Below are 57,671 nucleotides of genomic sequence, written 5' to 3'. Positions count from 1 at the left end.
GAAGAATTACAAAAAATTGACCATCCTTCAATTAAAGAAGTAAGAGGTCGTGGATTGTTTATCGGTATTGAATTAAATGAGAATGCAAGACCTTATTGTGAAGCATTAAAAGAGCAAGGGTTATTATGTAAAGAAACTCATGATACGGTAATCCGATTCGCACCACCGCTTATTATTTCTAAAGAAGAATTAGACTTTGCGTTAGATAAAGTAAGAAGTGTTTTTAAATAAATTCACACTTCTGTAACATATGTTTTGAAAACTCTTTAAAAAGGTGAATCTTATGTTACAATTAGCATGAAAGCGAAATCATTAGTAACGAAAAAGAGGCGAAATGAATCATGACTGAGAATAATAATTTAGTTACTTCTACGCAACAAATTATTAAAGAAGCATTGCATAAACTGGGGTTTGACGATGGGATGTACGATTTAGTAAAGGAACCATTGCGTTTCCTACAAGTAAGAATTCCAGTACGTATGGATGATGGTACTGTTCAAACATTTACAGGCTATCGTGCACAGCATAATGATGCTGTTGGACCAACTAAAGGTGGCGTACGTTTCCACCCTGACGTTGACGAAGAAGAAGTAAAAGCATTATCAATGTGGATGACATTGAAATGCGGTATCGTTGATTTACCATATGGTGGAGGTAAAGGCGGTATCGTTTGTGATCCTCGTCAAATGAGTATTCATGAAGTAGAACGTTTATCTCGTGGATATGTGCGCTCTATTTCTCAATTCGTAGGACCTACAAAAGATATTCCGGCTCCAGACGTGTTTACTAACTCTCAAATTATGGCATGGATGATGGATGAGTATAGCTCACTAGATAAATTTAATTCACCTGGATTTATCACTGGTAAACCAATCGTACTTGGCGGTTCTCAAGGCCGTGATCGTGCTACAGCATTAGGTGTTGTAATTGCGATTGAACAAGCAGCGCAACGAAGAGGCTTAAATCTTAAAGGTTCACGTATTGTTATTCAAGGATTTGGTAATGCTGGTAGTTTCTTAGCGAAATTCTTGTATGACATGGGTGCAACGATTGTTGGTATTTCAGATGCTTACGGTGCTTTACATGATCCAGAAGGTTTAGACATTGACTATTTATTAGACAGAAGAGATAGTTTCGGTACTGTAACGAATTTATTTGATGAAACAATTTCAAATAAAGAATTGTTTGAAATCGACTGTGATATTTTAGTGCCTGCAGCAATTGCAAACCAAATTACTGAAGATAATGCACATGATATTAAAGCAGGTATCGTGGTTGAGGCAGCAAACGGACCAACAACACCAGCTGCTACTCGTATTTTAACTGAACGTGATATCTTACTCGTACCAGATGTGTTAGCTAGTGCTGGTGGTGTAACTGTGTCATACTTCGAATGGGTACAAAATAATCAAGGTTATTATTGGACTGAAGAAGAAGTTAATACGAAAATGCGTGAAAAACTAACGACTGCATTTGATACAATTTATGAATTAGCTCAAAACAGAAAAATTGATATGCGTTTAGCGGCATACATTGTAGGTATTAAACGTACTGCAGAAGCAGCGCGTTACCGTGGTTGGGCATAGTCTAAGATAAACGAATTCAGCAATTTAAAAAGACCTTCATTCTAATGAAAATAGGATGAAGGTCTTTTTGTATGGATAGTTAGACATCTAAGAGTCTCTCTAAGTTAACATGTTCTTTTAGTTATGATTATGTTGCTGTTCTCCTTCACTAATGACTTGTTTATATACATCAGGATAATTTGTGAACACGCCATCAACGCCATATTTATTTAAGCGTTTCATATCTGCTGGTTCATTGACTGTAAATGGATGCACAAGTAAATCAGCTTTTTTAAGATTTTTAACATTTTGTCTAGTTAAATCTGTATATTCTGGACCGACACCTATAGCATATTGTCTAATTTGATTAAAGTTTTGCTGTGTCATACTTGTTAATTCACCTTTATCTAATAAACGAATGAGTGGTACTGCTGCATTTAATTTTTGCATTTTGAGTAAACTTTTTTCTGAAAATGATTGAACGAGTACATGTCCATTTTTTAACGAATTATCATTTAATAATTGATGTTTATTCAAGGTATCTAATAATTTCTCTTCCATACCGGGATAGACATCTGGAGATTTAGTTTCTATATAATAATTAGCTTCTGTACCATAACGATTTAGAATTTCGTCTAATGTTGGGATTTTAGCCCCTTTATAATTTGAATTGGCATATTGAGGGTTTTGCTCATTGAATTTACTGCCTGCATCAAGCTTTTTCAATTCTTTAAGTGTGTATTGATCGACTCTGCCAGTACCATTCGTTGTTCTATCAACGGTTTCATCATGCATAGCAACAAGATGTCCGTCTTTAGTCATTTGCAAATCGATTTCGATATAAGATGCGCCGATTGCATTGTGACTTTTATCATATGAGAAAAAAGTATGTTCAGGTGCGTAACCGCTCGCACCTCTATGTGCAACTGTTGTAAATTTTTCACCTGTTAGATTATGTATTTTCTTTTGATTACCATGAGCTTGACTTGAGTTACCATTTTGTTGGTTTGAAGTATTAACATTGTGTTGAGCATTGCTATTACCATAACCATTGGCATGAATTGTAGTTGTAGCACAAAGGCCAGTTAAAGTAATGGTCGCGAGTGTTGAGGCAATAAGTTTATTTGCTTGATTCATAATGATGTCACTCCTTAATATGAAATATAACTTTACCCTACATAAAAAGGGAGATATTGAAAATAGAATTTACAAAATTATAATTCAAACTAAATAAAATTAATTTAAGAATTACAATGTTTTCATATGTTAAACAAATTATAGGCACTGAATAGGGTATGCGAAGATATACCTATCCAGTGCCGTAAATTTATGGTCTTATTTTAAATTTTGTTTGATCTTTGCTAATTGTTGTTTAACTGCTGCTTGTCCCGTTGAACCGTAACTGATTCGGCGATTAATACAATTCTGTGGTGTTAAATAATCATAGATGTCCGATTCTATTAAGGAAGATGCATTTTGGTATTGTGATAATGGGACATTTAATAAATATACATCATGTTGTATCGCCCAAAGTACGAGTTTACCGACAATTTCATGTGCAGATCTGAACGGAACGCCTTTATTTACTAAATAATCCGCAAGTTCAGTTGCGTTTGAAAAGTCATTGTGCACTGTTTGTTCTAAATGATCTACATTAATCGTCATCGTATCTATCATCCCTTCAAAGATACGGAGTGATCCTTTTAAAGTATGAACAGCATCAAACAAGCCTTCTTTGTCCTCTTGCATGTCTTTGTTATAAGCTAAGGGTAAGCCTTTTAACGTCATCAGCATACTCATTAAATGACCAGAAGTACGTCCGACTTTACCTCTAATCAACTCTGCCATATCGGGATTCTTTTTCTGTGGCATAATAGAGGACCCCGTTGAAAATGTATCCGATAGTGTGATGAAATTTGCCTCAGTAGATGACCAAAATATAATTTCTTCTGCAAATCTTGATAAGTGTACCATTGTCAAAGAGATATTGTGTAACGTTTCTACGATATAATCTCTATCACTGACAGCATCGATACTGTTTTCATAAATTGCGTTAAAGTCTAATAACTTTTGTGTTTCATGACGGTCAATAGGATATGTTGTACCACTCAAGGCAGCAGCGCCAAGTGGAGATATATCTATGCGTTTTAAACTATCCTGAAAACGTGATTTGTCACGTTCGAGCATCCAATAGTAAGTGAGTATATGATGTGCAAATGAAATAGGTTGTGCTCTTTGCAAATGTGTATAACCAGGCATGATTGTATCAATATGTGCTTCCGCAATATTAATAATTGTTTTTTGAAATGAAGTGATTAATGCAATTAAAGTATACACTTCTGATTTTGTATATAAATGCATGTCTGTCGCAACTTGATCATTTCTGCTTCGTCCTGTGTGTAGTCTTCCTCCAGCATCCCCAATACGTTTGATCAATTCATGTTCGATATTTAAATGTATATCTTCAAGTGATTCGTCTAAAGCTAGATTACCATGTTGGTAATCAACTAGTATTGCGTTTAAACCATCAATAATCTGTTTACAATCTGATTCTGAAATGATGTCTTGATTTGCTAGCATGGTAGCGTGTGCGATACTACCTTGCACATCATATTCAATCAGTGTTTTATCGAAATCTATAGAAGCATTGAACGCGTCCACCCATGCTTCTGGCTGTGCACTAAATCTGCCACCCCATGCTTTATTACTCATGATTATAACCACCATGTAACATGGCATTAACTTTTGTCGGCAAGCCAAAGATATCTATGAAACCAACGGCTGAAGCTTGGTTAAATGCGTCTTCTTTAGTATAAGTTGCTAATTGCTCATTATAGAGTGTATAAGGTGACTGTCTGCCGTTGACTGTAGCATTACCTTTGTACAGTTTGAGTCGTACATCACCAGTAACATGTTCCTGTGTGCTGTCTACGAATAATTTTAAGCTGTCAGTTAATGGTGAGAACCAAAGACCATTATAGATTTGTTCTGAAAATTGTTTTTCAATTACAGGTTTAAAATGTGCCACATCTTTCGTTAACGTAATCGTTTCGAGTGCTTTATGTGCTTTAATAATGACTTCGGCTGCCGGTGTTTCATAAACTTCTCTAGATTTAATGCCGACCAATCTATTTTCAACATGATCAATTCTACCAATACCATGCTTACCTGCTAGCTTATTTAGCGTCAAAATTAATTCACTTAACGGATAGGAAGTACCATTTAAAGCGGTTGGTATCCCTTTTTTAAATGAAAGGACAAGTTCTTCGGCTTCATCTGGTGCGTCTTCCAATTCACATGTTAAATCAAAGGCGTCTTTAGGGGGAGCGGCATAAGGATCCTCGAGAATACCACATTCATTACTTCTTCCCCATAAATTTTGATCAATTGAATAAGGAGAATCGTGTTGAATAGGGACAGGGATATTGTGTTTTAATGCATAATCAATTTCTTCTTCACGGCTCCAAGCCCATTCTCTTACAGGTGCAAATACTTTTAATTCTGGATCGAGTGCTTTAATGGCAACTTCGAAACGTACTTGATCATTACCTTTACCTGTACAACCATGTGCAATGCCAATTGCATTTGTTTTTGCTGCGATTTCGACTAATTTTTTAGAAATTAAAGGTCTTGATAATGCAGAAACTAAAGGATACATACCTTCATACATTAAATTCCCCTTAATCGCATATGACACGAAATCTTGGCTGAATTCTTCTGTTGCATCGATGATATGACATTCAATTGCGCCCATATCTAACGCTTTTTGATGTACTAATTCCAAATCCTTTCCTTCACCAACATCTAAACAACAAGCTACTATATCATAGCCTTTATCTATTAACCACTTTACTGCGACGCTTGTGTCTAAACCGCCAGAATATGCTAATACAATTTTATCTTTCATAGTTCCACCTCAATTGATAATTTGTAAAATTTAATTTATGAATTTGTTAAAAATGATTATAGCAGATAATAAATGAAAATAAAACCATTTTAATACATAAATATGCAAAATGAAGAAGTGGGTATAATAAGGTCTCATTTATTTATGCTTTTAATAAAGAGGTTTTGCGTATTTTCGTCTATTTTGGAATTGTATAATAAAATGAATAGAACAATTGCGAAGTCAGTTGGCTGTGATAAGTAAATATGATTATTTTTAATAATAACTAGGCTAGTTGTTTGAATACTCAAAATAAACTTAGTAAAATAATATTAAATAAAAAAATGGAGGCAATTCAATATGACTCATATTCAATTAGATTATGGCAAAACTTTAGAATTTTTCGGCGAACATGAATTACAACAACAAAAAGATATCGTTAAATCAATTCATAAAACGATTCATGAAGGCACAGGTGCTGGGAGTGACTTCTTAGGTTGGATTGATCTTCCTGTTGATTATGATAAAGAAGAGTTTTCACGTATTTTAGAAGCTTCGAAACGTGTTAAAGCTAATTCAGACGTCTTCGTAGTTATTGGTATTGGTGGTTCATATCTAGGCGCTCGTGCTGCAATCGAGATGCTAACATCATCATTCAGAAATAGCGATGAATTTCCTGAAATTGTATTTGTAGGAAATCATTTATCTTCAAGCTATACACAAGAATTAGTACAGTATTTAGATGGTAAAGATTTCTCAGTCAATGTTATTTCGAAATCAGGTACTACTACAGAACCTGCTGTTGCGTTTAGATTGTTCAAGCAACTTTTAGAAAATAAATACGGTAAAGAAGAGGCGAAAGCGCGTATCTTCGCAACAACTGATAAAGAAAAAGGTGCTTTGAAACAATTAGCAACAAATGAAGGATATGAAACATTTGTTGTACCAGATGATATCGGCGGTCGTTACTCTGTATTAACAGCTGTTGGTTTATTACCAATTGCAGTAGCCGGTATAGACATTCAAACAATGATGGCGGGCGCAGCGAAAGCACGTGAAGAATTGTCATCAGAAAACTTAGAAGATAATATTGCTTATCAATATGCAACAATCCGTAATGTACTTTATGCAAAAGGCTATGATACGGAAATGTTAATTAACTACGAACCATCTATGCAATATTTCAACGAATGGTGGAAACAATTATTCGGTGAATCAGAAGGTAAAGATTATAAAGGTATCTATCCTTCAAGCGCTAATTACACTACTGACTTACATTCACTTGGACAATATGTACAAGAAGGTCGTCGTTTCTTATTTGAAACAGTAGTTAAAGTCAATAATCCGAAACATGACATCACGATTGAAGAAGACAGTGATAACTTAGACGGTTTAAACTATCTTGCTGGTAAAACAATCGATGAAGTCAATACGAAAGCATTCGAAGGTACATTATTAGCACATACGGATGGTGGCGTTCCAAATATCGTCTTAAACATCCCACGTCTTGATGAAGAAACATTCGGTTATGTGGTTTATTTCTTTGAATTAGCATGTGCAATGAGTGGTTATCAATTAGGTGTCAATCCATTCAACCAACCAGGTGTAGAGGCATATAAACAAAATATGTTTGCATTATTAGGTAAATCTGGTTTTGAAGATAAAAAAGAAGCACTAGAAAAACGTTTATAATCCAACTGAAAAATCAGTTTCATATTAAAAAATATAACCCGGGACATGTGGATGTCTCGGGTTATATCTGTTCTATTTCTGATATGGAGCACAAAGTAATAATCGATGATGTCATATGCAGTACAATATAAAATATGAAAGTTCATTCCTAGGACTGATTTATATTGTGTCGAATAGTTTATAGTTTTAAAATAGCAACTTTACACTTATAATTATATTGAATAGATAGTGTGAGGATTGGTACGATGACAGAAACACAAGTGCAGCAATGGGTCGAAATGTTTGGAAGTTTGGGTTACATAGTTGCTTTTTTATTACCTTTTATTGAAGCTTTTCTTCCAGTTTTACCAATCATTGTATTTGTTATTGTGAACGTCAACGCATATGGTTGGTTCGTAGGTACATTGTTAGCGTGGTTAGGCACGGTCTCAGGAAGTTTTATTGTATTTTTATGTTTTAGAAGATTTACGCATACAAAATATATGAAAAAGGTACAGCGTCGGAAAGCAGTTCAACGGTTAATTCATTTTATAGATCGCAAGGGTGTTATTCCTATATTTATCTTGATGTGTTTTCCGTTTACACCGAGCGCATTGGTAAATATCGTTGCAAGTTTGTCGCATATTAAAGCGCGAGCATATTTAATTGTCTTACTTGTGTCCAAATTTATAATGATTGGACTCATCGGTTGGTTGGGCAGAGATATTACGTCGTTATTTTCAAGTCCGCTGCGATTGGCGACTGTTGCAATTGTAATTATTGTCGTTTGGATTATTGGTAGAAAGCTAGAGCAACATTTTATGCATACGTCAAAGGAGTGACAACTTGCGAAAAATATTAAAACATTTGATTTCGATGATATTAGCGATTATTATTGTACTGTTGATTCAGGCATTCATAGTAACCGGATCAGTTGTTAAAGATCAAAATATGAGTCCGAATTTAAAGTCAGGTGATCGTATTATTATCAATAAAATTAAAACAACATTTGATTTGTTAGATAATAATGATATGATTATGTATCGTAACGGAAATAAAATTTATTTTAGCAGAATTATCGGCAAACCAGGTCAATCCATTGCATTTAAAAATGGTGCGTTATATAGAGATGACAAACTGGTAAAAGAAACATATGCCGATAAAGGTATTGATGATTTGTCATTAAGAGATATCAAACACTCTGAAGGTGATATTATTCCACCTAATGCTTATTTTGTATTAAATGATCAACGTAGTCATAAGCAAGATTCAAGGACATTTGGTTTTGTACATAAAGCAGATATTATTGGAGATGTCAGTTTGAGATATTATCCGTTTAAAGCATTTACAGTGAATTTTAACTAAATAGATGAGGTGTAAAAATTGAGAAAAGAAATAGTCGAATGGATTATATCCATTGCTGTTGCAGTCGCATTGGTAGCGCTCATTGTCAACTTTGTAGCAAAACCATACACAGTTAAAGGTGATTCCATGGATCCCACATTAAAAGATGGAGAACGCGTAATTGTAAACTTATTCAGTCAAAAATTTAAAGGACTGGAAAAAGGAAATGTCATTGTCTTCCATGCTACAAAAGAGAATGATTATGTGAAACGTATCATTGGTACAGAAGGCGATAATATTGAATATAAAGATGACCAATTATATGTTAACGGTAAAAAAGTTAAAGAACCGTATCTAGATTATAATGAAAAACATAAGCAAGTTAATTACATTACAGGAAGTTTTAAAACAAAAGACCATAATCAAATTGATGGTAAAAATAAAATTCCAAAAGGTAAATTACTTGTGTTAGGTGATAACCGTGAAGTTAGTAAAGATAGTCGTTCATTTGGTTTGATTGACGAAGATCAAGTTGTCGGTAAAGTATCGTTTAGTTTCTGGCCACTTAATGAAATGAAATTTGGTTTTAATCCAGATACTGATTATGAAAAATAAAATATAATACATGTGAGACGAGATGCTTATTTCTATAAGTGTTTCGTCTTTTTTGTTGTATATAGAAGCATGAAAGGAGTACTTCATGAAATGACATAACATGATAGGTTATGTGTTAAAATGTGAATCAAAGGAGTTGGCGTATATCATGGAATTAAATGCTTATATTGGCAGAGCGGGAACTGGTAAATCTACAACCATTATTGAAGAAATTAAACAGAAGATGCGTGACAATCCATTAGGTGATCCAATTGTTTTAATTGCGCCTACACAGAATACATTTCAATTAGAACAAGCATTTGTAAATGATGCAACTTTAAATGGTAGTTTGAGAACTGAGGTATTACACTTTGAACGTTTAAGTCATCGTGTCTTTCAAGAAGTGGGCGGTTTAATGGAACAACCGCTATCTAAATCAGGAACTGAAATGATGATATACGACATCATACAACAGCATCAAACTGAGTTGAAACTTTACCGTTCGCAAGTGAAATATTATGGGTTTAGTGAAAAACTTTATGAACAAATACAAGATTTTAAAAAATATGCAGTATCACCTGAACAATTAGAGACATATATTGCAGAAAACGAATTACAAACTAGAACGAAGCACAAATTACAAGATATCGCACTCGTTTATAAACATTTAGAAGATCGTATCAATGGAGAATACGTTTCTACTGAAGATAGTTTGCAACGATTCATTTCGATGATGGATCAATCTGACTGGCTCAAACGTGCTGAAATTTATATTGATGGCTTTCATAACTTTTCAACGCTAGAGTATCAAATCATTCAGCGTCTTGTTCAATGTGCCAAGAAAGTTACAATCGTGTTAACCACTGATGGTGATAAAGATTTATTTAGTCTTTTTAGAAAGCCATCTGAGTCATTATCACATATTGAAAGTATCGCGCATGAATTGAAAGTAGAATTAAATATTCAACGCTTTGACAAAGTACAAAGGTTTGAAAATGCAGACTTAAAACAGCTAGAACACAACTTTAATGCATTGCAATTTGAACCTGTTGCGGCACAAGGCGATATCAAAATACTTGAAGCATCAGGTATGCGTGAAGAAATCAATGAAGTTGCACGTCGTATTTTGAGAGAAAATCGTGAACTTGGACGACGTTTTCAAGATATAGCAATTTTATATCGTGATGAGGCATATGCTTACTTAATGGAATCTATTTTACCGCAATATGATATTCCGTATTATATTGACGTGAAAGCATCGATGACGCATCATCCTGTTATGGAAACGATTCGTTCGCTCATTGAAGTGATTCAAACGGGTTGGAATTTTGATCCGTTAATGCGTTTATTTAAAACGAACGTGCTATCGAAAAAATTTAAAGATAGTAATTATCTCATAGATATTTTAGAAAACTTTGTCTTAGAACGTGGCATATATGGAAAACGCTGGTTAGATCATAAATATTTTGAAATAGAACAATTTAGAAAAATGGGACTGAAACGACAACCACTGACGGATGAGGAACGGGAAACATTTGAACGTGTCATTCAATTGAAAACAGATGTTATAGATAAAATTATGTTGTTTGAATCTCGTATGAATGATGCCACAACAGCAATTGAATTTTCGACTGCATTTTATGAGGCAATGGAGTCCTTTGAATTACCGAGTCAATTAATGACTGAACGTGATACCTTAGATGTGAATGGCCAGCACAGAGAAGCAGAAGAAATAGATCAAATATGGAATGGTTTTATTCAGACATTGGATGATGTGGCCACTGTATTTGGAGAACAAACTATGTCTAAGGAACGTTTTTTAGAATTACTTGATATTGGACTTGAGCAATTAGAGTTTGTCATGATTCCACAAACGTTAGACCAAGTGAGTATAGGAACAATGGATTTGGCCAAGGTGGATAACAAACAACATGTTTATTTAGTAGGGATGAATGATGGTGTGTTACCGCAAACTGTAACAGCATCAAGTTTAATTACTGATGAAGAGAAAAAATATTTTGAAACACATGCATCTATCGAATTAAGTCCGACTGCAGACATATTACAAATGGATGAAGCGTTTGTATGTTATATAGCGATGACGCGTAGTCGAGCCAATATCACGTTTTCTTATGCGTTAATGGGCACGAGTGGTGATGTGAAGGAACCTAGTCCATTTTTGAATCAAATTGAAGCATTATTTACGAATTTAGAAGTTCAAAATATCCAACATCTACACCAAGCAGAACCATTACAATTAATGGAGCATCCGCATCAAACGAAGATTGCGTTGTTTGAATCGTTAAAAGCATGGCTAGATGATGAAATCGTGGCTGATACATGGTTGGATACCTATCAAGTGATGCGAGATGATACGCATTTAAATAAAGGACTTAACTATTTATTATCGGCACTCACGTATGACAATCAAACAGTACAATTAAGTGAAACATTAGCTAAGGACTTATATGGTTCGACAATTAATGCAAGTGTATCGAGGTTTGAAGGCTATCAGGCATGCCCATTCAAACATTTTGCTTCACATGGTTTAAGACTGAATGAACGTACGAAATACAAATTAGAAAACTTTGATTTAGGCGATATTTTCCATCGTGTATTAAAATTTATTTCCGAAAAAGTTAATGGTGATTTCAAGAATTTAAATCCAAAGCAAATCCATAAATTAACAACAGAAGCTTTAAGTGAAATATTGCCTGAAGTGCAGTTTAATCTATTAGATTCAACCGCTTATTATCGCTATTTATCCCAAAGAATTGGTGCAATCGTAGAAACGACATTAACCGCATTGAAATATCAAGGATCACATTCTAAGTTTACACCACAACGTTTTGAGGCTGCTTTTAGAAGAAAGCCACGTGATCAAAATGAGTTGCTCGCAGCACCACTACAAACGACACAAGGTGTACCTATTAATATTCGTGGACAAATCGACCGTATAGACACATATCAACTTGGCGATGAAAGTTTTGTGAATATCATTGACTATAAATCGTCTAGACATAGTGGGACGTTAGATTTAACTAAAGTGTATTATGGTATGCAGATGCAAATGATGACCTATATGGATATTGTACTTCAAAATAAAGCACGTTTAGGCTTAACGGATATGACGAAACCTGGTGGTCTGCTGTATTTTCATGTACATGAACCACGAATTAAACTGGCATGGAACCAATTGACCGAAGAAAATAGAGATTCTGAATTTATACAATCATTTAAACTGAGTGGTTTATTGAACAGTGATGCTACGGTGTTAGATGCCTTTGATACTAGATTAGAACCAAGTTATAATTCTGATATTGTGCCACTAGGATTAAAAAAAGATGGTGAAATTAAAAGTAACAGTAAAGTTGCAGATGAGGAAACTATTTATAAACTAATACAACATAACAAACAGAATTTTATTGAAACAGCATCTAATATTATGGATGGTCATACAGAAGTTGCACCTATGAAATATAATCAGACGCTACCTTGTGATTTTTGTAATTATAAATCAGTCTGTCATGTGGATGGGATGGTAGATAGTAAACGATATCGTACAGTGGATGAATCTATTGATCCACTCAAAGCGATTCAAGATGTAACGTTGGAAAGTGAGGATGAGACATAATGAGTGAAATCCCAGTTAAACCACTTGATACACGTTGGACGGATAATCAATGGAGAAGTATTTATGCTAAGGGGCAGGACGTACTTGTCGCAGCAGCGGCAGGTTCTGGTAAAACGGCAGTATTAGTTGAGCGTATCATTCAACGTATTATCAAAGACGAAATAGATGTAGATAAATTATTAGTGGTTACATTTACGAATGCAAGTGCTCGAGAAATGAAACATCGTGTTGATCAACGTATTCAAGAAGCATCTATCGAACATCCTGACAATGCTCACTTGAAAAACCAACGTGTGAAAATTCATCAAGCGCAAATTTCGACACTACATAGCTTTTGCTTGAAGCTAATACAGCAGCATTATGATGTCTTAGATATTGATCCAAATTTTAAAACGAGTAGTGAAGCTGAGAATATCTTATTGCTAGAACAAACCATTGATGAGGTGTTAGAACAACACTATGATATCTTGGATCCACATTTTGTAGATTTGACGGAACAACTTTCATCTGATCGGAATGATGACTTGCTAAGAAGTACAATTAAGCAAATGTATTATTTCAGTGTCGCTAACCCGGATCCATTACATTGGTTGCAACATTTAGCGCAACCCTATGAGGATGAAGCACAACAAGCATCACTTTTACAATTACTGAATGATTTAGCCATGATATTTATGAATTCAGCACTTGAGGCTTTAAATAAAAGTTATGATTTATTCATGATGCTTGAAGAAGTGGATAAGCAAGTAGCAGTCTTGGATAAAGAGCGCCGTTTTATCGCACAAGCACTTGAAGGTGGCATACTCAATACACAGACTATTGCAGACCATCAGTTTGAAGCACGTTTCCCAGCGAAAAATAAAAAAATCAAAGAAGCTAATGAAATGATGTTAGACGCGTATGATGATGGGAAAAAATATTATGATCAATATAAAGCGCTAGTTGAAAAGGTGAAAGCAGATTACTTCTCTCGCAGTGCAGAAAATTTAAAGATAGATATGCAACGCCTGGCACCTAGAGTTACATATCTTGCAAGAATAACGTCAGATGTGATTGAACAATTTAATCAGAAAAAGCGTAGTCGCAATATCTTAGATTTCTCAGATTATGAACACTTTGCATTACGTGTGTTAATGGATGAGACGGGACAACCTTCGGAAATTGCAGACATGTATCGGAATCAGTTTGAAGAAATATTGGTGGATGAATATCAAGATACGAACCGTGTTCAAGAAAAAATTATCTCATGTATTAAGAGAGGCAGTGAATCTGACGGCAATTTATTTATGGTTGGTGATGTGAAACAATCTATATATAAATTTAGACAGGCTGATCCGAGCTTATTTATTGGAAAATATCAGCGCTTTACGTTAGACGGCTCAGAGAATGGCATGCGTATTGATTTGTCTCAGAATTTTAGATCTAGAGAAGAAGTCTTAACGACGACCAATTATCTGTTCAAACATATGATGGATGAAGCAGTAGGCGAGATTGTCTATGATGATGCGGCACAGTTGTACTATGGTGCACCATTTGATGATCGACCACATGATGTACAAATGAATATGCTTATTGAAGATGCAAGTTCTGACTTAAATGGTTCAGAACAAGAAGCGGAATATATTGTTCAACAAGTAGAGAAAATTATGAGTGAACATGAAATTTATGATGTGAAAACTGAGCAATATCGTAAACCGAATTATAAAGATATTGTGATTTTAGAACGGTCATACGGTCAAGCTCGAAAAATTCAACAAGCGTTTAAGGATCACAATATTCCATTTCATGTTAATAGTAAGGAAGGGTACTTCGAACAGACGGAAGTGCAATTGATCTTGTCGTTTTTAAGAACAGTAGATAATCCATTACAAGATATTTATTTAGTGGGGTTAATGCGTTCAGTGATATATCAATTTACGGAAGATGAATTATCTAAAATCCGTGTTAGTAGCCCTAACGATGATTACTTTTATCAATCTGTAAAACACTATATGGCAAATGATGACGCAGAGCAGCCATTGGTTGAAAAGCTAGAAGCCTTTCTAAAAGATATCGCGCAATATCAAGCCTATAGCCAGAGCCATCCTGTATATCAATTAATAGACAAATTCTATAATGATCATTATGTAATTCAGTATTTTAGTGGCATTATCGGTGGCAAAGGTCGTCGTGCCAATTTATACGGTTTGTTTAATAAAGCTGTAGAATTCGAAAATTCCAGTTTCCGTGGCTTATATCAGTTTATTCGATTTATAGATGAATTAATTGAGCGTGGTAAAGATTTTGGAGAAGAAAATATTGTCGGACCGAATGACGATGTTGTGAGAATGATGACCATTCATAGTAGTAAAGGATTAGAGTTCCCATTTGTTATTTATTCAGGATTATCACGCAAATTTAGGAGAGATGACCTACGTCAACCTGTCATATTAAATCAAAGTTATGGTCTAGGGATGACTTACTATGATATTGAGCGTCAACTATCATACCCTTCATTATCATCAGTAACCTATAAGGCGATTGCAGAAAAAGAAATGATTTCTGAAGAAATGAGATTGATTTATGTCGCATTAACCCGTGCGAAGGAGCAATTATTCTTGATTGGTCGTGTAAAAGATGAAAAAGAAATTACACAACTAGAACAAGTTTCTGTATCCGACACACATCTTCCAGTAAGTTATCGTTTAACGGCGCAACGCCCAATAGACATGATTTATCCTATTTTAGCCAAATATCAATCATCATCATTACCAAATACATTACGGTTTGAATCATCAATTGACGACATTCCACAAGCAATGAAACCTTACGTTCAATTAAACATAGATTTTTATGAAGATATCGCATCAGAAATTGTTGAGTCATCAGATGAGCAACGAACTATTGATGACATCCAACAGACGCATACTGGAAATGATGCATTGAAAACGCAAATCCATGAGCAATTAAGCTATGAATATCCATATCAAGATGCAATTGAAAAGCCTTCGAAACAGTCAGTATCAGAATTAAAACGTCAACTTGAAACTGAACAATCGGATACAAATTATGATAGGGTTCGACAATATCGTATAGGCACGACTTCGTATGAACGACCAGCATTTTTAAGCCATAGTAAAAAAAGAAAAGCCAATGAAGTCGGAACACTCATGCATACAGTCATGCAACATTTGCCATTTAAAGCGGAAGGGCTGAAACAACAAGATATTGTGGCACATGTAGACCAACTCATTGAGAAACACATTATTCCGGAAGATGCGAAATCAGATATTCAATTTGACGATATCTATCAATTTATTGACAGTGATTTATATCAAATGATTGCAACAAGTGATGCGATCTATCGCGAATTACCATTCGTTGTGAATCAAGCGAAAGTTGATCGCAAAGATGAAGATTTAGAGGACACATCTATTATTCAAGGGATGATTGACCTTATTTTTGTAAAAGATGGGCAATATTACTTTGTAGACTACAAGACGGATGCATTTAACAGACGTCGCAGCATGAGTGATGAGGAGATTGGAGCACAACTAAGGTCTCGCTATAAAGTTCAAATGGAATATTATCGTAATACGTTAGAGACTATTTTAAAAACTGAAGTCAAAGGTTATTTGTATTTCTTCAAATTTGGACAACTGTCTATAGAAGGCTAATGACATATAGTCCTTATTAATTAGTAGATTTGTTTAGTTGAATATTTAAAATTAGTGCTGAGTATGAAATGGTCAGAATTTTTTGTATATACTAGTTATTTATTTGTTATTTAGTAGTAAATATAGTTATAATATGAAATAAGATATAGATGAGGAGCTGATATTGAATGAAATTTCTATCATTCAGACATGAAGGACAGACATCTTATGGTGTGAAAGTTAAACGTGAAGAAGCTGCATGGGACTTGAAAAAAGTATTTGCAGATTTTGCTGAAGGTGAATTCCACCCTAAAACGTTATTAAATGGACTTCAAGAAAATCAAACAGTTGATTTTCAAGAACAAGTTCGTAAAGCAGTTGTAGCTGCGGAAGATAGCGGTAGAGGCGATGAATATAAAGTTCAATTTAGCGATATTGAATTTTTACCACCTGTAACACCGACGAATAATGTGATAGCTTTTGGCCGCAATTATCAAGCGCATGCCAATGAGTTAAATCACGAAGTACAGCGCTTATATGTATTTACAAAAGCGGCTTCGTCATTAACGGGTGATAATAGTACAATTCCTAATCATACAGATATTACAGATCAATTAGACTATGAAGGTGAGCTTGGTATCGTAATCGGAAAGTCCGGTGAGAAGATACCTAAAGCACTTGCTCTAGATTATGTATATGGCTATACAATCATTAACGATATCACGGATCGCAAAGCTCAAAACGCACAAGATCAAGCCTTCCTTTCTAAGAGCTTAACAGGCGGTTGTCCAGTAGGTCCTTATATCGTTACGAAAGATGAGTTACCAACACCTGAAGATGTGAATATAGTTACGAAAGTGAACAATGAAATTCGTCAAGACGGTAACACAAGTCAAATGATTTTAAAAATTGATGAATTAATTGAAGAAATTTCAAAATTCGTAGCATTACACCCAGGAGACATCATTGCGACAGGTACGCCAGCAGGTGTAGGTGCAGGTATGAACCCACCAAAATTCTTGCAACCTGGTGATGAAGTTAAAGTTACAATCGATAATATCGGTACATTAACAAACTTTATTGCTAAATAATTAATATAGATAAGACGTCCGCGACATTTCAATATGTCACGGGCGTTTTGTTTAGATGACACTGGTGTGAGACTAATACTTGAGTTTGAGCTCAGGTACACTTATCAACCCTAGTCATCCTTGCCAGAGTGGGACTACGAATACTTTATATTAAAAATTTATTTCTGTTTTATACTCTTTGATAGTTTTTCTTTTTGAAATGTAGCAGTATTTTAAGTATGATTGAGAGAGACTTAGCCTGAGACAAAAATTGGGAACTTAGATTCTTGTTCAATTAGGCAGTAGAAATAAAAAAGTGTGGGGGTTATATACTGTGTTACATATGCATATTGCAAGTTGGGTTTTATTAATTATCCTATTCTTTGCAGCTTATTTTAATTTTTCAGAAAAACAAGGTGCTACACCTTATTTTAAACCGATTCATATGTTATTAAGATTATTTATGTTATTAGTCTTAATTTCTGGTTTTTGGGTTTGGATTCAAGCATTTTCATCAGGTGATGCTGGTGGACATATGTTATTAACATTGAAAATGATTTGTGGCGTTGCTGTGATTGCGTTAATGGAAGTTTCAATTGCGAAGCGTAAAAAAGGGCAACCGAGTCATGGTTTGATGTGGACAACAATCGTAGTTATTATTTTAACAATGATTATTGGTATTATCTTGCCTATGGGTCCAATCACGCAAATGTTTGGATTATAAATCGTAATATATTTAATATGAAAAAGGCAGGAACATGGACAATCATGTTCCTGCCTTTTGAATTGTGCACAGTAAAGGTAATGTGATTTTATTTATTTCGTGCTTTATAGCCAATCATATTGATAATATCTTTTGGACTACTATAAGGTGGTGCATATGCGACCTCGAATTCAACGAGATCATCTATAGTTAGTTTGTTCATCATTGCCATTGAAAGTACATCAATACGTTTATCGACACCTTTCTTGCCTACTGCAGCAGCTCGAATGATGCGTCTATTTGATTTGTCAAAATAAACACGCAGATGTAGTTTACTATTTCCTGGATAATAGCCTGCATGTGTACTTTGTATGGATTCTACCATGTCATAATCAAAGTTTGACAGTGCCTGAGGATCAATGCCAACACTTGCGAAAGTATAGTCAAAGAATTTTACAATATTGGCACCTAAGAAGCCTTTGAAGTGAACGTCTTTGTTTCCAGCTAATTGCTCTGCGATAATACTAGCACCACGGTGTGCACCCCAGGCTAACGGTACATGTGCAGGTAAATCGACATGTCGGTAGTGAGATGTAATGATATCTCCTAATGCATATATATTTGAGATGTTGGTTTGGAATTGTGCATTTACTGGTACGTAGCCTTTGTCGTCTAAATTGATATTTGATGATTTAATAAATTCAGAGTTTGGTTTGACTCCAACACCTTCGATGATTAAGTCATAACTTTCTACTTTACCAGATTCAAAGTGTACCTCATTACCATTTACTTTGACGACTTGTTCATTAAAACGATAAGAAATGTTGCGATGATCCATCTCGTCAATAATAGCTTGATTCATATCTTGATCCATCAATTTATTGATATGTTCTGAACGATGGATGAGCGTTGGTGTAATACCTCTTTCATATAAATTATCAAGAATTTCAAGTCCTATATAACCAGTTCCGATGACAAGTGCAGTTTTAACATTATTTTTTTCAATAAATGTCTCAATCGCATCTGTGTCTTCCATGTTTCTTAAGGTGAAAGCAATAGGACTATCAAGGTTCAAGGTATTAGCGCGACAACCTGGACTTAATATCAACGTATCATATGATTCTTCAAATGTTGTATCTTGTAAACGATTATATACTTTTACAGTATTTGTCGTATCATTGATAGCAATGACTTCGTGATAGGGCTTAACATTGATGCGTTTTGATTCATAGAAAGATTCGGGCGATGCTTCTAAAACTTTGTCACGTGAGTCTACGACGTTACCTAAATAATATGGTAAGGCACAATTTGCAAAACTCATGTCACGATCTTTTTCAAAAACCACAATTTCACTTTCTTGATCTAATCTTCTAATTTGACTGGCAACAGTTGCACCACCTGCAACCGCACCAACTACTACGATTTTATGCATAAGATTCCCTCCTTATATACTATTAAATATTGGAATACATTGTAGATTCATACGGTATATTTAATTGGAAATAATCATTTAAATAACGGCCAATGCCATCTTCATTGTTAGAGTGAGTGACATGATTAGCGACATGCTTCAATTCATCTAAGCCATTAGACATTGCTATGCCATGTTTCGCATATTTAATCATTTCCAAATCATTATCTTCATCACCAAATGCAATAATGTGATTTCTGTCGATATTTAAATGTGATTTCACATAATCGATACCACGTGCTTTGCTAATGCCTTGTTTTACAATTTCAATAACTGGAAATGGTGAACCCCATCTACGGTGTTCAATGTTTTCAGCATAAAATCGAGTGAGCATTTGTTTAATTCTAGGAATCATAATGTCTTCTGCTTCGACTAAAATAGAGGTCGGTGATTCCGTTAGTGAGTTTAACAAGTCGCCTGTTTCTACTTTAGGATTTCCCATGGAAAAGCCGTCGAATAATTTTTGATCAAAATTATTAATGAAAACATAATCTTTTACTTCAGCTATAATATTAGACACGCCGTGATCGTTGAGCGATTGTAAGATACTTTTAGATAAATCTAAATCTAAAACTTCATGTTTGGATTCGAAGTGCTCATCTTTGGGGTGATGAACATAGGCACCGTTAAAATTAACAACAGGCGTATCCATATTTAGCTCATGATAATATATTTGGCTAGCTCTATAAGGTCTGCCAGTGGCAATCATAAGTTTATGACCTTGTTGTTGTAAACGTGTTAATACTTGTTTTGTATATGGTGTTATGACTTTATCATCGTTTAATAGCGTACCGTCTAAATCTAGACAAATTAAATAAGGTTTCATTTAAATCTCCTTAATGTTTGATAATTGATGTATGAATATCATAGCATTTTATTGGCGTTTTGTAAGATATTTGATATATTGTTAGTATCATTAAATTCGAAGAGGTGAGTTGAATGGATGAAGGATTAAAAGATAGTATATTAAATGCATTAGAAATGGTTATTGATCCTGAGTTAGGCATAGATATTGTCAATTTAGGTTTAGTATATAATGTAGACGTTAATGATGAAGGTCTATGTACAGTAGAAATGACTTTAACATCAATGGGTTGCCCTATGGGACCTCAAATCGTTAACCAAGTTAAAATGGTACTTGCGGAAATTCCAGAGATTTCTGATACAGAAGTAAACATCGTTTGGAGTCCGCCATGGAGTAAAGATATGATGTCACGTTATGCGAAAATCGCACTTGGCATCGGCTAATCTATTTCCTATATAATTACAAATACTAGTCTGATTTCTTTAATAGAGATTAGACTAGTTTTTTATTGAATAAAATGATTTTTATTGAATTAGACTATTAATATAATAAAAATATTTATAGTGCAAAGCATTAAAATAATTGCAGTTTTGTTACGAAAGCATTACAATAGCTTGGTATATAACATTAAAGCGTGAGCAATTTAATTGGGGATGAAAGTATGATAATCAATGAATAGTAAATTAAATAAGACACATCAATTAAAGTATCGGCCACGTTACATGCCTGGTTTGGATGGACTTAGAGCCATCGCGGTCATCGGTATCATTATTTACCACTTAAACAAACAGTGGTTATCTGGTGGCTTTCTTGGTGTAGACACATTTTTTGTGATTTCTGGTTATTTAATAACGAGTTTATTGTTATACGAGTTTGAATCCAATGGTGCCATTGATTTGAAGGCATTTTGGCTACGTCGATTTAAGCGTTTAATACCCGCAGTGTTTGTATTAGTTTTTACAGTAACGTTGGCAACGCTCATTTTTAAACCAGAGCTGATTGTGAGTATTAAGCAAGATGCATTTGCAGCGATATTCTATGTGTCTAACTGGTGGTATATAGCTACAGATGTTAATTATTTTGAACAATTTGCATTTATGCCATTAAAACATTTGTGGTCATTAGCCATAGAAGAACAATTTTACATATTCTTTCCTATAGTAATAGTAGCTTTATTATTAACAGTAAAAAAATATCGCAACATAACACTCATTTTTTGGATTATTTCGCTGCTATCATTGGCAATTATGATTTTCATTGCACAACCACATATGCACCATTCTCGTGTGTATTTTGGAACAGATACAAGACTTCAAACAATGTTACTAGGTGTCATCCTTGCATTTATATGGCCACCTTTTAAATTGAAGAAAAATCCAAACAAAGCATTAAGAACAATTATAGATGGTACAGGTTTAATAGGGCTTATTGTATTATTCTTACTGTTCATTAAAGTCGACGATAATAGTGATTGGATATATAATGGTGGCTTTTATCTTATTTCCGGTATGACATTATTTGTCATCATGAGTGCAGTACATCCGTCAGGCTATTTTGCTAAAATACTCGGTAATCCATTATTTATATATATAGGAAAACGCTCCTATAGTTTGTATTTATGGCATTTTCCAGTTATTAGCTTTATTCATTCCTACTTTGTGGATGGACAATTACCGGTATACGTATATGTAATTGACATTTTTTTAACATTAATATGCTCTGAATTATCATATAGATATATAGAAACACCGTTTAGAAAACAAGGATTTAAGGCGTTCAGCTTAAATCGGTTCAAGACAACACCTTTTATAAGAACAGTTATTCTAATATTGATTGCCATTCCAACATTATTTATATTTGCCGGTGCTTTTGATAAATTTGGTAAAAATCAAACGGATCAGCAATCGTCCTATAATACTGATGAAATTGATAAATATCTCGTACGTCCTATTCCTGTGGATAATGTCAATTTCTTAGGTAAGTCTGACTTTAAAAAAGATAAGAAAGAGGAAGTCTATACAGATCTTAAGCCTTTACTTATTGGTGATTCTGTCATGGTGGATATCGGTGAAACCTTTAAAGAACAAGTACCTAATGCCGATATAGATGGTAAAGTAGGACGCAATTTATATGAAGCTGCACCATTAGTTGATCAAAAATATAAACAGTACAACAATAAATCAAGTCAAGTCATTTTAGAACTAGGTACGAACGGTGATTTTTCAGAAGCACAATTAGATGAATTAATTGGTAAATTTGGTAAGGCAAATATTTATCTTGTAAATACGCGCGTACCTAGAAGTTATGAAAATCACGTGAATCAGCTTATGGCAGACGCAGCTAAGAAACATGACAATGTTACATTAGTAGATTGGTATAAACGTTCAGAAGGTCACAGTGAATATTTTGCACCAGATGGCATTCATTTAGAACCATCGGGTGTGCGTGCATTGAGCGATGAAATTATAAAACATATTGCGCCCAAAAAAGATAAGTCATAATTTAATACTAATGAATTAATCCATGAAGATAAGCCTAATTTAGGACAGACCAGTCCTAGGTTGGGCTTTTTCATGTTAGCCGTTTGAAATTATAGAAAAATGGGGAAAGTAGGATTGGAAAAGGCTTTTAATAGTATAAATTTAATTGAAAAACTATAATCATATCTGTTGAAAATTCGGGTACAAAGGACTATAATTAAATTAAGGTCAAAGAAAGTCAAAGTCAAACTAACTTTATTTTGATCAAAGACTAAATGGTGAGGTGAATCATTTTGGATATTAATCAAATGACCTATGCAGTTCAAAGTGCGTTACAAAAAGCCGTTGAACTTGCAAAAGTAAATGAAAATCAAAATATTGAAATTGAAGCTATATTAAAAGCAGCATTTGAAGAAAATGAAAGTTTATTCAAAAGTGTGTTAGAAAGAGCGAATATTGATACAACTTCATTAAATCAAGCGTATGAAAAGAAATTGAAGAGTTATCCAACGGTACAAGGTGATAACGTTCAATATGGACAATATATAAGTCAAAAAGCAAATGAATTATTTAATAAAGCAGAACAGTATATGAAAAACTATGAAGATGAATATGTTTCAATGGAACATATTATCTTGGCTGCCATGGATATAGACGATATTACACAACAGTATGTTGATAACAAAAAAGAGATTATTATAGAAATCATTAAAAAAATAAGAGGAGGAAATCATGTGACGACACAAAATCCAGAAGCAAATTATGAAGCATTAGAAAAATATGGTAGAGATTTAGTTGAAGAAGTCCGTCAAGGAAACATGGATCCTGTAATCGGGCGCGATGAAGAAATAAGAAATACAGTGAGAATTTTGAGTAGAAAAACAAAAAATAACCCTGTGTTAATTGGTGAACCTGGTGTAGGTAAGACTGCTATCGTTGAAGGGCTTGCACAACGTATTGTTCGTAAAGACGTACCAGAATCATTACTAGATAAAACAATTTTCGAATTAGACTTAAGTGCACTTGTAGCAGGTGCGAAATATCGAGGCGAATTTGAAGAACGTTTAAAAGCCGTGCTTAAAGAAGTGAAAGATTCAGACGGTAGAATTATTTTATTTATAGATGAAATTCACATGCTTGTGGGCGCAGGTAAAACTGAAGGTGCGATGGATGCTGGCAATATGTTGAAACCTATGCTTGCACGTGGTGAATTACACTGTATTGGTGCGACAACATTAAATGAATACAGAGAATATATTGAAAAAGACTCTGCATTAGAGCGTCGTTTCCAAAAAGTTAATGTATCTGAGCCAGATGTTGAAGATACGATTTCAATTTTACGTGGACTCAAAGAACGTTATGAAGTATATCATGGTGTACGTATTCAGGATAAAGCACTCGTAGCTGCAGCTGAATTATCTGATCGTTATATCACCGATCGTTTTTTACCAGATAAAGCGATTGATCTTGTCGACCAAGCTTGTGCAACGATTCGAACAGAAATGGGCTCTAACCCAACTGAATTAGATCAAGTGAATCGCCGAGTTATGCAGTTAGAAATTGAAGAAAGCGCATTGAAAAATGAATCTGATAACGCTAGTAAACAACGTCTGCAAGAATTACAACAAGAATTATCAAATGAGAAAGAGAAACAAAGTGCAATTCAATCACGTGTAGAAGCGGAAAAAGAAAAAATCGCTAAACTTCAAGAGAAACGTACTGAGTTAGATGAAAGTAGAAAAGCACTTGAAGATGCAGAGAATAATTATAATTTGGAAAGAGCAGCAGAATTGCAACATGGTAAAATTCCTGAATTAGAAAAAGAACTACGTGAACTCGAAGATGCATTCCAAAATGAACAAAATGGAGACAATGACCGTATTATCCGTGAAATTGTTTCTGATGAGGAAATTGGTGACATCGTAAGTTCATGGACAGGAATTCCAGTGTCTAAATTGGTAGAAACAGAAAGAGAAAAATTATTAAATCTTTCAGATATCTTGCATGAACGTGTGGTTGGACAAGATAAAGCTGTTGATTTAGTATCAGATGCTGTTGTAAGAGCTCGTGCGGGTATCAAAGATCCTAATAGACCAATTGGTAGTTTCTTATTCTTAGGTCCTACTGGTGTAGGTAAAACAGAATTAGCCAAATCATTAGCATCTACTCTATTCGATTCAGAGAAACACATGATTCGTATAGACATGAGTGAATACATGGAGAAACATTCCGTCTCTCGTTTAATCGGTGCACCTCCAGGCTATGTTGGTCATGATGAGGGTGGTCAATTGACGGAAGCGGTTCGCAGAAATCCATATTCTGTCATTCTGTTAGATGAAATTGAAAAAGCACATTCCGATGTATTCAATGTGTTGCTTCAAATCTTAGAAGAAGGTCGTTTAACAGACTCAAAAGGTAGAGAAGTAGACTTTAAAAATACGATCATTATTATGACAAGTAATATTGGTTCACAAATATTATTAGAAAATGTGAAAGATGCTGGTATCATTACAGAAGAAACTGAAAAAGCAGTTATGACAAGTTTAAATCAATACTTCAAACCAGAAATTATCAACCGTATGGATGATATCGTGCTCTTCAAACCATTAACAATCAATGATATGAGCCATATCGTCGATAAAATTTTAACAGAATTAAATATCAGATTAATGGGCCAACGTATTTCTATCAATGTATCTGATCAAGCTAAAGCTTGGTTAGGCGAAGAAGCATACGAACCTCAATTTGGTGCTAGACCATTAAAACGTTTTGTTCAAAGACAAATCGAAACACCACTTGCGCGTAAAATGATTAAAGAAAATTTACCAGAAGGTACTACTATTGATATTGATTTAACTGATGATGGATTAACGTTTGAAACGTTAAAACCTGAGTCAATATAAGAAAATGTAAAGTCTCACTACTTAATTCATTATGTTAGTGAGACTTATACATGAGCTTCAGCTCAGGTAAACCATTCAACTCTAGTCATCCTTGTCGGGGTGGGACTACGAAATCTTTATTAGAAAATTTGCTTTCTGTCCCACTCCCGTTTCAGACTGTCAACAAAGTCTCCGACTTTGTTGGCAGTTTTTTTATGCACACTTTCCACGGGCACAGCCTTAGCCTGTAGTCTTCGGTTAGTGCTATTCTTGCAGGAGTCGGCATAAATCACTGCCAATATTACACACAAAATATTATAATGTATGTAAATTAAACTGTTGTGGTGTTTATTATGTTGAATAAATCAATTGATAAAAGAGATCAATGTAAAATGATTTCTATCTTTGAATTAGTCTCTAATAATAATTTATAACGTAAAGTCGATGCGATATTAGATTTAAATTTTGTATATGAACTTGTCGAAGATAAATATTGTCTTGATAATGGTAGACCATCTATAAATCCTGTTATTTTAATGAAAATATTACTCATACAAAGATTATTTGGTATTAAATCAATGAGGCAAACAATTAAAGAAATAGAAACAAATGTAGCAAAACGTTGTAGGATGTATTTTTAGTGGTGTTAGATTTAATAAGAGCTGGAGTCATGAACAATACGAATTTATAAATTATAATTGCTTGACCTAACAACGACTGTAAACTATAGATAATAGCATTTGGATAGAGTGGGATGGTAGCAAATTCTCGGAAAATTAATAGACAACAAAAAACTGCCAATGAAGACTTTGAAATCTTCAATGACAGTCAATTTGTATTAGAAATGATTCATGTTAATGTTGTTCTTTTGTGTCATTATTATTAGGTTTGATCATCGCATCTAGTACTAAAACAACGATTGTTATAATAACAGCGACAATAACTGGTGTTACGAAATTAAGTGCACCGCCACCATTTAGGCTATTTAGCACGAAATTAATCATTTGTAATAAGACAATAGACCAAAATAAAACTGCGAGGTATTTCATTATGTAATGCCTCCAATGTTAAAAATATATACTTTCATTATAAATAATAAAGTGTCATTTGTATAGTACAGAAGTGAGCATTATTCTTTTACTTTGTGATTGAACACTATTTAATTTATAATAATCTGTAATAATTCGTCTATAAAAATAGGTGTAGTTCTTGTATTTGAAATGTGTATTATGTTAAATTAATACCTGGTATTAAAATTAAAATTAAGAAGGTGTACAACCATGGACGTGGGTATTAAAGGTTTTGGTGCATATGCACCTGAAAGAGTTGTAGAAAATACCTATTTTGAATCATTTTTAGAAACATCAGATGAATGGATTTCTCAAATGACTGGTATTAAAGAACGTAGATGGGCAAGAGACGATGAAGAAACATCTGATATGGCATATCAAGCAAGTTTAAAAGCAATTGAGGATGCAGGTATAGAGGCTTCAGAAATCGATATGATTATTGTCGCAACATCGACTGGAGATTATCCTTTCCCGTCAGTTGCTAATATATTGCAAGATAGATTAGGTATAGGCAAAGTTGCCTCTGTCGATCAACTTGCAGCATGTAGTGGTTTTATGTATTCAATGATTAACGCAAAACAATTTGTGCAATCAGGCGACTATAAAAATGTTTTAGTTGTCGGTGTAGATAAATTATCTAAAATCACAGATTTCACAGATCGTTCCACAGCGATTTTATTCGGTGATGGTGCGGGTGCTGTTGTAATTAGTGAAGTATCTGAAGGTCGCGGTATCTTAAGTTATGAATTAGGATCTGATGGCTCAGGTGCAAAACATTTATACTTAAATCCAGAAAATGGAAAAATATTTATGAATGGTCGAGAAGTGTTTAAATTTGCCGTAAGAATTATGGGTGAAGCATCTAACAATGCGGTAGCTAAAGCAAATTTAACAGCTGATGATGTTGATATGTTTGTGCCTCATCAAGCAAATATTAGAATAATGGAATCAGCAAGAGAACGCTTAGGTATTCCAAAAGAAAAAATGAGTGTTTCTGTTGACCGTTTTGGTAATACATCTGCAGCTTCTATTCCGTTAAGTATAGCTCAAGAATTAGAAAATGGTAGGATTAAAGATGATGATGTCTTAGTATTAGTTGGCTTCGGTGGCGGTTTAACTTGGGGCGCTATCACACTAAGATGGGGAAAATAGGAGGATAAATTTATGAGTAAAGAACAACGTGTTGTTATTACAGGGATTGGTGCATTATCACCTATAGGCAACGATGCAAAATCCACATGGGATAACGCTTTAAAAGGTGTAAGCGGAATTGATGCTATTACACGTATAGATACAACAGATTATAATGTACATTTAGCAGGAGAATTAAAAGATTTCGATATAGAAAATCATATACCTAAAAAAGAAGCGCGCCGTATGGATCGCTTTACTCAATATGCTGTAGTTGCTGCTAGAGAAGCAGTTAATGACGCTAAACTTGATATTAATGATAAGACAGCAGACCGTGTTGGTGTATGGATTGGTTCAGGAATTGGTGGCATGGAAACATTTGAAATTTCACATAGCCAATTATTAAACCGTGGCCCTAGACGTGTGAGTCCTTTCTTTGTACCTATGTTGATTCCTGATATGGCAACAGGTCAAGTTTCAATTGATTTAGGTGCAAAAGGTCCAAACGGATCAACAGTCACTGCTTGTGCAACTGGTACAAATTCTATTGGTGAAGCATTTAAAATCATTCAACGTGGCGATGCAGATGCAATGATTACAGGTGGATCTGAAGCGCCAATCACGCATATGGCATTAGCAGGTTTCAGTGCGAGTCGTGCTTTATCAACAAATGAAGATAAAGAAACAGCATGTCGTCCATTCCAAGAAGGCCGTGATGGTTTCGTTATGGGTGAAGGTGCAGGTATTGTGGTATTAGAATCATTAGAATCTGCCAAGGCACGTGGTGCACAAATTTATGCAGAAGTAGTGGGCTACGGTTCAACAGGAGATGCTTATCATATCACTGCGCCTGCTCCAGAAGGTGAAGGCGGTTCACGTGCTATGCAAGCTGCGTTAGATGACGCTGGTATCCAAGCAAAAGACGTTCAATATTTAAATGCGCATGGTACAAGTACACCAGTCGGCGATTTAACTGAAATTCAAGCTATTAAAAATACATTTGGTGATGCGGCAGCAACATTAAAAGTAAGCTCGACAAAATCAATGACAGGACACTTACTAGGAGCAACAGGTGGATTAGAGGCAATCTTCTCTGCGCTTTCTATTAGAGATAGCCGTATTGCACCAACGATTCATGCGAATACACCAGATCCAGAATGTGATTTGGACATTGTACCTAACCAAGCTGAAGATCTAGATATCACGTATGCAATGAGTAACAGTTTAGGTTTCGGTGGACACAATGCAGTACTTGTATTAAAAAAGTTTGCTGACTAAGCGTTTAAATTAAAATAATATGTAAATAATGTAAGGAACGGAACGATGAAATCAAAGATTAAATTTTTGGTTTCATCGTTCCGTTCCTTTTTTTGTTTTTATAGTGTTATTAAGCATTATTTGAGTTAGGAATTAAATGAAACTTTTTAATATTTTAAAATTATTTTTTGAGAAATGTCTATTTTAGAAATACAAATAGTGTATAATGTAAATTATTAGAGCTGAGGTGGGGTGATTAAGATGAAACGATTTTTTACATTGTCGACAACTTTGAAAACTAGAATTATTGCTGAATTCATCTTAGTTATTGCGAGCCAAGCGATTTTACCGTTTATGGCATTATATTTAACAAGTAAAATAAACGCTATATTTGCTGGGACCTTTCTCATAGCAAATATAATTGTAGGTTTTGTAGTGTCTTTTGTAGGTGGATATATTGGTGATAATTATAATAGGAAGGAAGTCGTTAATTATGTCCATGGGTTGTATGCAATATGTTTAATTATTCTTAGTATTACTGTGACAATGAACGGTATAGGTTTAGTCATTTTTTGTATAACCGTATTTATATTTGAATTATTGTTTGCTGCAAGTCAACCGATATTTGAAGCTGCGATAATGGATGCAATCTATGAAGATGTTAGAGAATATGTATATCAATTAAATTATTGGACATTCAATATTGGTACTGCAATCGGTATGTTACTAGGCGCATTATTATACTTAGGACACAAACATTTGCTATTTATACTATTTTTCATTGCAATGCTCATTAGTTGGTACTTATTTGAAAAGTACTATGATGTAGAGCAAGTTATAAATAAAAGGGAAGATCTTACTTCGAAATTTAAACACTTTATAGATAGTTATCATACGGTCCTTAAGGATAAATATTATATGCTGCTAAATATAGGATTTATGATGGTTATTATGGCTGAATTAAGTTTGAATTCGTATGTCGTAGTTAGATTGAAAGAAGCGTTTGAACCTATTTATATTATTGGTTTTTATATTGATGGTGTCCGAATGTTTTCAATTATTATGATTGTTAATACATTAGTTGTGGCAACGCTCACATTTACTGTGAATAGAATTGTTGATGCAACTTCAAAAAGAATTGCTTTTATCGTAGGAATTGTTTTCTATACAGTTGGATATAGTATATTAATGTCATCAACCACTTTTTGGATTTTATGTTTATTTTCCATGATAGCTACTATAGGTGAATTGATATACTCTCCAATTCAAAATGCGCAGCGTTTTCTAATGATTCCAGACGATAAACGCAGTACCTACAACACATTTAGCATGATTTCATTTTATGGTGGAAACATTTTAGCGCGTTTTGGGTTAATTATAGGAGCATTTATCTTACCGTGGATGATGTCTGTATACGTTGCAGTCATTGTATTGTTAGGGTTTGTTTTATTGTATTATGCACTTTTCCGTAATCCAAATATTGAAGTGAAATCATAAAAGGCTGTAAAGATATTGTATTCAAACAATATCTTTACAGCCTTTTTATATTAGAAATGATATGACAATGGATAATAATACGTAAAAAATATTAGTACAAAATGCAGTAATAACCCAAGTAGAAACAAAATAGTGTGTTTTCTTCACTTGCGTTGGTTTAAAAAATTCATCATTTTCTAAGGCATCTTTATGTTTTTTATTAGTAAGTTGATATTTTAATCTTCTGAAACCGTAACTTGTTGGATCTAATACGCCTTCTTGAACAATGAGAATGATAAAGCTCAAAATAGATAAAGTAATAGCTATGTAAAAAATAATATTGATATATTGAACAAGTGTCTGGGCTGTGAAGAGACAAAATATTAAAGTGAGTAATGGTGTGAATACAAACCAAAGCAACACGTGAATAGGTTTTTTCAAATAAATGGCCTCCTTTAATTAATATATTTATTGTAACTTAAAATAACTAATAAATGAATAAAAATAGTTATAAATTCTTTTGTATCAATGCTTTTAAAGTGTTGGAAATATTTTAAAAAATTTTTCCTTTAATAAAGTAAAGCAAAACAATATTGATTAAAATAAGAAGTAAACGTATAATGTTATTAAATATTTCTGAATATTTAGAAGGGAATGTTTATTCTGAAATTAAAGGGGGATGAAATATGCTTAAGTATGTATTGAAACGTTTAGGGTATATGTTTTTATCGCTATTCATTATTATTTCAATCACATTTTTCTTAATGAAGCTAATGCCAGGTTCACCATTTAATGACGAAAAATTAAATGAAGAACAGAAGCAAATTTTAAACGAGAAATATGGATTGAACGATCCTGTACCTGTACAGTACGCAAGTTATTTAAAGAATGTTGTTACGGGGGACTTTGGTAACTCATTCCAGTATGATAACCAACCTGTATGGGATTTAATTAAACCAAGATTGATTCCATCACTAGAAATGGGCTTAACAGCGATGGTGATTGGTGTCATTATAGGACTCATATTAGGAGTCATTGCAGCAGTTCGGCAAAACACCTGGGTTGATTACAGTGCGACCGTAATATCAGTTATTGCAGTTTCAGTACCATCGTTTGTATTAGCAGTATTGTTACAATATGTATTTTCAGTTAGATTACAATGGTTTCCAGTTGCTGGATGGGAAGGGATATCAACAGCAGTGTTGCCATCACTAGCTTTATCTGCAGCAGTATTGGCAACTGTAGCAAGATACATAAGAGCAGAAATGATAGAAGTATTAAGTTCAGATTATATTCTATTAGCACGTGCGAAAGGGAATTCAACGATGCGCGTACTATTTGGTCATGCGCTTAGAAACGCCTTAATTCCTGTTATAACAATAATTGTACCGATGTTAGCAAGTATATTAACTGGGACATTAACCATTGAAAATATATTCGGTGTTCCAGGATTAGGGGATCAGTTCGTACGTTCTATAACTACAAATGATTTTCCAGTTATCATGGCGACAACTATTTTATTCAGTACACTATTTATCGTTTCTATATTCCTTGTAGATATTCTATATGGTTTGATTGATCCACGTATTCGTGTACAAGGAGGTAAAAAATAATGGCTGATAAAAAAGATGTAAAATTCAATGATGACCACTCAAATGCAGTAATGACACATACCTCAGAAGCAATACCAGCATCTGATTTTATTCGCAGTAAGAATGATTTAGAAAAAGAACCTGAAATGCAAAGAGAAAGTAAGAATTTCTGGCAAGACGCATGGGCGCAGTTGAAACGTAATAAACTCGCAGTTGTTGGGATGATAGGGCTCATTATTATTATATTGTTAGCTTTAATAGGTCCTTTATTAAGTTCACATGACTATGCGGAACAAGATGTAGAAAGACGTAATTTGCCAGCGAAGATACCTGTGTTAGATCAAGTACCATTCCTACCATTCGATGGTGAAGGGGCTCAAGGTGTTGATGCGTATAAAGAGGCAGGCGTGAAAGAAAACTTTTGGTTCGGTACAGATCAACTAGGTAGAGATTTATGGTCAAGAACATGGCAAGGTGCGCAAGTATCACTCTTTATTGGTGTGGTTGCAGCATTACTAGATATTTTCATAGGGGTCGTGTACGGTGCCATATCCGGATTCTTTGGTGGACGCATTGATAATGTGATGCAACGTATTATTGAAATCGTCGCATCTATTCCTACTTTGATTGTAGTAATCTTATTCGTATTAATCTTCGAGCCTTCGATTTGGACGATTATATTGGCGATGACAATTACTGGTTGGATTGGTATGAGTCGTGTCGTTCGTGGTGAATTTTTAAAATTGAAAAACCAAGAATTTGTTTTAGCCTCTAAAACATTAGGAGCATCTAAATCTAAATTAATTTTTAAGCACATATTACCTAACACATTGGGTGTCATCGTAGTAACTTCAATGTTTACTGTACCAAATGCGATATTCTTCGAGGCTTTCTTAAGCTTTATCGGAATTGGTGTACCAGCGCCTAGAACGTCATTAGGTTCACTAGTAAACGAAGGTAGAGCGATGTTATTAATACATCCACATGAACTATTTATACTTGCATTAGTATTAAGTTTATTAATTTTATTCTTCTATCTATTTAGTGATGGATTACGCGATGCATTCGATCCGAAAATGCGTAGATAATTTAAGGGGGCAACATTATGTCAGAAAGAGTATTAGAAGTTAGTAATTTGCATGTTTCCTTTGATATTGACGCAGGGGAAGTGCAAGCGGTTAGAGGTGTTGATTTCTTTATTAATAAGGGAGAAACACTTGCGATTGTTTGAGAATCTGGTTCAGGTAAATCAGTGACGACGAAAGCAATCACCAAGTTATTCCAAGGTGATGCAGGACGAATTAAAAAAGGAAAAATTAATTTCTTAGGTGATGATTTAGCACAAAAATCAGAACAAGAATTGATTAAATTACGTGGTAGAGATATTTCAATGATTTTCCAGGACCCTATGACATCTTTAAATCCTACGATGAAAATTGGAAAACAAGTTATGGAGCCACTAATGAAACATAAAAACTACAATAAAGCAGACGCTAAAAAAAGAGCGTTAGAAATACTTAATTTAGTCGGTTTACCAAATGCTGAAAAAAGATTCAATGCATACCCACACCAATTCTCAGGCGGTCAACGCCAAAGGATTGTTATTGCAACGGCATTAGCATGTGAGCCAAAAGTGCTTATCGCAGATGAACCGACGACGGCATTAGATGTAACAATGCAAGCACAAATATTAGAATTAATGAAAGAGTTACAAGCAAAGATTAGTACATCCATCATCTTTATTACACATGATTTAGGTGTGGTAGCCAATATTGCAGACAGAGTTGCAGTTATGTATGGTGGTCAAATGGTTGAAACAGGGGATGTAGATGAAATATTCTATGATCCCAAACACCCATATACATGGGGATTATTATCTTCTATGCCAGACTTAACAACAGGAACGGATACGGAATTATTAGCCATTCCGGGGACACCACCAGATTTATTACATCCGCCAAAAGGTGATTCTTTTGCTGAACGAAGTCAATATGCTCTAGATATAGACTTTAAAACGCCACCACCATGGTATCAAGTTTCACCAACGCACTTTGTGAAATCTTGGTTACTTGATGAACGTGCACCGCATGTTGAGCCACCAGAAATGGTTAAAAAACGTTTGCGTAACATGCCGAATAATTACGCTAAGCCACAACAAGTAGAAAGGGTGTCGTTCGATGGAGAATCATAAAGAGCTGTTATTACAAGTAAAAAACCTGAAGCAATATTTTAATGAAGGTAAACGCAATGAAGTAAGAGCGATTGAAAATATTTCGTTCGACGTCTTTAAAGGTGAAACATTTGGACTTGTTGGAGAATCTGGGTGTGGTAAATCTACTACAGGTAAAGCGATTATCAAATTAAATGACATTACAGATGGTGAAATCTTATACGAAGGTATCGATATTCAAAAGATTAAAAACCGTAAAGACTCACTTAAATTTAATAAAAAAATTCAAATGATTTTTCAAGACCCTTATGCATCTTTAAACCCTAGATTGAAGGTGATGGATATTGTTGCAGAAGGTATCGATATTCATAAACTGTCATCGGGTGTTAAAGATCGTAAAAAGCGCGTCTATGATTTATTAGAAACTGTTGGTTTAAGTAAGGAACATGCCAATCGTTATCCGCACGAATTCTCAGGTGGTCAACGCCAACGTATTGGTATTGCAAGAGCGTTAGCTGTTGAACCAGAATTTATTATAGCAGATGAGCCGATATCTGCATTAGATGTTTCCATTCAAGCACAGGTTGTTAATTTATTATTAAAATTACAAAAAGAGCGCGGTATTACATTTTTATTCATCGCGCATGACCTTTCCATGGTGAAATACATTTCGGATAGAATTGCAGTAATGCATTTTGGGAAAATTGTAGAAATCGGTAGTTCTGATGAGATATATAACCACCCAATGCATCCGTATACAAAATCTTTACTTTCAGCTGTACCGCAACCAGATCCGGAAAGTGAAAGAGTTAGAAAGAGAACGATTTTTGAAGAAGATGAAGCTAATAATGATCAACGTACATTACATGAAATTCGACCAAATCATTATGTCTTTACTACAGATGAAGAGGCAGAAACTTTAAAAGCACAAACACAAGAGACAACAGTATAAAAGGGGAAAGGGGGATTACAATGAATAAATTCAAATTATTTATCATTTTGATTGCATTATCTGTAGTATTGGCAGGATGTGGAAATGCTGAAGGTGTGTATTCTGATAAAGGTCAAGTATTTAGAAAAGTGCTGCCACAAGATATTTCAACGCTAGATTCGGCACTGGCAACGGATACTGTATCATTTGATTTGTATAATCAAATCTATGAAGGTTTATATACATTGGATAAAAATGATAAAGCACAACCAGGTGTAGCCAAAGAAATGCCAAAAGAAAGTAATGGCGGTAAAACGTTAACGATTAAATTACGTAAAGATGCGAAGTGATCAAATGGTGATCCAGTGACAGCGCATGATTTTGAATATGCATGGAAACGTGTTGTGAATCCAGATACAGCTTCTGAATATGCTTATATCATGTATGATTTGAAAAATGCAGAGGCCATTAATATGGGCAAAAAGAAAGTAGATGAATTGGGCGTAAAAGCACTCGATGATCATACTTTAAAAGTTGAATTGACAAAACCAATTCCATATATTAACGAAATGTTTGCATTCGGTACATTTATGCCACAAAACGAAAAGGTAGTTAAAAAAGCAGGTGAACAATATGGAACAACTGCTGGTAAAACTGTGTTTAACGGACCATTTAAATTAGAAAAATGGCAAGTTGAAGATAAACTGCAATTAGTTAAGAACAAAGATTATTGGGATAAAAAAAATGTACATTTAGACCGAATAAATTATAAAGTCTTAAAAGACCAACAAGCTGGTGCATCACTTTATGATACTGGTTCAGTGGATGATACTACAATCACAGCTGACCAAGTTGATAAGTATAAAGATAATCCTGGTTTGAAGAAACGCTTATTAGCTAGTACATTTTATATTAAATTGAATAGAAACAATGTTCCTGAATTTAAAAATAAAGATTTGCGACTAGCGATTTCTCAAGCCATTGATAAAGAAGGCTATGTAAATGCAGTTAAAAATAATGGGTCGGAAGCTACAGATGGCTTTACATCAAAATTAACAGCTAAAACACCAGATGGTAAAGATTTTGCAGATACAATCGATTCGCCGTTAAGTTATAATCCAAAAGCTGCGAAGAAACATTTAGAAAAAGCGAAAAAAGATTTAGGCAAGAAGAACATATCATTTACTATGAATACCGAAGATACACCAGATGCGAAAATTTCAGCAGAATATATTAAATCTCAAGTTGAGAGTAATTTGCCAGGTGTAACTCTTAAAATTAAACAATTACCATTTAAACAAAGAATTAATCAAGAACATGCTGAAACATTTGAAGCATCATTATCTGGTTGGGGACCAGATTACCCTGATCCTTTAACTTTCTTGAGTATTATGACTACCGGTAATACTTCCAATAATACAGGATGGGGCAATAAAGAATACGATAAATTAGTTAAAGACGCTAATGGTAAATTATTGAAGAAACCTGAAGAACGTAATGCAACAATGAAAAAAGCTGAAGAACTCATGTTAAAAGAAGCACCAGTTGCGCCAATTTATCAAAAAGGTGAAGCGCATTTGACGAATCCACAAGTCAAAGGTATGGTTTATCACCAAATTGGTGGAGATACATCACTTAAACATGTTGAAATTGATAAGGACATTGACCCTAAAACGGGTAAAAAGAAAAAATAATGATTTAAACGTTAGGTTTGCAAACAAAAAAGCACATCCGTGAGGGTGTGCTTTTTTGATATGGTATTGATTTGCAATATTATCTTTTACGGCCAAGGCCCATTGCTTTTTCCATTTTCTTCAATGTTTTGTAAGAGACTTGTTGTGCTTTATCTCTGCCGTTATCTAAAATAGTATCCAACTCTTCTGAATTAAAGTAGTATTCATATTTTTCTTGGAACTCAGTTAAGAAATTTTTTACAATTTCAGCTAAATCAGCTTTGAAAACACCATAATTTGACTCTTTATATTTTTCTTGTAGTGAGTCAATAGACTCATCAGTTAAACTAGAATAAATAGAAAGTAAATTTGAAATTCCTGGTTTTTGCTCGCGATCAAATTTAATAATGCCATCTGAATCTGTTACAGCACTTTTAATTTTTTTAGCTGCAACGCTTGGCTGATCTAATAATGAGATGAAATTTTTTTGGTTATCGTCACTTTTACTCATTTTTCGAGTTGGGTCTTGAAGACTCATGACACGTCCGCCAACTTTGGGCATACGAATTTCTGGCTTAACTAAAATATCATTGAAACGTGAGTTGAAACGGTCAACTAAATTACGCGTTAACTCTAAATGTTGTTTTTGATCGTCACCTACAGGCACAATATTCGTATTATAAATAACGATATCTGCTGCCATTAATGGTGGATATGTTAATAATCCTGCTGGTACACCTTCAGTTTGTTTCGTAGCTTTGTCTTTAAATTGAGTCATACGTTCTAGCTCGCCAATAGAAGTAATTGTTGTTAACATCCAGCTTGCTTGTACATGAGCTGGCACTTCCGATTGGATAAAGAGTGTAGATTTTTCTGGATCAATACCTGATGCAAGATATATTGCGGCAAGTTGTCTCGTTTGTTTACGAAGCTTTAGTCTATCTTGTGGTACTGTAATTGCATGTTGATCAACAATACAGAAGAAACAATTGTAATCATCTTGAACTTCACCAAATTGTTTCAAAGCACCAATATAGTTTCCGATTGTTGGAATACCACTAGGCTGGATACCTGAGAATAATGTTTCCATTTTTTAATGCCTACTTTCTAAAATTTAATTTAATACACAGTAGCTTTATTATAACAGTATTTCAATCATTTGTAAGTTATGTTAAACTATAGTCATATCAATATTTCAGTTGAATTTATTGAGAAATTCTTATATTTTAAATTTTTTGAAAAAAATTAGAGAATTCTCATTTAATTTTAATGTTGGAAAGGTATACTTTCATTGTAAGGTTAAGAAAGATGAATTCACAGAATATTTCTTAATCATATAAATATTGAAATCAAATGAATTTACATTCATGAAAAATAGGAGAGTGAGATGTATGGTAACATTATTTACTTCACCAAGTTGCACATCTTGCCGTAAAGCGAAAGCATGGTTACAAGAACATGACATTCCGTATACGGAGCGTAACATTTTTTCAGAACACTTAACAATTGACGAAATCAAACAAATTTTAAAAATGACTGAAGACGGTACAGACGAAATTATATCTACACGTTCTAAAACATACCAAAAATTAAATGTAGATATTGATGCGTTACCACTTCAAGATTTATATTCAATTATTCAAGATAATCCTGGTTTATTACGTCGTCCAATCATCTTAGACGAAAAACGTCTACAAGTTGGTTATAACGAAGATGAAATTAGACGTTTCTTACCAAGAAAAGTGCGTACGTTCCAATTACAAGAAGCGCAACGTATGGTTGACTAATTACAAATTATACATGAAACAAACAAGCCATGAAGTGATACATAAGACAATCGCTTTATGGTTTTGTTATATTTTAAACATAACAAATCAACAATGACATACGTCAAATCATAACGTTTGTGATGACAATAAGTTGTTTATGAATTGAATAATGTATGGAATTATTGTGACAGCACTTTAAAGTTAGTGCTGTTTTTTTGGCTATTAACATGGTATATGTTAAGATGAGGTACCAAATAGGATTTAGTGAAAATAAATCAAACAAATCAATTGTAATTCTTACTAGGTTTTAATACAATATGATTACTATTCATCGACTGTAAGGAGTGAGATGATATGAGAATAGAGCGTGTTGACGATACAACTGTTAAATTATTTATAACATATAGTGATATTGAGGCAAGAGGCTTTAAACGTGAAGATTTGTGGACAAATCGCAAACGTGGTGAAGAATTCTTCTGGAATATGATGGAAGAAATCAATGAAGAAGAAGACTTTGTTGTAGAAGGTCCATTATGGATACAAGTTCACGCTTTTGAAAAAGGTGTTGAAGTTACTATATCTAAGTCTAAAAACGAAGATTTAATGAATATGTCTGATGATGATAACGAACAACTTGATTATCAAGTTAATGAATTGTTATCACAAACATTTGATCAAGACGAGAGTTTAGAAGATTTATTTGAACAACGTCAACAACAAAAAGGTGCTAAACAAAACCAAGAGCAAAGTGACCATAAACAACAAAATACACGTACTGTTATAGTGAAATTTGACGATTTAGAAGAGGTTATTGATTTTGCACATCATAATAATCCGGTAACAGATGCGTTTGAAGATTTATTATATAGTATTGATCGCAAATATTATTATGCAGTTCATTACGATGAAACAGTGGATCAAGAAACAATTAATGATAGTTACAGTCAATTACTTGAGTTCGCATATCCTACTGACAAATCAGAAGTGTATTTAAATGACTATGCCAAGATTATTATGAGCCATAACGTTGCGTCTCAAGTACGTCGTTATTTTTCAAATGCGATTGATTAATATAAATAGCCTAATATGAAATAATATTTAAAAACTACGCTTATTGAAGCCATCAAAAGTTAATTACTTTTGATGGTTTTTTTGTGGGAATATTGAAGTAAATTGCGATTAGTAGAAGTAATTAATCACATTCAAACGTGTAATATTATGAGGTGATTGATTGATGTTATTTGCGAAAAATGAAGGTAATCAAATTGTTAGTGCACAGCATGCACATAGAAAAGCATTTTATATTTGTCCTTATTGCAGGAGTCAAGTTATTTTAAAAAGTGGTGCGGTAACAATACCTCACTTTGCGCACTTGAAAAAACGGAATATAGCTTGTAATAACGTAGAAACAATAGAACACCATGATGTGAAGTATATGATTGCAAGCCGTTTTAAAGAAACTGGACATCATGTACAAATTGAACCATTTATAAAAAAGTGTCATCAATATCCTGATTTAATCATCAATCAAAAATTTGCAATATAGGTTCAATTTTCTAAAATTACAATTCAAAATATAAAAAAGCGAAGTCAGGGACTCATCAGTTGCGGCTTGAAAGTTATATGGATTACAAAAGGAATTCAGTATAATGATAAAACAAAAATACTAAAGTTAAATAAATATGAACGTACTTATATTGATGCTTTAAACCAACAGTTGTTTGTATGGGATAGCGTAACAATGCAACTATTTAAATATCATATCTTTCAATTTTTAGGAGGGTCTAACTATATAGCGCTACGAGAAATTGTTGACTATCAACTTATTGATGATTTATTTAATCGTAATTCACCTGACATAGAATTTAAAAATCTCAAATTAACATCTCAAGCGATACAACAATATTTAAAAAGATGTAGAAATAGTCATTCTGTACTTCAACCTAGTCTCAGCGTGATATATAATTGTCGACTTTCTGAATCATGGGTATGTCGTCATTTAGGTATTGTTTATCCAGAACAATTGTATGTGCAGTCTCATCCAGTTTATTGGCAATTACAACTAATAAAAATGATGAGAACACAGGATACTGACACAGAGCAACTATCAAAAGTGTTTAAATTTAATCAATTCTATGATTATGAGGTTGATACGTTCAATATTACATGTGCTTTATTTGAAAAATTCAAAAATTCATACAGTCTGATGGGGTGTAATGACGTGCAAAATTAGCACTGACATGAGAAAATTATAGTATTGAAACTATAGGAGGTTTACAGAAAATGACACAACAATTAACAAGAGAAGAACAAGAACGTAAATATCCTGAATATACATGGGATTTAACTACTATATTTGAATCGGACGAAGCCTTCGAATCAGCTTTTAAAGAAGTTGAGCAAAGTCTCGGACAAGAACAACAATTTCAAGGACATTTGGCAGATAACGCCGAAACACTATATAAAGCATTAGCATTAGAAGATGAATTAGGTTCACAGCTAGAAAAGGTCTATGTATATGCACATCTTAAGCAGGACCAAGATACTGCCAATGATAAATATACTGGGTATGAGTCACGTGCACATCAATTGATTATTAAATTTAGCGCGGGTTGGAGCTTCTTAGTGCCTGAAATTTTGCAAATTGATGAAGCAACGATCCAATCATTTATCGAATCAAATGACGATTTAAAACGCTATGCCTTTGATTTGAAATTGATTAATGAAAAGCGTCCACATGTTTTAAGTGCAGATAAAGAAAAATTACTAACAGAAGCACAAGATGCATTATCTACACCGGATAATGTATATGGTATGTTCAGTAATGCTGATTTAGAATTTGAAGATGCAATTGATAAGGATGGTGAACGCCATTCACTAACTCAAGGTACATTCATTAAATGTTTAGAATCAGATGACCGTATTTTACGTAAATCTGCATTTGAAAATTTATATAAAGCTTATGGTGCATATAATAATACGTTAAGTGCTACATTAGCTGGTGAAGTTAAGAAAAATGTATTCAACGCAAAAACACATAATTATGATTCGGCAAGAGCTGCTGCTTTAAGCAGAAATCATATTCCTGAAAAAGTATATGATAATTTAGTGAAAACAGTACATGAATACTTACCATTGTTACATCGTTATACAGAATTGCGTAAAGAATTACTAGGGTTAGATGATATGAAAATGTATGATCTTTATACACCACTAGTAAAAGATGTGAAATTTGAAATGCCTTATGAAGAAGCGAAAGATTGGATGATAAAGGCATTACAACCAATGGGTGAGGAATACATGGAAGTTGTGCACGAAGGCTTGAATAACCGTTGGGTTGATGTATATGAGAATAAAGGCAAACGTTCAGGTGGCTATTCTTCAGGTGCGCATTTAACAAATCCATTTATACTATTAAACTGGTCGAACACAGTATCTGATCTATATACATTAGTTCATGAGTTTGGTCACTCTGCACATAGTTATTTCAGTCGTAAAAATCAACCGTCTAATTCAAGTGATTATACGATTTTTGTTGCGGAAGTTGCTTCAACTTGTAATGAAGCGTTGTTAAGTGATTATATGGACAAACATTTAGATGATGAAAGAAGACTATTGTTGTTAAATCAAGAGCTAGAGCGTTTCCGTGCAACGTTATTTAGACAAACAATGTTTGCAGAATTTGAACATAAAATCCATCAAATAGAAGAAGCGGGAGAACCATTAACTGCAAATCGTATGAATGAAGAATATGCATCATTAAATAGACAGTATTTCGGCGAGTCAGTAGAAACTGATGAGGACATCAGTAAAGAATGGTCTAGAATTCCGCATTTTTATATGAATTATTATGTGTATCAATATGCAACCGGATACAGTGCAGCACAAAGTTTAAGTCATCAAATATTGACTGAAGGTCAACCAGCTGTTGATAGATATATTAATGAATTTCTGAAAAAAGGTAGTTCAAATTATCCAATTGAAATACTGAAAAATGCAGGTGTAGACATGACGACTCCCGAACCAATTGAACAAGCTTGCCAAGTATTCGAACAGAAATTAGACGCTTTTGAAAAGCTAATGAAAGCTTAGTATATATGTATTCGTTTACAATATGACAAGTTTGTGACAAACTGAACTTATTTAATTTAAATGGTTGAAAGGTACATTTAAGCGTGTTATATTGTATACATGAAATTAATCACATAACAAACATACCCCTTTGTTTGAAGTGAAAAATTTCTCCCATCCCCTTTGTTTAGCGCCGTGTAATCAGACACGGCGTTTTTTTATGTCCTTTTTTAAATCACAGCTACAAAATACGAAAAAAGTGAATAACTATTCAGTTGACTTTACTTTAATAAAAGTATACGCTGTACCTGTATTTAATTTGAGTACAAGAAAGAGGGATGAATATGAAAGTAGCAATAATAGCAGCCAATGGTAAAGCAGGACAACTCATTACTAAAGAAGCTATAAGTAGAGGACTAGATGTGACAGCCATTGTGAGAAGCACAAATAAAACAGAGGCAAAGCAAGTTATTCAAAAGGATTTGTTTGATTTAACAAAGGACGATCTGTCAGAATTTGATGTAGTTATAGATGCATTTGGACAACCAGATCCAACTAAATTAGAAGAACATAGCAAATCATTAAAACATCTTAGTGATTTACTGAGTGGAAGCAAGCAACGCTTATTAATCATAGGCGGTGCCGGTAGTTTGTTCGTTGATTCTGCACATACAATGAGATTAGTAGATTCTCCTGATTTTCCAGAACAATTTAAACCTACAGCACTCGCTCAAACTAAAACTTTAGATGAAATAAAACAACGTGAAGATGTGCAATGGACATTTATTAGTCCAGCACCAGACTTTCAATTTGATGGTGAAAAAACAGGAACTTATAAAACAAGTGAAGATGAAGTCATTGGAACAAATGTTAGTTATGCAGATTTTGCTACAGCATTAGTAGACGAAGCGATCAATCCTAAATATGTTCAAAAACGTTTTGCAGTGTTTGCAAAATAGATTTTAAAAATTTATGAAAAACAAAAGGCAACACGCTATTCTTTATATAGCATGCTGCCTTTTTAGGAAATGGCTATCGTTCCGAGCTAAATTAATTTTTTGCTCTCCAAAACTTACCATCAGGTGAATTTAGTTTTTCAATTTTTTGGCGTAAAGCGAGTTTTTTGAGTTCTTTATTCATTAATTTCTCTGGCCATTCATAAATTGTGAGTAATTCCTCTTTGGTCACAAGTTGTTGTTGTTGGATATACGTTTCAAGATTTGGTGGTAACTCTTTTTCAATCGGTGTACCTATAAGTTCGTTAATAATATACGTATATATATGATAAGGATACAAGCCTTCAACTTTTAAACCTTCCTCATGTACATCCTCATTAAAAAACACGAGAGAGGGTGCTTCTTCAATTTCCATTTCTCTAGCGATATGCAAATCTACTTGTAAACTTTCTTTTAAACAACTACTATGCAAATCTTCTTTAAAAACCTCATAATCTAAACCTGCATTGCTAATACAATGATTTACCATCGATTCAGTAATAATATCGCGTTTTGGAATGATTTCATTTTGAACAAGATGAATAAAACGTTCTGCACGAGTACGCCCTTGAAGCTCTGCAGCTTTATAAGCAAGTGCGATATTATCTAAATCCGAGGTACTTTGTGCCTGGCATTTAGTTAAGACACGAAGTGATGGGTTCAATATATGTCTAATGCTGATATATTGTTTATATTCAATGCGTAATTTAGAAAGTATCGCTGATAATTTAAAGCATTCCTTACTGAATGGATCGAAAAATGAATAAATTTCAATCTTGCTTACAGGTGAAAGATTTGCATCTTCACGACTATTAGGTTGTATTATTCTTAATTCTTCAGTCATGTCTATTCCACCTACAATTAATTTTCGGAATTAACCATATGATTCGCTGTCAAACGTAATCTTTCATATAAGTAATCGCCGACACCAGCAGGAAGTTGCGCATGCATTATTGCATGTTGCATATTCTCAAGCCATGCATCGCGTTCATGAATTGTTATTTTAAAGTCCATATGACGTTTTTTAAGCATTGGGTGGCCATGTTCTTCTGTATAAAGGTTCGGTCCACCTAAAAACTGTGTTAAAAACTGCTTCTGCTTTCTGCTTGTTTCTTCAAAATCACCAGGAAATAAATGATTGATTCTATTGTCACGCTCGACCAAATAATAAAAATGGTCAATCATCTTATATAGAGCTTCTTGTCCTATGATTTCATAAGGTGTTTGAGTCATATTATCACCATATTCTGTTAATATAATACTAATATAACATGAATTTTTACATTTGGAAGTAATTCGACTTTTTGTGATTGCGCTTAATTAATTGCTGTTTAAATTTGATTTGTGTGTAAAAAATCTTTGTACTTTATTATCTGGAATTTCATGAGTCATATTGAATTTTTCCAAAATGCTTTTAAATTGAATCAGCCCTTCATCATAATCTTCAACCTCAAATTCTAGCTCGAAATCTTCAGTATCAAGATAGTGACTGTGATCTAATACAAGTAAATTACCATTAAGCTCTTTCTCCATACGATGAGTGGTTAAAGCGCCGAGTACTTTAAGCTGAGTGAAATCAATGTCCATAAGTGTGAGTTGTGTTTTGATTACATCTGGCAACATATCCTGCGTAATATTTTTATCAAGTTCAGGCACAACGTCTGTTTGGAAATTATATTCCATTAATCCGACTTCAGCAGGTACTTTTAATGTCATTTCATAATCATGTTCTTTAACACGAATTCTTAAAGCAGAATGATGTGACTTTAAATCGAATTGAGGTGTGTCTATATAATAATTTTTTTGGCTAAACGGATGCATTTCTTGAAAGAACTTGTTACTGATTGCTTGGTATTGAGATTGCGTGAGCATTTGTTTGAATTCAATTTCGTTATTCGTTGCCATAGAAGCACTCCCTTTACTTAATATCAATATGTATTTTAAATGACTTTTCACTTATTTTAAATCGAACTGCATTTGAAAATTAAAATCCATGTTCATATATACAATGAAACATGTTACAACATTAACTTGTCACGTGTTATGTACAAGTGAATTATGTTAAAATAATGAGGAATAAGGAGGAACAAGCATGCGTATTTATGTGAATGAAATTAAAGTTACAGAAGATAGTATAAATTGTTATACAGAACAATCTACAGAAGGATTACAAGAAGCAGGGCAAATGCTTGTTGATAGTGACAATTATAGTTTTGCATATATATTAGACGACGGACAATCATATTCCTATTTAATATTTGTTCAAGAAACATGGTCTATGTTACATAAAAATAAAGGTAAGAAAATTATTGTTAATGATGAATTAGAATTAGTACAATTCGAAAATGAATTTAATTATATATTAGATAATATACAAGGTAATACAAATTATGGTAAGGAGTTTGTGTCCGTTGTAGAAAATACTTTCGAATTAGATTGAAGCGGAGTGAGGCACAATGAATCAATGGGATCAGTTTTTATCGCCATATAAGCAAGCAGTAGACGAATTGAAAATAAAATTAAAAGGGCTTAGAAAACAATATGAAGTAGAGGACAATGCGTCGCCTATAGAATTTGTTACAGGCCGTGTTAAACCGATGACAAGTATCATTGATAAGGCGAATAAGCGTCAAATATCATTTGATCGACTACATGAAGAAATGTACGATATTGCAGGGTTAAGATTAATGTGCCAATTTGTTGATGATATAGATATTGTTGTTAATTTATTGAGACAACGTAAGGATTTTAAGGTTGTTGAAGAACGTGATTATATTAGTAACACGAAACAGAGTGGCTATCGTTCATTTCATGTTATTATCGAATATCCAATAGAAACTTTAAGTGGAGAGAAAAAGATTTTAGCAGAAATACAAATTAGAACTTTAGCTATGAATTTTTGGGCAACTATTGAACATACATTGAGATATAAATATGATGGAGACTATCCACCTGAGATTCAACATCGCTTAGAACGAGCAGCAGAAGCAGCTTATTTACTAGATGAAGAGATGTCAGAAATAAAAGAAGAAATTCAAGAAGCACAGAAATATTATTCTAAGAAGCGTGCGAAAAAGCATAATAATGACTAGGGGATGTTACAATGCGCTATACGATTTTGTCTAAAGGCGATTCAAAATCTAATGCTTTAAAACATAAAATGATTAACCATATGAAAGACTTTCAGATGGTAGAAGACCCGGAAAATCCAGAAATCGTTATATCAGTCGGTGGAGACGGTACGTTGCTACAAGCGTTTCATCAATATAGTCATATGCTTTCACGTTGTGCATTTGTTGGGATTCATACAGGACATCTTGGTTTTTATGCAGATTGGTTACCTCACGAAGTAGAAAAGCTAATTATTGAGATTAACAATTCAGAATTTCAGGTTATTGAGTATCCGTTACTAGAAATCATCGTGCGCTATAATGACAATGGTTATGAGACACGACACTTAGCATTAAATGAAGCGACTATGAAAACAGAAAACGGATCAACATTAGTGGTAGATGTGAATATTAGAGGGAATCAATTTGAACGTTTCAGAGGAGATGGCTTATGCATGTCTACGCCATCTGGATCAACAGCTTATAATAAAGCATTGGGCGGTGCATTGATTCATCCATCATTAGAAGCGATGCAAATTGCTGAAATTGCTTCTATCAATAATAGAGTGTTTAGAACGGTCGGGTCACCGTTAGTATTGCCGAAACATCATACTTGTTTGATTACGCCGGTGAATCATGACACGATTTTAACGACGATTGACCATGTTAGTATTAAACATAAAAATGTTAATGCAATACAATATAGAGTGGCGAACGAGAAAATAAGATTTGCTAGATTTAGACCATTCCCATTCTGGAAACGTGTACACGATTCATTTATCTCTAGTGGAGATACTGAATAATGAAATTCACCTTCAATATAACAACTGCGGAGATGTTGCGAACCTTTTTACAAAGACATCGCTTTTCAAAGCGGACGATTAGCGCCATTAAACATAATGGCGCTTTAGTAGTTAATGGAGAGTCGGTTACGGTACGTGCACAATTAAAGTGCGGTGACGTATTAGAGGTTTTTCTGGCTAACGAAACCCCAAGTACAAATCTTATTCCATATCAACAAGCGCTAAACATACTATATGAAGATCAATATTTAATTGCAATCTCTAAACCGGCATATCAAAATTGTGCGCCTTCACGAGATCATCTGCATTATAGTGTTGCTGAACAGGTATTAGGTTATTTTCAAACATATGAAAATGAGACCATACCACATATTATTACACGGTTAGATCGTAATACATCAGGTATTGTGATTATTGCAAAGCATGGTTTTATCCATCATTTGATGTCACAAACTCAAATTGACAAACAATATTTATGTATTTGCCAAGGAGAGATAACGCGTAGCGGTTTGATTGATGCGCCAATTGCTAGACATCCAGATAGTATTATACAAAGACATGTAGATAGAAATGGAAAAACAGCACAAACACGATTCAAACGCTTGGATGTAACTAAGTACAATAATCATACATATAGTTTGTGTGCAGTGACGTTGCTCACTGGCCGTACACATCAGATACGTGTCCATTTTCAACATTTTGGTCATCCAATAGTCGGTGACGATTTATATGGTGGTGGACATGATGAATATACACATCAATTGTTACGCTGTAAGCAAGTCACATTTATGCACCCTATAAATAATCAAAAAATTGTAATCAACGATAAATATGACACGATAGAATCGATTTTCAATATGCTATAATTTAACATATATGGAGGTGGGACTAATGGCTAATGAGAAAGATTCAATCACTTTAGAAGATGAACAAGTTTATGATCAAGTATTACTCGATGAGTTATTATCAAATAATGAAATTGATCAATTTAGAGAAGAATTCTTGTCCATGCATACATATGAACAAAGTGAATACTTTGAAGACAGTGATGAAGAAATTCGTCAACGTATGTTTGAAGTGCTTTCACCAGAAGAAGTAGCGGATTTTTTCGAACAATTAGAAATTGATGAAGAAGATTACGAAGCACTTTTTGATACAATGAACGCCAGTTACGCGAGTAAAGTATTAGAAGAGATGTCTTATGATAACGCCGTAGATATTATGAACCAGTTATCAAAACAGAAAATCGTTAGTCTCCTCACATTGATGAATAAAGAAGATGCTAGAGAAATCAAAGCTTTGTTACATTATGATGAAGATACTGCCGGTGGTATCATGACTACGGAGTACATTTCATTAAATGCAACTATGCCAGTCAAAGAAGCATTGATTCACGTTAAAGAACAAGCGCCAGACGCAGAAACGATATACGTGATTTTTGCAGTAAATGAAAATAAACAACTCGCAGGCGTACTTTCTTTAAGGGACTTAATTACAGCAGAAAATGATGCTTACATTGAAGATATCATGAGTGAGCGTGTCATTAGTGCAAATGCTGCTGATGACCAAGAGGATGTCGCACAAAAAATGCGTGACTATGATTTTATTGCCATGCCAGTAGTAGATTATCAAGACCATTTGCTAGGAATTATCACAATCGATGATATCTTAGATGTTATGGATGAAGAGGCGAGTGAAGACTACTCACGTTTAGCCGGTGTCTCTGATGTCGATGCAACGAATGATTCAGTGTTTACTACTGCTAAAAAAAGATTACCGTGGCTTATCATATTAACATTTTTAGGGATGATTACTGCAACAATTCTAGGGTCATTTGAAGATACCTTAGCTAAAGTTGCATTATTAGCTGCTTTTATACCTATAATTAGCGGGATGTCAGGAAATTCTGGTACGCAGTCGCTTGCCGTATCAGTACGTAATATTTCAACAGGTGAAATCTATGAACAAAGTAAGTTTAAAGTCGCACTTAGAGAAGCAGGCAGTGGTTTCTTTAGTGGTTTAGTGTGTGCTGCTGTGTTGTTTATAATCATTATGATTCTATATAGACAACCTATTTTAGCAATGATTGTTGGTAGTAGTTTAACCATTGCGATGACAGTAGGTACTTTAGTTGGTTCAATGATTCCGTTAGTGATGAACAAACTTAACATTGATCCTGCTGTTGCAAGTGGACCATTCATTACAACAATTAATGATATTGTAAGTATGTTGATTTATTTTGGATTAGCAACATCATTTATGTCTTACCTAACTTAAGGGGGTTATATGGAATTTATATCGCTTGTTGTCGTTGTATTGGCAGCATTTATTACACCAATTTTAGTCAATCGTTTGAAAATTAGTTTCTTACCTATTGTAGTTGCAGAAATATTAATGGGGATTGTCATTGGGCATTCATTTTTAAATCTTGTAGAGCGAGACGCAATGCTTAACATATTATCTACCTTAGGCTTCATCTTCTTAATGTTTTTAAGTGGACTAGAAATAGATTTTAAAGCATTTAAAAAAGATAAAAGTTCAACGCAAACTGAACAGAGAATTAAGAAAAAAGAGCCTGGACATTTACAAATGGCGCTTGTAGTATTCATGTTTATCATGATTATCTCAATTGTTTTTGCGTATATGTTCAAATGGTTTGGTCTTATAGACGACGTATTATTAATGGTTATTATCATTTCTACAATTTCACTAGGTGTTGTCGTACCAACGTTAAAAGAAATGAATATCATGCGTACTACAATTGGACAATTTATTCTATTAGTTGCCGTACTTGCAGACTTAGTGACGATGATATTATTGACGGCATACGGTACACTCAACGCTTCAGGTAGCACATCAATGTGGCTTATCGGAAGTTTAGTTGTATTTACTATTGTCTTTTATTTTCTTGGAGGTATGTTTAAAAAGGCACAGTTCCTTCAAAAGCTAATGGACGGTACCACGCAAATTGGTATACGTGCTGTATTTGCTTTAATTATATTATTAGTAGCTCTAGCTGAAGGGGTAGGCGCTGAAAATATTTTAGGTGCCTTCTTGGCTGGGGTCGTTGTATCATTACTCGGTCCCGATGAAGACATGGTTGAAAAGTTAGATTCATTTGGTTATGGATTCTTTATTCCTATCTTCTTCATTATGGTAGGTGTAGATTTAAATATTCCAGAATTGATTAAAGAACCATCGTTGCTATTAATTATTCCATTTTTAATGATTGCATTCTTAATATCTAAATTAATACCAATGTTTTACATACGCAGATGGTTTGATATGAAGACCACGATTTCTTCAGCATTTTTACTGACGTCAACACTCTCTTTAGTCATAGCTTCAGCAAAAATTGCAGAACAACTTGGAACTATTTCACCTGAAATATCTGGTATTCTCATTTTAAGTGCGGTAATTACATGCGTATTCGTACCGATAGTCTTCAAGAAAATGTTCCCAATGCCGGACGAAGCAACGAGACAAATTGAAGTAAGTTTAATTGGTAAAAACCAATTGACCATTCCAATTGCGCAAAATTTATCTTCACAGTTGTATCAAGTGTCACTTTACTATCGAAATGATTTGAGTGATAAACGAAAATTATCAGACGCCATATCGATGATTGAGATTGGCGATTATGAAGAACAATTGTTAGAGCGCTTAGGTTTGTTTGAGAGAAATATCGTTGTGTGTTCAACAAATGATGATGACATCAATCGTAAAGTTGCATTAATGGCGAAAAAACATGGTGTGAAACGCGTTATCTGTCGTTTAGAATCTAGTTCGACGGATGTGAGTTTACAAGAAGAAGGTATAGAAATATTTAGTAGTTATATGAGTAACAAAATATTGTTAAAAGGTTTAATTGAGACACCAAACATGCTTAATATCTTAAGTAATGTTGAAACTTCATTATATGAAATTGCAATGTTAAATCATCAATATGATCAAATACAATTACGTAATTTCCCATTCGGTGGGGATATCATCTTTGTACGTATTATTAGAAATAATGAATCAATTGTGCCACATGGTGATACGCAATTGCGTTATAAAGATCGCGTGATTGTTACTGGTTCAAAAGAGTATGTAGATGAATTGAAACGAGAATTAGAATTTTATTATTAATTTTAAATCTCTATTTTGAAATGGAAAACATTAGTTTAATACAAAATTATATAATAGAGCGGTCAAGCTTCAATGATGAGGCAGCCGCTCTTTATAATGAGAATTTTCATTGAAATTTGGTATTCGTTATAATTTATTGCATATGAAAGCGGATTAAATCGTTAAGTATAGTAAAATAAATTGTTTATTCAATCAAACCAATGTTAAAATAAGTAATGTTGAGATTGGCATCGAGCAAGCATAGACACTTCAGTTGCTTTATAACAACTCGAACCAGTTAAATGATAAATAAGGAAATTTAAATAAAGGAGTTATTTTCATGTTAAATTTAGAGAATAAGACATTTGTAATTATGGGTATTGCAAACAAACGTAGTATTGGCTTTGGCGTAGCTAAAGTATTAGATCAACTAGGTGCAAAATTAGTATTTACATACCGTAAAGAACGTAGTAAAAATGAATTAGAAAAATTAGTAGAACAATTAAATCAAGCAGAACATCACATGTACCAAATAGATGTTCAAAGCGACGATGATGTTATTAATGGATTTGCTAAAATTGGTGAAGAAGTAGGTAATATTGACGGCGTTTATCATTCTATCGCATTTGCGAATATGGAAGATTTACGTGGCCGTTTCAGTGACACGTCACGCGATGGTTTCCTACTAGCTCAAGATATTAGTTCATATTCATTAACACTTGTTGCCCGTGAAGCTAAGAAATTAATGCCTGAAGGCGGTAGTATCGTAGCTACAACTTATTTAGGTGGCGAATTTGCCGTTCAAAACTATAACGTAATGGGTGTCGCTAAAGCTAGTTTAGAAGCAAATGTACGCTATTTAGCTCTAGATTTAGGAGAAGATAATATCCGTGTGAATGCTATTTCAGCAGGACCAATTCGTACGTTAAGTGCTAAAGGTGTCGGTGGTTTCAACTCTATACTGAAAGAAATTTCTGAACGTGCACCTTTAAAACGTAATGTAGACCAAGAAGAAGTTGGTAAAACAGCCGCTTACTTGTTAAGTGACTTCTCAAGTGGTGTTACTGGTGAAAATATTCATGTCGATAGTGGCTATCACATCGTTAAATAAATTAATAGAATATAAAAAGCGTTCGTTTCTGAGTTAAGAAGAAACGAACGCTTTTTTAGTGTTATTCTTTAATATCACTATTTGCTTTTTCTATAATTTGTTCTCTATAACGGAATACGTTACGAACAATCGTTTTAATAATTGCATAGAGTGGTACGGCGACAAGAATTAGCACGAAGCCGCCTAAATTACCTGCAGCTAGAATAACAACAATGATTGTTAAAGGGTGAATATTGAGTGATTTACCCATGACATTTGGTGTAATTACGTTACCTTCTAATTGTTGTGCAACTAAGGTGATAATACATACCCAAATGAAAGTAGTTGGACTTTGGATAATACCAATAATTGCTGCCGGTGCGAATGCCATCCATGGTCCTAAGAAAGGTATCATGTTAGCAACACATGCAAACATCACAAGTAATAACGTATAATTCAAACCTATAATTGTATAACCAATATATAAAATGATACCCAAGATGATACTGACTGTAACTTGTCCTTGAATATAAGATTTTAATGTATGGTTTAAATCATTTAAAAGTTCAACTATAAATACTTTTCTATCTCCTTTAAACAACTTAGCGATAAAAGGAATGAAACGTTCATGGTCTTTCAACATATAAATTAAGAAGAATGGCACCATGATGAGTAAGAATAGTGTTGAGATAAATGAAGTTACATAGCTTAATGAATTAGATAAAATATCTGCTGTACTATTACTGAATGACTGTACCATTTTATTGATACGATCTGTAACATCAGATGGTAATCTTTCCATTTGATCTAAAGCAAAGTTAATAATATGTTGTATTTCATGTTGTAACGTTGGAATTTGATGAATTAAGTTTTCGATTTGGCCGGCAATTAATGGCCCAATATAACCAATTACAATGCCGATAATCACAATTAAACCTATAAAGATAATTGTGATACTTCCCCAACGTGGTACTTTATTCTTTTCTAATATTTTTTGGAATGGTAAACAAATATAGAATAAGAAACCACTTAATAATAATGGTAATAACACCGATTGTACAATGATAATAAACGGTATGAAGACACTATGGACTTCCATAACCAATTTGATTAATACAAACAGGATGATTAATGCAATACCTGTTCTAAACCAAACCTTGTTTAACATAGGACGGTTCCTCCTAAATTCAATTTATAAGTACTATTAAGTATAGCTTAAATAAAGTCAGAACAAAAGATGAAAATAAGGTGTTCAATTATGAATGTTTCAAGAAAACGCTACCATTATATATAATCGTGTGAAACTATTTCGTTTTATAGAGAAAGTTATCCAAAATATTTTATATTAATTAACAGGTATAATATATAAATTGTGAAAACAATAACTTATGAAATACGTTGCACGGAATATTTTATATGTGTATAATGATTAAAAATATATCATTTTACATAATGGTACAACAAGGGGGATACATTATGTTAGAAAGTTTATTGACTTGGTTTTATGATATTGTTTGGAGTAAGCCGTTAGTTTATGGGTTACTTATTACTGGAATACTGTTTTCGTTAATGATGCGATTTTTCCAGGTGAGGCATTTTAAAGAAATGATAAGGTTGATGTTTCAAGGGGAGAAATCACCAACTGGCATTTCAAGTTTCCAAGCGATTGCATTATCTCTAGCAGGACGTGTAGGAACCGGAAATATCGTAGGGGTGTCAACAGCAATCTTTATTGGTGGTCCTGGTGCTGTTTTTTGGATGTGGGCAACAGCATTTTTAGGTGCGAGTAGTGCATTTATAGAATCAACATTGGGTCAGATCTATAAACGTGAAGAAAAAGGGCAATATCGTGGTGGACCAGCTTTCTATATTGAATATGGTATTAAAGGTAAATTAGGAAAAATATATGGTTTGATTTTTGCGGTAGTAACTGTGATATCAGTGGGATTATTATTGCCGGGCGTACAGTCTAATGCGATAGCAAGTTCGATGAAAAATGCTTTCCAATTAGAACCATGGATTATAGCAATATTTTTGGCTGTATTACTTGGATTAATTATATTTGGTGGTATTAAGTGGATTGCTAATGCAGCAACTGCGATTGTTCCATTTATGGCAATTGCCTATATACTCATGGCAGTGATTATTATATTCATGAACATTGGTCAAGTACCAGGTTTAATTGCGCTTATATTTAAATCAGCTTTTGGTATGCAAGCGGCATTTGGTGGTATTTTAGGTGCTATGATTGAAATTGGTGTAAAACGAGGTCTTTATTCTAATGAAGCGGGGCAAGGAACTGGGCCACATGCAGCTTCAGCAGCAGAAGTTTCACATCCAGCTAAACAGGGATTAGTTCAAGCATTTTCAGTCTATGTTGATACACTATTTGTTTGTACAGCAACTGCGTTAATAATTTTACTTTCAGGTACATATAACGTTACAGATGGTGGCACAACATCTAGTGGTAAACCTAGTATGATTAAGGATAACGGCATTTTCGTTGAAATGTCTAATGGAGATAGAGATTACTCAGGTACAGCAATGTATGCACAAGCAGGTATTGATAAAGCATTCCAAGGAAGCGGTTATCATTTTGACCCTGCATTTTCAGGATTGGGCTCTTACTTTATCGCCTTTGCCTTATTCTTCTTTGCATTTACAACAATATTGGCGTATTACTATATCGCAGAGACCAATATAACTTATCTAACACGTAAGGGAACAGGACGAACGACATTCTTTTGGATTAATGTGACACGTATTGTACTGATTGTAGCTACAGTGTATGGTGCGATTAAGACTGCAGATATTGCATGGATGATGGGTGATTTAGGTGTAGGGATGATGGCATGGCTGAATATTATTGCAATTTGGATATTACACAAACCTGCAATACACGCATTGAAAGATTATGAAATGCAGAAAAAACAATTAGGATCTGGCAAAAAAGCAATTTACAAACCCGATGCTAAAAAACTACCGAATGCGATCTTTTGGTTGAAAGATTATCCAAAACGACTAGAAAAAGCGAAACTAGATGAATAATATTGTAAAGATTAACATCGCTTTATTTTAAAATCATGCGTCTCTTGGTACAATGTCATTAAGACTACGAGGGGGCGCATGATTTATGTATGAATTTCAACCAGGACGTATCAATAAGATAAATTTTTCAAGTGAAATCTTGGAGAGAGACGTCACGTTATCTATTTATTTACCTAAAGATTTTACAGAATTATTTAAATATAAAGTTGTCTTTTGTTTTGATGGTGCTGATTTTTTCAGTTTCGGTAGAATTCATAGAACCTATGAGACATTACGTGAGGAAAATGAAGTCGAGCGTGCAATATTTGTTGGATTTCACTACGAGGATGTTGAGAAAAGACGCGCAGAATTTCATCCACAAGGTGCACGTACACCTTTAACTGTTAAAGCAATGGCCAATGAACTGTTACCATTTATAGACCAAACGTTTCCAACTTTTAAGGTGGGCAATGCGCGAATCTTACTCGGTGATAGCTTGGCAGGAAGTGTTGCATTGATGACTGCACTATCTTATCCACGTATATTTAGTCAAGTTGGATTATTGAGTCCGCAGCATGATGATAATATTAAAGAACTAATTGAACGATGCCAGTATACAGAACAACTATCAATTTGGCATGCGGTTGGTTTGGATGAAGCTAATTTCAAATTACCAACAACTGGTAAACGTGCAGACTTCTTAACTCCGAACCGCGAGTTGAATCACATCATAGAACAGTATGATTTTACTTATCAATATCTTGAATTTGATGGGGGACATCAGTGGAAGTCATGGAAACCATTACTTAATGATGTATTAAAACATTTTTTAACAGATAATATTTCTTTTTAATATTTTGAACTAAAGTTACTTTAGAGTAACGAATTTTTCAGAAATTTGATATAATGAAATTATGTTAAACAAAGGAGGAATTTAAATGATTTTAGGATTAGCATTAATTCCGTCAAAAGCATTTCAAGATGAAGTGAATTCATATCGTAAGCGTTATGATGCTCATTATGCGTCAATTATGCCGCATATTACGATTAAGGGGCAGTTTAAAATAAACGATGGTGATTTAGAATCGGTTAAAGAGACGATTAAATCAAAAATCGAAGGCATTCCGACGATTGATGTACATGCGACAAAAGCTTCAAATTTTGCGCCAATCACTAATGTTATTTATTTTAAAGTTGAAAAAACAGAAGCTTTAGAAAAACTATTTAATCAATTCAATAAAGGTGATTTCTATGGTGTCGCTGATCATACATTCGTGCCACACTTTACAATTGCCCAAGGCTTAACAAGTCAAGAGTTCGAAGATATTTACGGACAATTGAAATTAGCAGGAATTGATTACAAAGAAACGATAGAACAACTTTCTCTTGTATATTATGATGAGCAAGAAGAAAAATGGAAAGTATTAGATAACTTTAACTTAGCGTAAAGCTAACCATTTATTAAAATAATAGTTTACGATATAACGAGGCATTAAAAAAGCACCATAATGATATTAGATTAATTTCTAATGTCATTATGGTGCTTTTTGCTATATTTAAATAATGGCTGTACACTTTTAACGGTTGGTGAGTAAAATCATCAATCGTTATTTTTATGTTTGAATACAAAAAAGCACAAATATCTCTATAATTATA

At 33.8% G+C, this 57,671-nt stretch carries 45 protein-coding genes and 4 pseudogenes (1 of these 49 running past the window's edge); 37 read left to right on the top strand and 12 right to left on the bottom strand.

Annotated elements, in window-relative coordinates:
- Together ACSULM_RS04880 and ACSULM_RS04875 are read left to right on the top strand one after the other, a co-directional pair.
- A protein-coding gene (locus tag ACSULM_RS04880) for an ornithine--oxo-acid transaminase (protein ID WP_436861017.1) crosses the window boundary here: on the top strand, positions 1-231 show its 3' portion. It extends 960 nt beyond the left edge of the window; only the last 231 of its 1,191 coding nucleotides appear in the window; its start codon lies beyond the left edge, outside the window; its stop codon occupies positions 229-231.
- Positions 232-341: 110 nt separating this feature from the next.
- Positions 342-1,586 (top strand): Glu/Leu/Phe/Val family dehydrogenase, encoded by a 1,245-nt coding sequence (locus ACSULM_RS04875; protein WP_069994953.1) that lies wholly within the window; start codon positions 342-344, stop codon positions 1,584-1,586.
- Positions 1,587-1,703: 117 nt separating this feature from the next.
- Here the strand turns inward: ACSULM_RS04875 and ACSULM_RS04870 are convergent, their stop codons facing one another.
- The 3 genes from ACSULM_RS04870 to ACSULM_RS04860 all read right to left on the bottom strand — a co-directional run bounded on the left by ACSULM_RS04870 (position 1,704) and on the right by ACSULM_RS04860 (position 5,472).
- The gene (locus tag ACSULM_RS04870) at positions 1,704-2,702 is read right to left on the bottom strand and encodes a glycerophosphodiester phosphodiesterase (RefSeq protein ID WP_436861015.1); all 999 of its coding nucleotides are present in this window, start codon (positions 2,700-2,702) and stop codon (positions 1,704-1,706) included.
- Positions 2,703-2,900: 198 nt separating this feature from the next.
- Entirely contained in the window at positions 2,901-4,277 is a 1,377-nt protein-coding gene (gene argH, locus ACSULM_RS04865; protein WP_436861014.1) for an argininosuccinate lyase, read from the bottom strand.
- On the bottom strand, positions 4,270-5,472 hold the full coding sequence (locus ACSULM_RS04860) for an argininosuccinate synthase (RefSeq protein WP_436861012.1): 1,203 nt from the start codon (positions 5,470-5,472) through the stop codon (positions 4,270-4,272). Before ACSULM_RS04860 ends, argH begins: the two co-directional genes overlap by 8 nt.
- 339 nt (positions 5,473-5,811) lie before the next feature.
- Between ACSULM_RS04860 and ACSULM_RS04855 the strand changes: the two genes are divergently transcribed.
- From ACSULM_RS04855 to ACSULM_RS04820, 8 genes are all read left to right on the top strand, one after another.
- Positions 5,812-7,143, top strand: a complete 1,332-nt coding sequence (locus tag ACSULM_RS04855; RefSeq protein WP_436861010.1) for a glucose-6-phosphate isomerase — start codon at positions 5,812-5,814, stop codon at positions 7,141-7,143.
- A gap of 245 nt (positions 7,144-7,388) precedes the next feature.
- Entirely contained in the window at positions 7,389-7,964 is a 576-nt protein-coding gene (locus ACSULM_RS04850) for a TVP38/TMEM64 family protein (RefSeq protein ID WP_436861006.1), read from the top strand.
- Positions 7,965-7,968: 4 nt separating this feature from the next.
- Positions 7,969-8,487, top strand: coding sequence for a signal peptidase I (lepB, locus tag ACSULM_RS04845; protein ID WP_436861004.1), 519 nt, complete (start codon positions 7,969-7,971; stop codon positions 8,485-8,487).
- 18 nt (positions 8,488-8,505) lie between these two features.
- On the top strand, positions 8,506-9,081 hold the full coding sequence (lepB, locus tag ACSULM_RS04840) for a signal peptidase I (protein WP_436861001.1): 576 nt from the start codon (positions 8,506-8,508) through the stop codon (positions 9,079-9,081).
- Positions 9,082-9,229: 148 nt separating this feature from the next.
- A complete protein-coding gene (addB, locus tag ACSULM_RS04835; protein WP_436860998.1) occupies positions 9,230-12,694 on the top strand; it encodes a helicase-exonuclease AddAB subunit AddB in 3,465 nt (1,154 codons plus the stop codon).
- Positions 12,691-16,350, top strand: coding sequence for a helicase-exonuclease AddAB subunit AddA (gene addA / locus ACSULM_RS04830; RefSeq protein ID WP_436861089.1), 3,660 nt, complete (start codon positions 12,691-12,693; stop codon positions 16,348-16,350). Before addB ends, addA begins: the two co-directional genes overlap by 4 nt.
- 167 nt (positions 16,351-16,517) lie before the next feature.
- Positions 16,518-17,420, top strand: coding sequence for a fumarylacetoacetate hydrolase family protein (locus ACSULM_RS04825; RefSeq protein WP_436860995.1), 903 nt, complete (start codon positions 16,518-16,520; stop codon positions 17,418-17,420).
- A gap of 313 nt (positions 17,421-17,733) precedes the next feature.
- Positions 17,734-18,123, top strand: a complete 390-nt coding sequence (locus ACSULM_RS04820; protein WP_436855286.1) for a YisL family protein — start codon at positions 17,734-17,736, stop codon at positions 18,121-18,123.
- A gap of 88 nt (positions 18,124-18,211) precedes the next feature.
- Here the strand turns inward: ACSULM_RS04820 and ACSULM_RS04815 are convergent, their stop codons facing one another.
- Both ACSULM_RS04815 and ACSULM_RS04810 read right to left on the bottom strand, forming a co-directional pair.
- Entirely contained in the window at positions 18,212-19,534 is a 1,323-nt protein-coding gene (locus ACSULM_RS04815) for a CoA-disulfide reductase (protein ID WP_436860994.1), read from the bottom strand.
- Positions 19,535-19,556: 22 nt separating this feature from the next.
- On the bottom strand, positions 19,557-20,399 hold the full coding sequence (locus ACSULM_RS04810) for a Cof-type HAD-IIB family hydrolase (RefSeq protein WP_436860992.1): 843 nt from the start codon (positions 20,397-20,399) through the stop codon (positions 19,557-19,559).
- 113 nt (positions 20,400-20,512) lie between these two features.
- Between ACSULM_RS04810 and ACSULM_RS04805 the strand changes: the two genes are divergently transcribed.
- From ACSULM_RS04805 to ACSULM_RS04790, 4 genes and pseudogenes are all read left to right on the top strand, one after another.
- Entirely contained in the window at positions 20,513-20,821 is a 309-nt protein-coding gene (locus tag ACSULM_RS04805; protein WP_069994939.1) for a metal-sulfur cluster assembly factor, read from the top strand.
- Positions 20,822-21,049: 228 nt separating this feature from the next.
- Positions 21,050-22,879 (top strand): acyltransferase family protein, encoded by a 1,830-nt coding sequence (locus ACSULM_RS04800; RefSeq protein WP_436860989.1) that lies wholly within the window; start codon positions 21,050-21,052, stop codon positions 22,877-22,879.
- Between the two features lie 272 nt (positions 22,880-23,151).
- Positions 23,152-25,761 carry an ATP-dependent chaperone ClpB gene (gene clpB / locus ACSULM_RS04795; RefSeq protein ID WP_436860986.1) on the top strand — a complete coding sequence of 870 codons (2,610 nt, stop codon included), beginning with the start codon at positions 23,152-23,154 and terminating at the stop codon, positions 25,759-25,761.
- 371 nt (positions 25,762-26,132) lie between these two features.
- Positions 26,133-26,363, top strand: a pseudogene (locus ACSULM_RS04790) (transposase); the annotation flags it as partial.
- Positions 26,364-26,594: 231 nt separating this feature from the next.
- Here the strand turns inward: ACSULM_RS04790 and ACSULM_RS04785 are convergent.
- Positions 26,595-26,789 (bottom strand): DUF2929 family protein, encoded by a 195-nt coding sequence (locus ACSULM_RS04785; protein WP_436860984.1) that lies wholly within the window; start codon positions 26,787-26,789, stop codon positions 26,595-26,597.
- Positions 26,790-27,020: 231 nt separating this feature from the next.
- Between ACSULM_RS04785 and ACSULM_RS04780 the strand changes: the two genes are divergently transcribed.
- The 3 genes from ACSULM_RS04780 (at position 27,021) to ACSULM_RS04770 (ending at position 30,695) form a co-directional block, all read left to right on the top strand.
- On the top strand, positions 27,021-27,962 hold the full coding sequence (locus tag ACSULM_RS04780) for a beta-ketoacyl-ACP synthase III (RefSeq protein ID WP_436860981.1): 942 nt from the start codon (positions 27,021-27,023) through the stop codon (positions 27,960-27,962).
- A gap of 12 nt (positions 27,963-27,974) precedes the next feature.
- Positions 27,975-29,219, top strand: coding sequence for a beta-ketoacyl-ACP synthase II (fabF, locus tag ACSULM_RS04775; protein WP_436860979.1), 1,245 nt, complete (start codon positions 27,975-27,977; stop codon positions 29,217-29,219).
- 240 nt (positions 29,220-29,459) lie between these two features.
- The gene (locus ACSULM_RS04770; protein WP_436860976.1) at positions 29,460-30,695 is read left to right on the top strand and encodes an MFS transporter; all 1,236 of its coding nucleotides are present in this window, start codon (positions 29,460-29,462) and stop codon (positions 30,693-30,695) included.
- Positions 30,696-30,740: 45 nt separating this feature from the next.
- On the opposite strand, the gene ACSULM_RS04765 is transcribed toward ACSULM_RS04770, so the two are convergent.
- Positions 30,741-31,115, bottom strand: a complete 375-nt coding sequence (locus ACSULM_RS04765; protein WP_436860974.1) for a DUF3899 domain-containing protein — start codon at positions 31,113-31,115, stop codon at positions 30,741-30,743.
- 245 nt (positions 31,116-31,360) lie between these two features.
- Between ACSULM_RS04765 and opp3b the strand changes: the two genes are divergently transcribed.
- The 5 genes and pseudogenes from opp3b to ACSULM_RS04740 all read left to right on the top strand — a co-directional run bounded on the left by opp3b (position 31,361) and on the right by ACSULM_RS04740 (position 37,061).
- Entirely contained in the window at positions 31,361-32,287 is a 927-nt protein-coding gene (gene opp3b / locus ACSULM_RS04760; protein WP_069994931.1) for an oligopeptide ABC transporter permease, read from the top strand.
- Positions 32,287-33,354 (top strand): oligopeptide ABC transporter permease, encoded by a 1,068-nt coding sequence (opp3C, locus tag ACSULM_RS04755; RefSeq protein ID WP_436860972.1) that lies wholly within the window; start codon positions 32,287-32,289, stop codon positions 33,352-33,354. The genes opp3b and opp3C overlap by 1 nt, the downstream gene beginning before the upstream one ends.
- Before the next feature lie 17 nt (positions 33,355-33,371).
- A pseudogene (locus ACSULM_RS04750) lies at positions 33,372-34,457 on the top strand (ABC transporter ATP-binding protein).
- Complete coding sequence (locus ACSULM_RS04745) at positions 34,444-35,388, top strand: ABC transporter ATP-binding protein (protein WP_436860969.1); 945 nt, start codon at positions 34,444-34,446, stop codon at positions 35,386-35,388. Before ACSULM_RS04750 ends, ACSULM_RS04745 begins: the two are co-directional and overlap by 14 nt.
- Before the next feature lie 20 nt (positions 35,389-35,408).
- Positions 35,409-37,061, top strand: a pseudogene (locus ACSULM_RS04740) (peptide ABC transporter substrate-binding protein).
- A gap of 79 nt (positions 37,062-37,140) precedes the next feature.
- Here the strand turns inward: ACSULM_RS04740 and trpS are convergent.
- Positions 37,141-38,130: a tryptophan--tRNA ligase gene (trpS, locus tag ACSULM_RS04735; protein ID WP_436860966.1), complete on the bottom strand. Its 990-nt coding sequence runs from the start codon at positions 38,128-38,130 to the stop codon at positions 37,141-37,143.
- A 301-nt stretch (positions 38,131-38,431) separates the two neighbouring features.
- Here trpS and spxA point away from each other — a divergent pair, with 301 nt between their 5' ends.
- The 5 genes and pseudogenes from spxA to ACSULM_RS04710 all read left to right on the top strand — a co-directional run bounded on the left by spxA (position 38,432) and on the right by ACSULM_RS04710 (position 43,839).
- Positions 38,432-38,827, top strand: coding sequence for a transcriptional regulator SpxA (spxA, locus tag ACSULM_RS04730; protein ID WP_002483765.1), 396 nt, complete (start codon positions 38,432-38,434; stop codon positions 38,825-38,827).
- Positions 38,828-39,163: 336 nt separating this feature from the next.
- Positions 39,164-39,880, top strand: a complete 717-nt coding sequence (gene mecA, locus ACSULM_RS04725) for an adaptor protein MecA (protein WP_436860964.1) — start codon at positions 39,164-39,166, stop codon at positions 39,878-39,880.
- A gap of 163 nt (positions 39,881-40,043) precedes the next feature.
- Positions 40,044-41,042 (top strand): annotated as a pseudogene (locus ACSULM_RS04720) (competence protein CoiA).
- 50 nt (positions 41,043-41,092) lie between these two features.
- Positions 41,093-42,901: an oligoendopeptidase F gene (gene pepF / locus ACSULM_RS04715; RefSeq protein ID WP_436860962.1), complete on the top strand. Its 1,809-nt coding sequence runs from the start codon at positions 41,093-41,095 to the stop codon at positions 42,899-42,901.
- Positions 42,902-43,224: 323 nt separating this feature from the next.
- Positions 43,225-43,839 carry an NAD(P)-dependent oxidoreductase gene (locus ACSULM_RS04710; RefSeq protein WP_436860960.1) on the top strand — a complete coding sequence of 205 codons (615 nt, stop codon included), beginning with the start codon at positions 43,225-43,227 and terminating at the stop codon, positions 43,837-43,839.
- A 91-nt stretch (positions 43,840-43,930) separates the two neighbouring features.
- On the opposite strand, the gene yjbH is transcribed toward ACSULM_RS04710, so the two are convergent.
- The 3 genes from yjbH to ACSULM_RS04695 all read right to left on the bottom strand — a co-directional run bounded on the left by yjbH (position 43,931) and on the right by ACSULM_RS04695 (position 45,780).
- Positions 43,931-44,719, bottom strand: coding sequence for a protease adaptor protein YjbH (yjbH, locus tag ACSULM_RS04705; RefSeq protein ID WP_436860958.1), 789 nt, complete (start codon positions 44,717-44,719; stop codon positions 43,931-43,933).
- A gap of 17 nt (positions 44,720-44,736) precedes the next feature.
- A complete protein-coding gene (locus tag ACSULM_RS04700) occupies positions 44,737-45,108 on the bottom strand; it encodes a truncated hemoglobin YjbI (RefSeq protein ID WP_436860956.1) in 372 nt (123 codons plus the stop codon).
- Between the two features lie 87 nt (positions 45,109-45,195).
- Positions 45,196-45,780, bottom strand: coding sequence for a CYTH domain-containing protein (locus ACSULM_RS04695; protein ID WP_436860953.1), 585 nt, complete (start codon positions 45,778-45,780; stop codon positions 45,196-45,198).
- Between the two features lie 187 nt (positions 45,781-45,967).
- Between ACSULM_RS04695 and ACSULM_RS04690 the strand changes: the two genes are divergently transcribed.
- The 7 genes from ACSULM_RS04690 to fabI all read left to right on the top strand — a co-directional run bounded on the left by ACSULM_RS04690 (position 45,968) and on the right by fabI (position 53,009).
- Positions 45,968-46,315, top strand: a complete 348-nt coding sequence (locus ACSULM_RS04690; protein ID WP_436860951.1) for a hypothetical protein — start codon at positions 45,968-45,970, stop codon at positions 46,313-46,315.
- A gap of 16 nt (positions 46,316-46,331) precedes the next feature.
- Positions 46,332-46,967, top strand: a complete 636-nt coding sequence (locus ACSULM_RS04685; RefSeq protein ID WP_436860949.1) for a GTP pyrophosphokinase — start codon at positions 46,332-46,334, stop codon at positions 46,965-46,967.
- Between the two features lie 11 nt (positions 46,968-46,978).
- Complete coding sequence (locus ACSULM_RS04680; protein ID WP_436855308.1) at positions 46,979-47,788, top strand: NAD kinase; 810 nt, start codon at positions 46,979-46,981, stop codon at positions 47,786-47,788.
- Complete coding sequence (locus tag ACSULM_RS04675; RefSeq protein WP_436860947.1) at positions 47,788-48,654, top strand: RluA family pseudouridine synthase; 867 nt, start codon at positions 47,788-47,790, stop codon at positions 48,652-48,654. Before ACSULM_RS04680 ends, ACSULM_RS04675 begins: the two co-directional genes overlap by 1 nt.
- Before the next feature lie 25 nt (positions 48,655-48,679).
- Positions 48,680-50,065 (top strand): magnesium transporter, encoded by a 1,386-nt coding sequence (gene mgtE, locus ACSULM_RS04670; RefSeq protein WP_436860945.1) that lies wholly within the window; start codon positions 48,680-48,682, stop codon positions 50,063-50,065.
- A 9-nt stretch (positions 50,066-50,074) separates the two neighbouring features.
- Positions 50,075-51,919, top strand: coding sequence for a monovalent cation:proton antiporter family protein (locus tag ACSULM_RS04665; protein ID WP_436860943.1), 1,845 nt, complete (start codon positions 50,075-50,077; stop codon positions 51,917-51,919).
- A gap of 319 nt (positions 51,920-52,238) precedes the next feature.
- A complete protein-coding gene (gene fabI / locus ACSULM_RS04660; RefSeq protein WP_069994913.1) occupies positions 52,239-53,009 on the top strand; it encodes an enoyl-ACP reductase FabI in 771 nt (256 codons plus the stop codon).
- 61 nt (positions 53,010-53,070) lie between these two features.
- Here the strand turns inward: fabI and cozEa are convergent, their stop codons facing one another.
- Positions 53,071-54,156: a lipoteichoic acid biosynthesis protein CozEa gene (gene cozEa, locus ACSULM_RS04655; protein WP_436860942.1), complete on the bottom strand. Its 1,086-nt coding sequence runs from the start codon at positions 54,154-54,156 to the stop codon at positions 53,071-53,073.
- 308 nt (positions 54,157-54,464) lie between these two features.
- Here cozEa and ACSULM_RS04650 point away from each other — a divergent pair, with 308 nt between their 5' ends.
- From ACSULM_RS04650 to ACSULM_RS04640, 3 genes are all read left to right on the top strand, one after another.
- Entirely contained in the window at positions 54,465-56,036 is a 1,572-nt protein-coding gene (locus tag ACSULM_RS04650; RefSeq protein WP_436860941.1) for an alanine/glycine:cation symporter family protein, read from the top strand.
- Between the two features lie 85 nt (positions 56,037-56,121).
- Positions 56,122-56,868, top strand: coding sequence for an esterase family protein (locus ACSULM_RS04645; protein ID WP_436860940.1), 747 nt, complete (start codon positions 56,122-56,124; stop codon positions 56,866-56,868).
- Between the two features lie 85 nt (positions 56,869-56,953).
- On the top strand, positions 56,954-57,463 hold the full coding sequence (locus ACSULM_RS04640) for a YjcG family protein (RefSeq protein WP_436860937.1): 510 nt from the start codon (positions 56,954-56,956) through the stop codon (positions 57,461-57,463).
- The last annotated feature ends 208 nt before the right edge of the window (positions 57,464-57,671 follow it).

It is taken from the genome of Staphylococcus caeli, from assembly GCF_051413795.1.
Taxonomy (GTDB): domain Bacteria; phylum Bacillota; class Bacilli; order Staphylococcales; family Staphylococcaceae; genus Staphylococcus; species Staphylococcus caeli_A.
Note: the sequence above shows the minus strand (reverse complement) of the source record. Positions and strands in the feature narration are given on the sequence as shown.

Coding starts and splice junctions, on each gene's coding strand:
- ACSULM_RS04875 (WP_069994953.1), top strand. CDS start 342: ATGACTGAGAATAATAATTTAGTTACTTCTACGCAACAAATTATTAAA.
- ACSULM_RS04870 (WP_436861015.1), bottom strand. CDS start 2,702: ATGAATCAAGCAAATAAACTTATTGCCTCAACACTCGCGACCATTACT.
- argH (WP_436861014.1), bottom strand. CDS start 4,277: ATGAGTAATAAAGCATGGGGTGGCAGATTTAGTGCACAGCCAGAAGCA.
- ACSULM_RS04860 (WP_436861012.1), bottom strand. CDS start 5,472: ATGAAAGATAAAATTGTATTAGCATATTCTGGCGGTTTAGACACAAGC.
- ACSULM_RS04855 (WP_436861010.1), top strand. CDS start 5,812: ATGACTCATATTCAATTAGATTATGGCAAAACTTTAGAATTTTTCGGC.
- ACSULM_RS04850 (WP_436861006.1), top strand. CDS start 7,389: ATGACAGAAACACAAGTGCAGCAATGGGTCGAAATGTTTGGAAGTTTG.
- addB (WP_436860998.1), top strand. CDS start 9,230: ATGGAATTAAATGCTTATATTGGCAGAGCGGGAACTGGTAAATCTACA.
- ACSULM_RS04825 (WP_436860995.1), top strand. CDS start 16,518: ATGAAATTTCTATCATTCAGACATGAAGGACAGACATCTTATGGTGTG.
- ACSULM_RS04815 (WP_436860994.1), bottom strand. CDS start 19,534: ATGCATAAAATCGTAGTAGTTGGTGCGGTTGCAGGTGGTGCAACTGTT.
- ACSULM_RS04810 (WP_436860992.1), bottom strand. CDS start 20,399: ATGAAACCTTATTTAATTTGTCTAGATTTAGACGGTACGCTATTAAAC.
- ACSULM_RS04805 (WP_069994939.1), top strand. CDS start 20,513: ATGGATGAAGGATTAAAAGATAGTATATTAAATGCATTAGAAATGGTT.
- ACSULM_RS04800 (WP_436860989.1), top strand. CDS start 21,050: ATGAATAGTAAATTAAATAAGACACATCAATTAAAGTATCGGCCACGT.
- ACSULM_RS04785 (WP_436860984.1), bottom strand. CDS start 26,789: ATGAAATACCTCGCAGTTTTATTTTGGTCTATTGTCTTATTACAAATG.
- ACSULM_RS04780 (WP_436860981.1), top strand. CDS start 27,021: ATGGACGTGGGTATTAAAGGTTTTGGTGCATATGCACCTGAAAGAGTT.
- fabF (WP_436860979.1), top strand. CDS start 27,975: ATGAGTAAAGAACAACGTGTTGTTATTACAGGGATTGGTGCATTATCA.
- ACSULM_RS04770 (WP_436860976.1), top strand. CDS start 29,460: ATGAAACGATTTTTTACATTGTCGACAACTTTGAAAACTAGAATTATT.
- opp3b (WP_069994931.1), top strand. CDS start 31,361: ATGCTTAAGTATGTATTGAAACGTTTAGGGTATATGTTTTTATCGCTA.
- opp3C (WP_436860972.1), top strand. CDS start 32,287: ATGGCTGATAAAAAAGATGTAAAATTCAATGATGACCACTCAAATGCA.
- ACSULM_RS04745 (WP_436860969.1), top strand. CDS start 34,444: ATGGAGAATCATAAAGAGCTGTTATTACAAGTAAAAAACCTGAAGCAA.
- trpS (WP_436860966.1), bottom strand. CDS start 38,130: ATGGAAACATTATTCTCAGGTATCCAGCCTAGTGGTATTCCAACAATC.
- spxA (WP_002483765.1), top strand. CDS start 38,432: ATGGTAACATTATTTACTTCACCAAGTTGCACATCTTGCCGTAAAGCG.
- mecA (WP_436860964.1), top strand. CDS start 39,164: ATGAGAATAGAGCGTGTTGACGATACAACTGTTAAATTATTTATAACA.
- pepF (WP_436860962.1), top strand. CDS start 41,093: ATGACACAACAATTAACAAGAGAAGAACAAGAACGTAAATATCCTGAA.
- ACSULM_RS04710 (WP_436860960.1), top strand. CDS start 43,225: ATGAAAGTAGCAATAATAGCAGCCAATGGTAAAGCAGGACAACTCATT.
- yjbH (WP_436860958.1), bottom strand. CDS start 44,719: ATGACTGAAGAATTAAGAATAATACAACCTAATAGTCGTGAAGATGCA.
- ACSULM_RS04700 (WP_436860956.1), bottom strand. CDS start 45,108: ATGACTCAAACACCTTATGAAATCATAGGACAAGAAGCTCTATATAAG.
- ACSULM_RS04695 (WP_436860953.1), bottom strand. CDS start 45,780: ATGGCAACGAATAACGAAATTGAATTCAAACAAATGCTCACGCAATCT.
- ACSULM_RS04690 (WP_436860951.1), top strand. CDS start 45,968: ATGCGTATTTATGTGAATGAAATTAAAGTTACAGAAGATAGTATAAAT.
- ACSULM_RS04685 (WP_436860949.1), top strand. CDS start 46,332: ATGAATCAATGGGATCAGTTTTTATCGCCATATAAGCAAGCAGTAGAC.
- ACSULM_RS04680 (WP_436855308.1), top strand. CDS start 46,979: ATGCGCTATACGATTTTGTCTAAAGGCGATTCAAAATCTAATGCTTTA.
- ACSULM_RS04675 (WP_436860947.1), top strand. CDS start 47,788: ATGAAATTCACCTTCAATATAACAACTGCGGAGATGTTGCGAACCTTT.
- mgtE (WP_436860945.1), top strand. CDS start 48,680: ATGGCTAATGAGAAAGATTCAATCACTTTAGAAGATGAACAAGTTTAT.
- ACSULM_RS04665 (WP_436860943.1), top strand. CDS start 50,075: ATGGAATTTATATCGCTTGTTGTCGTTGTATTGGCAGCATTTATTACA.
- fabI (WP_069994913.1), top strand. CDS start 52,239: ATGTTAAATTTAGAGAATAAGACATTTGTAATTATGGGTATTGCAAAC.
- cozEa (WP_436860942.1), bottom strand. CDS start 54,156: ATGTTAAACAAGGTTTGGTTTAGAACAGGTATTGCATTAATCATCCTG.
- ACSULM_RS04650 (WP_436860941.1), top strand. CDS start 54,465: ATGTTAGAAAGTTTATTGACTTGGTTTTATGATATTGTTTGGAGTAAG.
- ACSULM_RS04645 (WP_436860940.1), top strand. CDS start 56,122: ATGTATGAATTTCAACCAGGACGTATCAATAAGATAAATTTTTCAAGT.
- ACSULM_RS04640 (WP_436860937.1), top strand. CDS start 56,954: ATGATTTTAGGATTAGCATTAATTCCGTCAAAAGCATTTCAAGATGAA.